The sequence below is a fragment of the Streptomyces sp. 2A115 genome (assembly GCF_052245575.1).
In the GTDB taxonomy this organism is placed as follows: Bacteria; Actinomycetota; Actinomycetes; order Streptomycetales; family Streptomycetaceae; genus Streptomyces.
Genome location: NZ_JBQQCG010000089.1, coordinates 1 through 49,459, shown reverse-complemented (window position 1 = coordinate 49,459; position 49,459 = coordinate 1). Strand labels below are relative to the sequence as shown.

General features: G+C 70.7%; 40 protein-coding genes and 1 pseudogene. 20 read left to right on the top strand and 21 right to left on the bottom strand.

Annotation, left to right across the window (positions count from 1 at the left end; translation table 11 throughout):
• Positions 1 to 162: 162 nt before the first annotated feature.
• On the bottom strand, positions 163 to 966 hold the full coding sequence (locus tag ACTWQR_RS45940; RefSeq protein ID WP_443233270.1) for a nuclease-related domain-containing protein: 804 nt from the start codon (positions 964 to 966) through the stop codon (positions 163 to 165).
• A 93-nt stretch (positions 967 to 1,059) separates the two neighbouring features.
• Here ACTWQR_RS45940 and ACTWQR_RS45935 point away from each other — a divergent pair, with 93 nt between their 5' ends.
• From ACTWQR_RS45935 to ACTWQR_RS45910, 6 genes are all read left to right on the top strand, one after another.
• Positions 1,060 to 1,566, top strand: a complete 507-nt coding sequence (locus ACTWQR_RS45935; protein WP_443233269.1) for a protein-tyrosine phosphatase family protein — start codon at positions 1,060 to 1,062, stop codon at positions 1,564 to 1,566.
• Between the two features lie 260 nt (positions 1,567 to 1,826).
• Entirely contained in the window at positions 1,827 to 2,093 is a 267-nt protein-coding gene (locus ACTWQR_RS45930) for a hypothetical protein (protein WP_443233268.1), read from the top strand.
• Complete coding sequence (locus ACTWQR_RS45925; RefSeq protein ID WP_443233267.1) at positions 2,090 to 2,497, top strand: hypothetical protein; 408 nt, start codon at positions 2,090 to 2,092, stop codon at positions 2,495 to 2,497. The genes ACTWQR_RS45930 and ACTWQR_RS45925 overlap by 4 nt, the downstream gene beginning before the upstream one ends.
• 45 nt (positions 2,498 to 2,542) lie before the next feature.
• Positions 2,543 to 2,914: an SH3 domain-containing protein gene (locus ACTWQR_RS45920; RefSeq protein WP_443233266.1), complete on the top strand. Its 372-nt coding sequence runs from the start codon at positions 2,543 to 2,545 to the stop codon at positions 2,912 to 2,914.
• 105 nt (positions 2,915 to 3,019) lie between these two features.
• Positions 3,020 to 4,423: an FtsW/RodA/SpoVE family cell cycle protein gene (locus tag ACTWQR_RS45915; protein WP_443233265.1), complete on the top strand. Its 1,404-nt coding sequence runs from the start codon at positions 3,020 to 3,022 to the stop codon at positions 4,421 to 4,423.
• Between the two features lie 26 nt (positions 4,424 to 4,449).
• Positions 4,450 to 6,000 (top strand): penicillin-binding transpeptidase domain-containing protein, encoded by a 1,551-nt coding sequence (locus ACTWQR_RS45910; protein WP_443233274.1) that lies wholly within the window; start codon positions 4,450 to 4,452, stop codon positions 5,998 to 6,000.
• Here the strand turns inward: ACTWQR_RS45910 and ACTWQR_RS45905 are convergent.
• Positions 5,980 to 6,222 (bottom strand): hypothetical protein, encoded by a 243-nt coding sequence (locus ACTWQR_RS45905; protein WP_443233264.1) that lies wholly within the window; start codon positions 6,220 to 6,222, stop codon positions 5,980 to 5,982. The genes ACTWQR_RS45910 and ACTWQR_RS45905 overlap by 21 nt on opposite strands.
• A gap of 31 nt (positions 6,223 to 6,253) precedes the next feature.
• Positions 6,254 to 6,412 (bottom strand): hypothetical protein, encoded by a 159-nt coding sequence (locus ACTWQR_RS45900; protein ID WP_443233263.1) that lies wholly within the window; start codon positions 6,410 to 6,412, stop codon positions 6,254 to 6,256.
• Between the two features lie 18 nt (positions 6,413 to 6,430).
• Here ACTWQR_RS45900 and ACTWQR_RS45895 point away from each other — a divergent pair, with 18 nt between their 5' ends.
• The gene (locus ACTWQR_RS45895; protein WP_443233262.1) at positions 6,431 to 6,940 is read left to right on the top strand and encodes a DUF3291 domain-containing protein; all 510 of its coding nucleotides are present in this window, start codon (positions 6,431 to 6,433) and stop codon (positions 6,938 to 6,940) included.
• On the opposite strand, the pseudogene ACTWQR_RS45890 reads toward ACTWQR_RS45895, so the two are convergent.
• Both ACTWQR_RS45890 and ACTWQR_RS45885 read right to left on the bottom strand, forming a co-directional pair.
• A pseudogene (locus ACTWQR_RS45890) lies at positions 6,903 to 7,522 on the bottom strand (Uma2 family endonuclease). The gene ACTWQR_RS45895 and the pseudogene ACTWQR_RS45890 sit on opposite strands and share 38 nt — an antisense overlap.
• A gap of 105 nt (positions 7,523 to 7,627) precedes the next feature.
• Positions 7,628 to 8,734 carry a ferritin-like domain-containing protein gene (locus tag ACTWQR_RS45885; protein WP_443233261.1) on the bottom strand — a complete coding sequence of 369 codons (1,107 nt, stop codon included), beginning with the start codon at positions 8,732 to 8,734 and terminating at the stop codon, positions 7,628 to 7,630.
• A 148-nt stretch (positions 8,735 to 8,882) separates the two neighbouring features.
• On the opposite strand from ACTWQR_RS45885, the gene ACTWQR_RS45880 reads away from it, so the two are divergent.
• From ACTWQR_RS45880 to ACTWQR_RS45865, 4 genes are all read left to right on the top strand, one after another.
• Positions 8,883 to 9,818, top strand: coding sequence for an AurF N-oxygenase family protein (locus ACTWQR_RS45880; protein ID WP_443233273.1), 936 nt, complete (start codon positions 8,883 to 8,885; stop codon positions 9,816 to 9,818).
• A 462-nt stretch (positions 9,819 to 10,280) separates the two neighbouring features.
• Complete coding sequence (locus tag ACTWQR_RS45875; protein ID WP_443233260.1) at positions 10,281 to 11,006, top strand: TetR/AcrR family transcriptional regulator; 726 nt, start codon at positions 10,281 to 10,283, stop codon at positions 11,004 to 11,006.
• 49 nt (positions 11,007 to 11,055) lie between these two features.
• Positions 11,056 to 11,394 carry a hypothetical protein gene (locus tag ACTWQR_RS45870; protein WP_443233259.1) on the top strand — a complete coding sequence of 113 codons (339 nt, stop codon included), beginning with the start codon at positions 11,056 to 11,058 and terminating at the stop codon, positions 11,392 to 11,394.
• A gap of 106 nt (positions 11,395 to 11,500) precedes the next feature.
• Entirely contained in the window at positions 11,501 to 12,718 is a 1,218-nt protein-coding gene (locus tag ACTWQR_RS45865) for an NlpC/P60 family protein (protein ID WP_443233258.1), read from the top strand.
• 108 nt (positions 12,719 to 12,826) lie between these two features.
• Here ACTWQR_RS45865 and ACTWQR_RS45860 read toward each other — a convergent pair whose 3' ends face one another.
• Genes ACTWQR_RS45860 through ACTWQR_RS45840 form a run of 5 tightly spaced genes read right to left on the bottom strand, consistent with a single transcriptional unit; the run spans position 12,827 to position 18,690 of the window.
• Positions 12,827 to 14,080, bottom strand: a complete 1,254-nt coding sequence (locus tag ACTWQR_RS45860; protein ID WP_443233257.1) for a styrene monooxygenase/indole monooxygenase family protein — start codon at positions 14,078 to 14,080, stop codon at positions 12,827 to 12,829.
• 24 nt (positions 14,081 to 14,104) lie between these two features.
• Positions 14,105 to 14,758: a GTP-binding protein gene (locus tag ACTWQR_RS45855; protein WP_443233256.1), complete on the bottom strand. Its 654-nt coding sequence runs from the start codon at positions 14,756 to 14,758 to the stop codon at positions 14,105 to 14,107.
• Entirely contained in the window at positions 14,739 to 15,176 is a 438-nt protein-coding gene (locus ACTWQR_RS45850) for a DUF742 domain-containing protein (RefSeq protein ID WP_443233272.1), read from the bottom strand. The genes ACTWQR_RS45855 and ACTWQR_RS45850 overlap by 20 nt, the downstream gene beginning before the upstream one ends.
• Before the next feature lie 5 nt (positions 15,177 to 15,181).
• Complete coding sequence (locus tag ACTWQR_RS45845) at positions 15,182 to 15,712, bottom strand: roadblock/LC7 domain-containing protein (RefSeq protein ID WP_443233255.1); 531 nt, start codon at positions 15,710 to 15,712, stop codon at positions 15,182 to 15,184.
• Entirely contained in the window at positions 15,709 to 18,690 is a 2,982-nt protein-coding gene (locus ACTWQR_RS45840; protein ID WP_443233254.1) for a nitrate- and nitrite sensing domain-containing protein, read from the bottom strand. The genes ACTWQR_RS45845 and ACTWQR_RS45840 overlap by 4 nt, the downstream gene beginning before the upstream one ends.
• Before the next feature lie 355 nt (positions 18,691 to 19,045).
• On the opposite strand from ACTWQR_RS45840, the gene ACTWQR_RS45835 reads away from it, so the two are divergent.
• Positions 19,046 to 19,831, top strand: coding sequence for a hypothetical protein (locus ACTWQR_RS45835; protein ID WP_443233253.1), 786 nt, complete (start codon positions 19,046 to 19,048; stop codon positions 19,829 to 19,831).
• 162 nt (positions 19,832 to 19,993) lie between these two features.
• On the opposite strand, the gene ACTWQR_RS45830 is transcribed toward ACTWQR_RS45835, so the two are convergent.
• Positions 19,994 to 20,470: a MarR family winged helix-turn-helix transcriptional regulator gene (locus tag ACTWQR_RS45830; protein ID WP_443233271.1), complete on the bottom strand. Its 477-nt coding sequence runs from the start codon at positions 20,468 to 20,470 to the stop codon at positions 19,994 to 19,996.
• A gap of 270 nt (positions 20,471 to 20,740) precedes the next feature.
• Complete coding sequence (lon, locus tag ACTWQR_RS45825) at positions 20,741 to 23,158, bottom strand: endopeptidase La (RefSeq protein WP_443233252.1); 2,418 nt, start codon at positions 23,156 to 23,158, stop codon at positions 20,741 to 20,743.
• Positions 23,159 to 23,397: 239 nt separating this feature from the next.
• On the opposite strand from lon, the gene ACTWQR_RS45820 reads away from it, so the two are divergent.
• Positions 23,398 to 24,321: a hypothetical protein gene (locus ACTWQR_RS45820; protein WP_443233251.1), complete on the top strand. Its 924-nt coding sequence runs from the start codon at positions 23,398 to 23,400 to the stop codon at positions 24,319 to 24,321.
• A 178-nt stretch (positions 24,322 to 24,499) separates the two neighbouring features.
• On the opposite strand, the gene ACTWQR_RS45815 is transcribed toward ACTWQR_RS45820, so the two are convergent.
• Together ACTWQR_RS45815 and ACTWQR_RS45810 are read right to left on the bottom strand one after the other, a co-directional pair.
• Complete coding sequence (locus ACTWQR_RS45815) at positions 24,500 to 27,490, bottom strand: SpoIIE family protein phosphatase (RefSeq protein WP_443233250.1); 2,991 nt, start codon at positions 27,488 to 27,490, stop codon at positions 24,500 to 24,502.
• A 173-nt stretch (positions 27,491 to 27,663) separates the two neighbouring features.
• A complete protein-coding gene (locus tag ACTWQR_RS45810) occupies positions 27,664 to 28,452 on the bottom strand; it encodes a rhomboid-like protein (RefSeq protein ID WP_443233249.1) in 789 nt (262 codons plus the stop codon).
• A 318-nt stretch (positions 28,453 to 28,770) separates the two neighbouring features.
• Here ACTWQR_RS45810 and ACTWQR_RS45805 point away from each other — a divergent pair, with 318 nt between their 5' ends.
• From ACTWQR_RS45805 to ACTWQR_RS45790, 4 genes are all read left to right on the top strand, one after another.
• The gene (locus ACTWQR_RS45805) at positions 28,771 to 29,460 is read left to right on the top strand and encodes a spermidine synthase (RefSeq protein ID WP_443233248.1); all 690 of its coding nucleotides are present in this window, start codon (positions 28,771 to 28,773) and stop codon (positions 29,458 to 29,460) included.
• Between the two features lie 113 nt (positions 29,461 to 29,573).
• Positions 29,574 to 30,311 (top strand): response regulator transcription factor, encoded by a 738-nt coding sequence (locus ACTWQR_RS45800; RefSeq protein ID WP_443233247.1) that lies wholly within the window; start codon positions 29,574 to 29,576, stop codon positions 30,309 to 30,311.
• 69 nt (positions 30,312 to 30,380) lie between these two features.
• Entirely contained in the window at positions 30,381 to 31,529 is a 1,149-nt protein-coding gene (locus ACTWQR_RS45795) for a HAMP domain-containing sensor histidine kinase (RefSeq protein ID WP_443233246.1), read from the top strand.
• A 343-nt stretch (positions 31,530 to 31,872) separates the two neighbouring features.
• Positions 31,873 to 35,685: a multifunctional oxoglutarate decarboxylase/oxoglutarate dehydrogenase thiamine pyrophosphate-binding subunit/dihydrolipoyllysine-residue succinyltransferase subunit gene (locus tag ACTWQR_RS45790; protein WP_443233245.1), complete on the top strand. Its 3,813-nt coding sequence runs from the start codon at positions 31,873 to 31,875 to the stop codon at positions 35,683 to 35,685.
• A gap of 61 nt (positions 35,686 to 35,746) precedes the next feature.
• Here the strand turns inward: ACTWQR_RS45790 and ACTWQR_RS45785 are convergent, their stop codons facing one another.
• From ACTWQR_RS45785 to ACTWQR_RS45770, 4 genes are read right to left on the bottom strand one after another with little or no spacing between them, the layout of a single operon-like run.
• Positions 35,747 to 40,099, bottom strand: a complete 4,353-nt coding sequence (locus ACTWQR_RS45785; RefSeq protein WP_443233244.1) for an SAV_2336 N-terminal domain-related protein — start codon at positions 40,097 to 40,099, stop codon at positions 35,747 to 35,749.
• The gene (locus ACTWQR_RS45780) at positions 40,099 to 41,130 is read right to left on the bottom strand and encodes an AAA family ATPase (RefSeq protein ID WP_443233243.1); all 1,032 of its coding nucleotides are present in this window, start codon (positions 41,128 to 41,130) and stop codon (positions 40,099 to 40,101) included. The genes ACTWQR_RS45785 and ACTWQR_RS45780 overlap by 1 nt, the downstream gene beginning before the upstream one ends.
• Before the next feature lie 29 nt (positions 41,131 to 41,159).
• Complete coding sequence (locus ACTWQR_RS45775; protein ID WP_443233242.1) at positions 41,160 to 43,103, bottom strand: VMAP-C domain-containing protein; 1,944 nt, start codon at positions 43,101 to 43,103, stop codon at positions 41,160 to 41,162.
• Positions 43,100 to 43,603 (bottom strand): CU044_2847 family protein, encoded by a 504-nt coding sequence (locus ACTWQR_RS45770; RefSeq protein WP_443233241.1) that lies wholly within the window; start codon positions 43,601 to 43,603, stop codon positions 43,100 to 43,102. The genes ACTWQR_RS45775 and ACTWQR_RS45770 overlap by 4 nt, the downstream gene beginning before the upstream one ends.
• Positions 43,604 to 43,782: 179 nt before the next feature.
• Between ACTWQR_RS45770 and ACTWQR_RS45765 the strand changes: the two genes are divergently transcribed.
• The 3 genes from ACTWQR_RS45765 (at position 43,783) to ACTWQR_RS45755 (ending at position 47,088) form a co-directional block, all read left to right on the top strand.
• Entirely contained in the window at positions 43,783 to 43,965 is a 183-nt protein-coding gene (locus tag ACTWQR_RS45765; RefSeq protein WP_443233240.1) for a DUF6104 family protein, read from the top strand.
• 1,007 nt (positions 43,966 to 44,972) lie between these two features.
• Entirely contained in the window at positions 44,973 to 46,016 is a 1,044-nt protein-coding gene (locus ACTWQR_RS45760) for a DUF4097 family beta strand repeat-containing protein (protein WP_443233239.1), read from the top strand.
• Position 46,017: 1 nt separating this feature from the next.
• The gene (locus tag ACTWQR_RS45755) at positions 46,018 to 47,088 is read left to right on the top strand and encodes a helix-turn-helix transcriptional regulator (protein ID WP_443233238.1); all 1,071 of its coding nucleotides are present in this window, start codon (positions 46,018 to 46,020) and stop codon (positions 47,086 to 47,088) included.
• Between the two features lie 181 nt (positions 47,089 to 47,269).
• Here the strand turns inward: ACTWQR_RS45755 and ACTWQR_RS45750 are convergent, their stop codons facing one another.
• From ACTWQR_RS45750 to ACTWQR_RS45740, 3 genes are all read right to left on the bottom strand, one after another.
• On the bottom strand, positions 47,270 to 47,869 hold the full coding sequence (locus tag ACTWQR_RS45750) for a Clp protease N-terminal domain-containing protein (protein ID WP_443233237.1): 600 nt from the start codon (positions 47,867 to 47,869) through the stop codon (positions 47,270 to 47,272).
• Entirely contained in the window at positions 47,869 to 48,078 is a 210-nt protein-coding gene (locus tag ACTWQR_RS45745; protein ID WP_033282107.1) for a helix-turn-helix domain-containing protein, read from the bottom strand. The genes ACTWQR_RS45750 and ACTWQR_RS45745 overlap by 1 nt, the downstream gene beginning before the upstream one ends.
• Before the next feature lie 74 nt (positions 48,079 to 48,152).
• A complete protein-coding gene (locus tag ACTWQR_RS45740) occupies positions 48,153 to 49,118 on the bottom strand; it encodes a zinc-binding dehydrogenase (protein ID WP_443233236.1) in 966 nt (321 codons plus the stop codon).
• Positions 49,119 to 49,459 lie beyond the last annotated feature (341 nt).

The following is a 49,459-nucleotide window of genomic DNA, read 5'->3' as shown; positions in this document are numbered from 1 at the left end:
GCGCTTCCCGGCCCACCCAACTACCTCAGAGCGGCGGTCGGATGCCCCGGCACGGCCCCGACCCCCCACACACCCCAGGGGCGCGGGGAACTGCGCGACCAGCCCCCACCAACCCGCAGACAAAAAACCACCCAACCGCCCAACCGCCGGAGGCAACCCCCCTCAAACCCGCAACCACGTACGCCGATCCCGGGCCATCGCATGCAGCGCCTCGACATCCTCGGGCTTGAGCACACCCCCAGACCGAGCAAGCGAGCTGACATCGGTGTCCTGAAGAAGCCGCACCTCCCGCAACGAAGCCGTCACGGCGACATCCGAGGGCCCGTACAACGCCAGCACAGGATGAACCTCAGCCGTAAGCGCATACGACGCCCGATGCGCGTCGGCCCGAACCCGCCGCACCAACGGCCGCCCCTCCCGACGCCCCACCGCGACCATGGGATCGGCCACGAAGACACGCTGCTTACGGGCGTACAGCGTATGGACGGCGAACAACCCACCCGGCCCGATCACCAGGTGGTGCACCCGGTCACCCCCGGGCAGCGGCACCGAGTGCAGCGCATGCCACCCCGCCCCCTCCAGCCGATCCAGCGCCTCCCCGACCGCCAGCTCCGCCTCGAGGGCCCGCCGCCGCGGATCGGGCCGCAGCCGCCGCGGAGCCCCGGGTTCGCGGTCGAGCGCGACCTGGAGCGCCTCCCCGGGCCGGTTCGGCGCGAGGTCGTCGTCGGGATGCAGGGACAGCCGCGCCAGCTCCGCAGGAGTAGGCACCGGCGGCGGTCCCACCGTCACCGCCCCGGTCAGAAACGGCCCGAGCACATCGAGCACGTCCTCCCGCCGCTCCTCGCTGAGCAGGTTGACCCGGCCCGTCTCCCTGTCGTACCAGGCGACGTTCCTGCCGTCCGTGAGACAGACGTACAACCGCTCCTGACCGTGCCGCCAGGTCGGTACGACGCGCAGTCGGCTCATGCACCATCACCCCACGACCATGGGAACAGGCGGGGTGCTCCAGGGGCAAGAAGCCGGTTACCTTTGGGAGCAGTTGGGGATGGGGAGGCGCCGTTGCGGGCTCGCAGGAAGCAACCCGATGTGCCGGCCCCGGACAGTCCGTGGAGTGAGATCGTGCCCGGCCTGTGGATGGGCGGACACGAGTACGCGGGCCGGTCGGGAGAACGGGAGTTCGCCGTCGTTCGTGATGAGTTCGACCTGGTCCTGACCCTGCTCCGACTACCCGGCCACGGCCCCGACGAGGGCGTGGAACACCATGTGTGGCCGATCCCGGACGGCCCGCTGGACGGTACGCAGCTGGCCGGCGTGATGCGGCTCGCGCGGGCCGCGGGCGAGGCGCGCGACGCGGGCCGCAGTGTCCTGGTCCGCTGCTACCACGGTTACAACCGCTCGGGTCTGGTCATCGCCCACGCCCTGATCAGCGCGGGCCGTACGGCCGACGAGGCGATCCGCCTGATCCGCTCCCGCCGCTCGCCCTGGGCACTGCACAACGAGCTCTTCGTGGAGTACCTGCAGACGGGCCTCGCCACGGCCCGGCTGCTGGAGGAACTGGCCGAATAGCGCGAGCCGCCCGCCGCCACCACCACGACCACCGCGACCGCGACCGCGACCGACAAGATCCAACCGACGAACAAAAAGGACTTTCGCACGAATAAGGTGTACAGGTTTGCCCAAGGCGTACGGGTCTGGTGCCCGTCACAACTGGTCACGGCACCCACACACCAGGAACGCAGTGATCCACAGCCGCCCCGCGGGCACCCGGAACCGCCCCGCGCGCCCCCACCACCTCGCGAGCGCCGCGCGCCGGGCTCGCGCTCCCCGTGGCCGTGGCAGCGGCCGCCCTGGTGCTGGCCGGCTGCGGCGACCCGGGCGACCTGCGCGGCGCGGGCCCGACGTCCACCGCCGTGGGCCCGACCCGGTCGCGGCCCGAGATCCCGCCCGCCGCCTCACCCGTCCTCGACTACGGCGAGGCGGACACGGAGACGGTCAAGGGCGTCACAGCACCCGGCGACGACATCCGCAAGGCCGACCCGGTCGGGTCATCCGCGCGGAGATCGCCGCGCATCCGGACGAGTACACCGGCGTGAAGGCGCCCTACTGGGAGACGGTCCAGCAGATCAAGGAGTGCGGCGAGAGGGGCGGAGAGAAGGACGAGCATGGCGGGAAATGCCCGGTCCGCCGGGCGTACTACCGCGACCTCACCCGAGACGGGGAGGACGACATGGTGCTCGGCATGCGGATGCCCGAGAACCAGCTGTGCGTACGCGCCCACACCTTCATCGACCACAGGCTGGTCGAGGTCATGGCGACGACCGACAGCACGCTCAGCGTCGAGATCGCGGGCCGGGACGTGATCATCCGCTCGCCGTCGAAGCCGGCGGGCCATGAGTACCGCACGGTCTGGTCCCGCACCCCTTTGGGGCGCGGCCCTGAGCGTCCGCTCGTCTCCGATGGCTCAGTGCGACGGGCGCTCCCTGAAGCACACTCCTAATGTGGCGATTAGTCAGCTCTGTTCCCGTTTCTGGAGGAGCCCGCCATGTCCCTGCGTACCGCTCTCGTCAGCCTCGGCATAGCCGCCGCCGGCGGGGCCCTCGTCGTCGGCGCCGCGAGCCCGGCCCTCGCCAACGGCGCCCACGACGACTGGGGCCACCACCACGACGGCCACCACCACGAGTTCTACCAAGGTCGCGTCAACGCGCCCGGCGGACTGAACCTCCGCGACAAGCCGACCCGCGGCAGTGCCGTCATCAGGCACGCGCACCACGGCGAGATCGTGTCCATCTTCTGCAAGACACCCGGCGAGAGCGTCAAGGGCAATCCCCTCTGGTACCTCCTCGCGGACGGCACCTGGGCCTGGGGCGCGGCCCGCTTCATCGACAACATCGGCCCGGCGCCCCGCTGGTGCTGAGACCGCCCAGCGGCCCGGCACACCTGCCGTACCCGGGCGACATCACGGATGACATGACGGGATGACATAACGGGATATCCCGCCCGCGCTTGCTACGTTCCGGACATGACCCCGCCCGGAACCACAGCGCAGGCGGACCCGCCGGCTCCCGCTGTACGCCTCCCCCGGCGCCGTGGCATCGAGTTCACCCTCATCGTCGTGGCCGTCCTGCTCTCGGTGTACGGCTACTGCGACGTCGGCCTCGCCAGGAACGGCTCCGTGCCGCCCGGCGCCGCCGGTTACGGCGCCGGGCTCGGCATCCTCGCGCTCCTCGCGCACGTCGCGGTGCGCCTGCGGGCGCCGTGCGCCGATCCGCTGCTGCTCCCGATCGCCGTGCTGCTCAACGGACTGGGCCTGGTGCTGATCTACCGGCTCGACCTGGAGACCCCGGCCGACCGGGCGGCCCCCACCCAGCTCGTCTGGTCGACGCTGGGCGTGGGCCTGTTCATCGCGGTCGTGGTGCTCCTGCGCGACCACAGACTCCTCCAGCGCTACGCGTACGTCTCCGTCGTCACCGCCCTGGTCCTCCTCGTCCTGCCGATCTTCTTCCCCTCGGTGAACGGCGCCCGGATCTGGATCCGGATCGCCGGATTCTCCATCCAGCCGGGCGAGTTCGCGAAGATCCTGCTCGCGGTCTTCTTCGCCGGTTATCTCGCGGCGAACCGCGCCGCCCTCGCGTACACGGGCCGCCGTATCTGCAAGCTCCAGCTGCCCACCGGCCGCGTACTCGGCCCGGTGGTCGCGATCTGGCTGCTGAGCGTCCTCGTCCTGGTCCTGGAGCGGGATCTCGGCACCTCGCTGCTCTTCTTCGGCCTGTTCGTGATCTTGCTGTACGTGGCCACGGGTCGCACCGGCTGGCTCGCGGTGGGCCTGCTGCTCGCGGTGTTCGGCGCCTTCGCCGTCGGCCGGCTGGAGCCGCACGTGCACAGCCGCGTCGAGGACTGGCTGCACCCCTTCGCGTCGATCGACGCGGGCCAGGGACCGAACCAACTCGCCCAGTCCCTCTTCGCGTTCGCCGCCGGCGGCCTCCTCGGCACGGGCCTCGGCCTCGGCCACTCGGCCCTCATCGGCTTCGCCGCCAAGTCGGACTTCATCCTGGCCACGGCGGGCGAGGAACTCGGCCTCGCCGGCCTGTCCGCGATCTTCCTGCTGTACGGGCTGCTGGTCGAGCGCGGCTACCGGGCGGGCCTCGCCCTGCGCGACCCCTTCGGGCGGCTGCTCGCCGTGGGACTCGCCTCGATCGTGGCGCTCCAGGTCTTCGTGATCGCGGGCGGCGTCACCGGGCTGATCCCGCTGACGGGTATGGCGATGCCGTTCCTGGCGCAGGGCGGTTCGTCGGTCGTCACGAACTGGATCATCGTGGCGCTGCTGATCCGCGTCAGCGACTCGGCACGCGGCCAGTCCGAGGTGGGCCGGTATGACGGCGGGCACTACGACGGAGGGCAGTTGGACGTGGAGGCCGTGTCATGAGCGCCCCGACCGTGGGCGGCCGCCCCATGACCCGGTACATCCGGCACGCCGCCGCCTTCTGCGCCCTCCTCCTGATCGCCCTCCTCGTGAACGCCACCCGCATCCAGATCGTCCAGGCCGGCTCGTACGACGAGAATCCGGCCAACCGCCGCCACACGATCGCCCGTTACGGCCAGCCGCGCGGGAACATCCTGGTCGGGGGCAGGGCGGTGACGGGTTCCAGGGACTCGGGCGAGCGGTTCCGCTACGAACGGACGTACAAGAACGGCCCGTTGTACGCGCCCGTCACCGGCTTCGCCTCGCAGGTGTACGGAACGGACCTCCTGGAGAACGCCGAGGACGACCTCCTCGCGGGCACCGACCCGATGCTCTCCCCGCTCCCCCTGTGGAACGACCTCACGCGTGCGCGCAACCCCGGCGGCAACGTCGTCACGACCCTCGACCCGGCCGCGCAGCAGGCGGCGTACACCGGACTCGGCGCCCGGCGGGGCGCGGTGGCCGCGATCGAACCGTCCACGGGACGGATCCTGGTACTGGTCTCCACCCCCTCCTACGACCCCGGGGAGCTCTCCGGGACGGACTCGGCAGTGGCGGACGCGTGGGCGCGGCTGCACGGCGCCGCGGACAAGCCGATGCTCAACCGGGCCGTGCGGCAGACGTATCCGCCCGGCTCGACCTTCAAGGTGATCACCGCGGCGGCGGCCCTCGACGCGGGCGTGGTGACAGACGTGGACGCGCCCACCAAGTCCCCTGACCCGTATCGGCTGCCGGGCAGCTCGGCGCGGCTGACGAACGAGGTCGAGGGGTGCGCGAACGCGTCGCTGCGCTATGCCTTCGAGTGGTCGTGCAACACGGTCTTCGCCAAGCTGGGCGTGGATGTGGGGTCGAGCCGGATGCGGGCCATGGCGGCTGAATTCGGCTTCAACGACGGGGGGTTGAGGATCCCGTTCCAGGTCTCCCCCAGCACCTTCGACACGCGGGTGGACCCGGCCCAGCTCGCGCTCTCCTCCATCGGCCAGTACAACACCCGGGCGACACCCCTGCAGATGGCGATGGTCGCCGCGGCCGTCGCCGACAACGGCTCCGTGCGTGCGCCCCACCTGGTGGAGCGCACCACCACGGACGACGGCGACACGGTGTCGGCCACCGGGCAGCGGACCCTCCGCCAGGCCATGAACCCCGCCACCGCCGTACGGTTGCGCGAGCTGATGACGGACGTCGTGGAAGAGGGCACCGGCACGAACGCCGCCGTCCCCGGCGCCACCGTCGGCGGCAAGTCCGGCACCGCCCAGCACGGCATCGACAACTCCGGTACGCCGTATGCCTGGTTCATCTCCTGGGCCCAGGCGGACGACGGCATGGCACCGGCGGTGGCCGTCGCGGTGGTCGTCGAGGACGCGGCGGCGGAGCGGGGTGACATCAGCGGGGGCGGGGACGCGGCGCCGATCGCCAGATCGGTGATGGAGGCCGTACTCGACTCTTCGTCGCTCAAGGCCTCGCCACTCAAGACCTCGCCGCTCAAGTCCTCGTCACGCGACTCCTCGTCGCTCAACTCCTCATCCGGCGGCGGCGGTTGACGGCGAGGTGGACGGCTCCGGCTGCTGGACGAGCGTGCCGGGCAGCGCGATGTAGGCCGTGACGCCCGAGTCCGGGATGGGCAGCGGTTCGACATGGGCGCCGAGCCGAGCCGCGAGCGTGCCCACCACATGGTGGCCGAGGTACCGGGTGGGCGCGGCGAGCAGCGACGAACCGCTGCCGGACAGCAGGGCGTTGGCCTGGGCGAGGCGCTCGGCGGTCATGCCGATGCCCCGGTCGACGGTTCACAGAAGCTCACGCGGCGAAGAGGGCGCCTGTGAGAGGCGCGGGGATGGTGGCGAGTGTGAGGGTTTCGGGGGCCGGCACGAGGAAGGCCTGCGCGATGCCGGTGTTGTCGGAGCCGATGGACTCGTGCCCGCTCCGTGAGACGGGGGGTGTCGCGCGCCCGGCCACCGACCTAACGTTCGGTACATGACTCAGCCCGCAGCCGCGTTCGAGCTCGCCCAGGTCAACATCGCCCGCCTCAAAGCCCCTCTGGATTCCCCGCAGTTGAAGGACTTCGTCGACGCACTCGACCCGGTGAACGCGGTCGCCGACGCCGCCGACGGTTTCGTGTGGCGCCTGCAGAGCGACTCGGGCAACGCGACGGACGTACCGGTCTTCGGCGACGACTGGCTGATCGTCAATCTGACGGTGTGGCGGGACACCAACGCCCTCACCGCGTTCATGTACCAGGGGCAGCATCGTGAGCTTCTGTCCCGGCGCCGCGAGTGGTTCGAACGGCTGGCGGAGGCGGTCACGACGCTGTGGTGGGTGCCGGCGGGGCACCGGCCGACGGTGGCCGAGGCGGAGGAGCGGTTGCTGCATCTGCGGACGCACGGGGCTACGGCTTACGCGTTCAGTCTGCGGACGTCGTTTCCGCCGCGGGACGCTCGTCCGGTGGTCAGCCCTGCGGCTCGGGGCGCGCGGGTCGACGGTTGATCGCGGTGAGGTCGATGGTGAGGGGGAACGGTTCGGTCAGCTTGAGCTGGTTGTGGTGGATTCCCATGACGACGTACGAACCCGTGGCAGGGTCGAGCTCGTAGACGTAGACCACCGGCAGGCCGTCGTTCTCCTCCACGCGCCAGAAGTGGGGATGCCCGCCTCGGCGTACTTCTTGGGCTTGACTTCGCGATCGCGCTCTTCGGAATCGTCCGAAACGACCTCGACGGCGAGGACGACGTCATCGGGATGGAGGAACGTCTGCCGGGGCCCGGTGTCCGCATCCGCACGGATCACCAGGATGTCGGGCTCCGGCCGGTTGCGCTTGTTGAGCCTGACGCTGAACTCTCGGTCGATGTCGAACTCGTCTGGTGCTTGGGCCAGCAGTGTGGTCTCCAGCAAGCGCATGGTGCGCATATGAAAGCGGGTCTGCGGACCCACGAAGACGAGGCTCCCGTCGATCAGCTCCGTGTGCGGAGGTAGATTCGGAAGCCGGTCGAGATCATCCGCCGTCCAACCGCCGACCGGCGGACGGGGCCACTCGTACTGGTCGTCCGGCCCGTACTCGCGTGCGGCGCTCATGATTGCTCCCATGCGGCGGAGTCTGCCTGGTAGGGCCAGCGTACCCAGGGGGCACGTCGACTCGCCCCTCCGCCGAGTGATGACCGGGCGTGCCGTTGACGGGTGCTAGGACTCAGCCCCCGCCTCGATCGCCTCCCCCACCTCCGCCACCCGCGCCCGCTCCTCCGCGGCGAACCGTTCCGCGTCCAGCTTCTCCGCGATCTCCTCGTCCTGGGACATCAGCTGGTCGAGGTTGGAGTTGCCCATGTCGAAGACGCCCATGTCCACGTAGGCCTGCTGGAGGCGTTTGCCCCACAGGCCGATGTCCTTCACACAGGGGACGATGCGGGAGAACAGCAACTGGCGGAACAGGGCGAGGAATTCGGACTGCTCGCTGTACTCCTCGGCCTCCGCTTTCGGGATGCCGAAGTTCTCCAGGACCTCGACGCCGCGCAGACGGTCGCGCATCAGGTAGCAGCCCTCGATGACGAACTCCTCGCGTTCGCGCAGTTCGGCGTCGGAGAGCTGCTTGTAGTAGTCGCGCAGCGCCATGCGGCCGAAGGCGACGTGGCGGGCCTCGTCCTGCATGACGTACGCGAGGATCTGTTTCGGGAGGGGCTTGTCCGTGGTGTCCCTGATCATGCCGAAGGCGGCGAGGGCCAGGCCCTCGATGAGGACCTGCATCCCCAGGTACGGCATGTCCCACCGGGAGTCGCGGAGGGTGTCGCCGAGCAGCGACTGGAGGTTGTCGTTGATCGGGTAGAGCATCCCGATCTTCTCGTGGAGGAAGCGGGCGTAGATCTCCGCGTGACGGGCCTCGTCCATCGTCTGGGTCGCCGAGTAGAGCTTCGCGTCCAGGTCGGGGACGGATTCGACGATGCGGGCCGCGCAGACCATGGCCCCCTGCTCACCGTGCAGGAACTGGCTGAACTGCCAGGAGGTGAAGTGCTTGCGCAGCTCTCCCTTGTCCCGGTCGTTCATCTTCGCCCAGTACGGGGTGCCGTAGATCGACATCGACTCGTCGGGGGTGCCGAGCGGATCGTGCGGGTCGACCTCCAAGTGCCAGTCGATCCGTTTCTGACCGTCCCACTGCTTGTCCTTGCCCTTCTGGTAGAGGGCGAGCAGGCGCTCGCGCCCTTCGTCGTACTCCCAGCTGAACCGCGCCGCACCCGTCGCGGGCACCTGCCAGAGGGGGTTTCCGGGGTCCGTGGCGTAGAGGTCGTAGGTCGCCATGTGTCGCAGGTTCACACGTAGTAGACGGCGGGTCAACAAGTCGCGCAGGAGGGATTGACGAGCTTGCTGACAAGCAGTCTCATAAGACGTGACCGCCGGTAACGCCGAACTTCCCGATGACTTCCCGTACGACGAGGTGGGCACAGCCATGACGACCGTGACGGAAGACGGACTCGACGGGCTGCGCGACGCCCTCGGTCTGCTCAAGGACCGGGAGCAGGTCGCCGAGCGGCTGCTCGACTCCTCCGCGAAGCACTCCTTCGACCCGGACAAGGAGCTGGACTGGGACGCGCCCTTCGAGGAGGGCAAGTGGTTCTGGCCGCCGGAGCTGGTGTCGCTGTACGGCACACCTCTGTGGAAGCGGATGAGTGAGGAGCAGCGGATCCGGCTGTCGCAGCACGAGGCCGCGGCGCTCGCCTCGCTCGGCATCTGGTTCGAACTCATCCTGATGCAGCTGCTGGTGCGGCACGTCTACGACAAGGCGGCGACGAGCGCGCACGTGCGGTACGCGCTGACCGAGATCGAGGACGAGTGCCGGCACTCGAAGATGTTCGCGCGGCTCATCAGCCGGGGCGGGACGCCGTACTACCCGGTGAGCCGGGCCCACCAGAACCTCGGGCGCTTCTTCAAGACCGTCTCGACTACGCCCGGCTCCTTCACGGCCACGCTGCTCGGCGAGGAGGTGCTCGACTGGATGCAGCGGCTGACGTTCCCGGACGAGCGCGTCCAGACGCTGATCCGGGGTGTCACGCGGATCCATGTGGTGGAGGAGTCGCGGCATGTCCGGTACGCGCGGGAGGAGCTGCGGCGCCAGATGGTGACCGCGCCGCGCTGGTCACAGGAGTTCACCCGGGTCAGCTCCGGTGAGTTCGCGCGGGTCTTCTCGGTCGCCTTCATCAATCCCGAGGTGTACGTGAACGTCGGGCTCGACCGGCGTGAGGCCATGGCGCAGGTGAGGGCGAGTGCGCATCGAAGGGACGTCATGCAGTCCGGCGCGAAGCGGTTGACGGACTTCCTCGATGACATCGGGGTACTGCGGGGTGCGGGGCGGCGGCTTTGGAGGTCGTCGGGCTTGCTGGCGTGACGCTCCGCTGTGGTTGGGCGGTTGGGTTGTTTGTTTGGGTGCGGGGTGGTGGGGGCTGGTCGCGCAGTTCCCCGCGCCCCTTGGGTGTGTGGGGGGTCGGGGCCGCGCCGGGGCATCCGACCGCCACTCTGAGGTAGTCGGGTTGGCCGGGAAGCGCGGCGCTCGGACGCCCCGGCACGTCCCCTCACGCCGACGGAAGACTGCAGACGAGTGGTGGGCTGGGGCCCCTTCAGGGGGCGCGGGGAACTGCGCGCTCAGCCCAAGAGGACCGGCAGTGTAAGAACCAACCCAAGCCCCCCAAGTCTTTTAGGGGCGCGAGGAACTGCGCGACAAGCCCCCACCCACCCGCACCATACGAACCGACCCGAGGAACGCTTTCCAGGGGCGCGGGGAACTGCGCACCCAGCTCAAGCCAACCCGCACCCACCCGCCCAACCAAAGCGGAGCGTTACGCTGCGGGACATGACCTCGGAGGCTCCCACACGCGCGTACCGGCGGCTCGGTGTCGAGGAGCGGCGGAGCCAGCTGCTCGAGGCGGCGCTGTCGCTGTTCGCGCACAGGGCGCCGGAGGAGGTCTCGCTGGACGACGTGGCGGAGGCGGCCGGCGTCTCGCGGCCGTTGGTGTACCGGTACTTCCCGGGCGGCAAGCAGCAGCTGTACGAGGCAGCCCTGCGGTCGGCCGCGGAGGAGCTGGAGAAGTGTTTCGCCGAACCGCCGGAGGGCCCGCTCACGCAGCGGCTCGCGAACGCCCTGGACCGTTATCTCGGGTTCGTGGATCAGCATGACGCCGGGTTCAGCGCACTGTTGCAGGGCGGGAGCGTCGTCGAGACGTCGCGGACCACGGCCATCGTGGACGGGGTGCGGCGGGCCGCCGCCGAGCACATCCTGAGTCATGTGGAGGTCGAGGAGCCGGGGCCCCGGCTGCGGATGACCGTCCGGATGTGGATCACGGCCGTCGAGGCCGCCTCGTTGATCTGGCTGGACGAGGAGAAGGAACCGCCGCTGGACGAGTTGCGGGACTGGCTCGTCGAGCAGTTCATGGCGTGTCTGGTGGCGACCGCGGGGCGGGACGCGCAGACCGCGGGAGTCGTACGGGCCGCGGTCGCGATGGAGGCCTCGGACGGGCCCCTGGGTGCCCTGGCCCGTCGGGTACTGCCCGTGGTGCGCGACGCGGCACACCTGCTGTGACCGGACGGCCTGTGCCGCCGGCCCGGTCCCCGTTTGTGACACTGACTGCGTGAAGAGCGAAGACACCCCCTTCGAGGGCGGTCCCCTGGACGGCCGCGTGCTGCCGATCCTGCTCGGTCCGACCGGACACCCGCCGAAGGTGTACCGGGTTCCGGTGCCGGACGCGGCGGGCGGTCCGCCGACAGTCCTGGTCTACCGCCGCGTCCAAGCGGCCACGAGCAAGCGGCTGGGCCTGCACCAGGGGTGGAAGTACGAGTACGACCCCGAAGGCAGGAGCGGCGGCAAGCTCAAGTGGCCGTGGTCCAAGCCTGACACCACTCCGGGCACCGCGCCGGGCATCAAGCCAGACACCACGCCGGACGGCAAGTCGGATGACGCCGACGAGTGACCTCGTTGGGCCGAACCGCCCACGGTCCGCGCGCGAAGTTCGCGCGGGCGTCTGATGCTCGCGGTGCGGACGAGCGGAAGGGCCGCCCCGCACCGGAGGTGATGACGTGTCAGGAAGGCTTCTGCGGTTGGTCTGTACGGCGGCGATCACGGCCGGCGCCGTACTCGCGCCCGTGCCGGCCGTCGCTGTCCCGGCCGCGGCCGCACCGACCGCGGCTGCGCCCGAGCCCGGCGAGAGCTCCGCATCCCAGCCCGGTGACAGCTCCGTACCCGAGCAGGCCGACAGTGCCGCACCCGAGCCCACCGAGCGGTCCGTCGCCGAGTTGCTGACGGACCTTCAGCGGCTGTACCGGGATGCCGAGAAGGCCACCGAGGCGTACAACGCGACCGCCGAGAAGCTGAAGCGGCAGCGGACCGAGGTCGCGAAGCTCAACCGGCGGCTCGCCGCGGCCCGGCTCTCGCTCCAGGACAGTCGTGGCGCCGCGGGGCTGCTCGCCCGGCAGCAGTACCAGGGCAGGAACGAGATCTCCTCGTACGTACGGCTGCTGCTCGCCCGGGATCCGCAGCACGCCCTCGACCAGGGCCAGGTGATCCGGCAGGTCGCGCTGGACCGGGCCGAGACGGTGGACCGGCTCGCGGGGCGTGAGAAGAGGACCGCCGAGCTGGCGCGTGAGGCTCGCCGGGCACTGGACGACCAGCTCAGTCTCGCCGAACGGCAGAAGAAGGACCGGGCCGCGGCGCGGAAGCGCCTCGGAGAGGTTGAAGAGCTGCTCGCCTCGCTCAGCGCCGGGCAGATCGCCCAGCTGGCCGAGTTGGAGAAGTCCGGGGTGGCCGAGGCGCAGAAGGAGTTCACGGCGTCGGGGGCGCTGAGCAGCTCGCGGCCGCCCTCCCGGCAGGGTGATGAGGCCTTGCGCCATGCCGTTGAGCAGATCGGGAAGCCGTACGAGTGGGGCGCCGAGGGGCCGGACGCGTACGACTGCTCGGGGCTCACGTCACAGGCCTGGGACCACGCGGGGCATCCAATCCCCCGGACCAGCCAGGAGCAGTGGGCCCAGCTCGACCGGATCCCACTGAGCGAACTGCGCCCCGGGGACCTGGTGGTCTACTTCCCCGAGGCCACGCATGTGGCGATCTATCTGGGTGACGGGATGGTGGTGCAGGCGCCACGACCGGGGGCGAAGGTCAAGGTCTCACCGATCGCGGCCAACCCGGTGTTGGGGGCCGTACGGCCGGACCCCGACGGGCAGCCCCTGCGGCGGTACACGCCGCCGAAGCTCCCCCGGGGTGCCACGGATGGCTCGGACGAGGGCTACAGCGCCCTGTGAGAGCGCCTGGCAGGGAGCGCCCCTTCAGGGGCGCGGGGCTGTATCGATATGCGGCTCCGCCGCGTGGGCGCGACCAGCACCCACCGACCCGCACCCGGGACAGAGCGCTCAGCCCCCCACTACCGACGCCAGATACGCCTCAGTCTTCTCCGGCTCATAGAAGAAGTTCTCGTAGTCCCCCGGATCGTCGAAGCCGTTGGCGAAACGGTCCGCCACAGGCGGGAGTTGACCGGCGGCACCGATGAGGTTGAGCACGTGCTCCGGCGGAGCACCAAGCATCGCGTTCGTCCACTTCGTCACGTACTGCGCCGTGTCCCAGTACCGCTCGAACGTGGCCCGCATCCACGCCTCGTCGAACGCCTTCTCGCCGTGCGACAGGATCGAGTCGAGATACGATGCCGCGCACTTCGACGCCGAGTTGGAGCCCTGACCGGTGATCGGGTCGTTCGCGACGACCACGTCGGCGACGCCGAGGACCAGACCACCACCCGGCAGCCGGCCGACCGGGTTGCGGACAGTGGGCGTGTAGCGACCGGCAAGCGTGCCGCCGGCGTCCGTCAGCTCGACCTTCGTGGCCCGCGCGTACTCCCACGGCGTGAACCGCTCCATGAGTTCCAGGGTCAGGGAGAGGTGCTCCGCCGGGTCCTTGACGCCCTTGAAGACGTCCAGCGGGCCGCCGGGTATGCCCTCCAGGAAGAGGATGTCCGCGCGGCCGGAGGTGGTGAGCGTCGGCATGACGAAGAGCTCGCCGACGCCGGGGACGAGGTTGCAGCGGACCGCCTCGTAGTCGGGGTGCTCCGGGCGCGGGCCCAGACCGTGGACGTACGCGACGGCGAGGGCGCGCTGCGGCTGCGTGTACGGGGAGCGGGAGGCGTCACGGCCGAACATCGAGACCAGCTCGCCCTTGCCCGCCGAGACGAGGACGAGGTCGTACGTACGGGCGAAGAAGTCGAGGTCGGAGACCGCCGCGCCGTGGATGACGAGCTGGCCGCCGCGCTGGGCGAACGTCTCCATCCAGCCGGCCATCTTCACGCGCTGGTCCACGGACTGCGCGTACCCGTCGAGCTTGCCCACCCAGTCGATCGCGCGCTGTGTGGGCCCCGGGTCGTGGGAGCCGGGCGCGGCCACCGAGACGCCGAGTCCTTCGATCTTCGGGGCCTGGGACTCCCAGAAGTTCAGCTGGAGATCGCGCTCGTGCTGCAGTGCCGTGTGGAACATGCACTGCGTGGACATGACGCGGCCGGTACGGATCTCGTCCGCCGTCCGGTTGGACATCAGGGTGACCTCGTACCCGTGCGACTGGAGTCCGAGGGCGAGCTGGAGACCGGACTGGCCGGCTCCGACGACGAGTATCTTCCGCATGCGGGTCCTAACTCTGCGTACGTCCTATTCGGGGCTCGCGTCGAGCGCGTGCCTCACCAGGTCGAGCAGGGTCTCGACCACCGAGATCCGGCGCCTGGCATCCATGATCATGACAGGTATGTGTCCGGGCACGGTCAAGGCCTCGCGCACATCCTCCGGCTCGAACTCGTCGCTGCCGTCGAAGTGGTTGACCGCGACGACGTACGGCAATCCGCAGCTCTCGAAGTAGTCGAGCGCCGGGAAACAGTCCGTCAGGCGCCGGGTGTCGGCGAGGACCACCGCGCCGATGGCGCCGCGCACCAGGTCGTCCCACATGAACCAGAAGCGCGGCTGCCCCGGCGTGCCGAACAGATACAGGACCAGGTCGTCGTCGAGCGTGATGCGCCCGTAGTCCATGGCCACGGTGGTGGTCAGCTTCTCGGGCGTTCCGCTGAGGTCGTCGGTGCCCTCGCTGGCCTGGGTCATCAGCGCCTCCGTCTGGAGAGGCGTTATCTCCGAGACGGCGCCCACCAGCGTGGTCTTGCCGACGCCGAAGCCGCCCGCCACCACGATCTTCGTGGCGATCGGGGCGCGCGTCCGGTCGGTCTGCCAGGCCTTCAACTCCTCGTCGGGTACGACGAGTTCGGAGAAACCAGAGCCATCGGAGACGCGGGAGGCGTCAGAGACGACGGAGTCCACTCAGCACCCTTTCCAGCAGAGCGCGGTCCGGCTGTCCCGGGCCGTGACCTGTTCCGTACACACGGATCTTTCCCTGGTCCGCCAGGTCGCTGATGAGCACCCGGACCACACCGAGCGGCATCCTCAGCAGGGCGGCGATCTCGGCCACCGTCCGCATCCGGCGGCAGAGTTCGACGATGGCCCGCATCTCCGGCATCACCCGGGTCGAGAGGGAACCATTCTCCAGCTCCCGCCGCTCCTCGGGGGCTTCGAGCGCCGCCACGAACGTCTCGACGAGCAGCACGTGGCCGAAGCGCGTACGGCCGCCGGTGAGCGAGTAGGGGCGTACGCGGGCGGCGATGGGGGTCCCCCCGCTCAAGCGAAGTCGCGAGTGGGGGAGGTCGCCGCCGCGGACCGGGAGCCGGGGCGCTCCGCTCATTTCGCTCACTTGGCGCCCCTCACCGACGTGGCCTCCGCCGAGGCCTCGGTCGACGTGGCCTCGATCGACTGGCGCAGCTCGCTGCGGACTTCCGGGGTCAGGACGTGGCCGGCGCGGCCCACGAAGAGCGCCATGTGGTACGCGACCACGCTCATGTCGGAGTCCGGGGCGCTGTGCACACCGAGCAGCGAGCCGTCGCTGATCGACATGATGAAGAGGCCGCCCTCCTCCATCGCGAGCATCGTCTGCTTGACCTCGCCGCCGTCCATCAGCTTGGCGGCGCCGATGGCGAGGCTGCCGATGCCTGACACGATGGTGGCCAGGTCAGCCGCGGAGCCTTTGGGGCCGGCGGGTTTCTCCCTGGTCTCCCTTGCCGCCTGAGCGTTCCTCCCGGGGTCGGAGGAGAGCAGCAACAGGCCGTCGGAGGAGACCACCGCGACCGACAGCAGCCCCGGCACCTCCTCGACGAGGTTCGTCAGCAGCCAGTGCAGATTGCGGGCTTCAGTGCTCAGTCCAAAGGTGGTGGGCGCGGTCAACTGCTTGCCTCCTCTACTGGGTCCCCCTTGGTGGTTTCTACGGCATCTGTGGTGGGCTTCTCCAGCTCCGACGTCTGTTCGGCGATCTCCGCTTCGACGTCGCGCCGGCCCTCGCTCGCGCCCCGGTGGAATCCGCCGAGCCTGCGGCGCAGTGCCTCGGCGTCGACGGATCCCGTACGCGGCCGCGTGGGCGGCGGGGGCGTGGAGATCCTGGGGGTCCGCTTGGGCAGACCCTTGTCGGTGACCCGCTGCGGCAAGGACTGCGTGGGCGGTGCCTGCGACACGGGCGGTTCTTGGGGCTCGTACGGCTCGTACGGCGCCTGTGGCGGAGTCGGCGCGCGTCGCTGGTCGGGGACACGCTCGTGGGTGTCGGGGCCGATGGCGTACGGGTCGGTGCCGGTCTGCGCGGGGAGCTGGACCGCGGGGGCGCCGACTCCGGGTTCGCGGGCTTCGGGTTCCCGGGTTTCCCATTCAGGGGCCCGGAATTCACCGGATTCGGAGGTCTCCTCTGCCGCCGGCGGCAGCGGGATGAGCTCCATCGTCGTCTCGGGGCCGGGGGTCTCGAACGGTTCGACAGTTCCGTATGTCTCGGTGGTCCCGCCACTCGGCGCGGTGTCCTCGCGTACGGGCTCCTCGGCCGCGTACCCCTGCCGGGCGCCGCTCGCGTCGCCCGCGTCCCGCAGTGCGTCCTCCGCGGCGGCGATCAGCGGGTCGCGGGACGAACGGGCGTACAGGACATTGGAGTTCACCTCCGCGTCCGCTCCCGGCAGGGACATCGGGGGCATGCCCTCGGTCGTCCGGGTGGTGGTCGCGGAGGGGACGGTGAGGGAGGGTGCGGCGGCGAGGAGGGACTTGGGAAGGACGACGACCGCCGTGATGCCGCCCTGCTTCTGCTCGCGCAACTGGACCCGCAGCCCGTGCCGTTGGGCCAGCCGGGCCACCACGTACAGACCCAGCCCGAGGCCGTCGCCGCTCTCCTGGTCGTACGTGTCCTCGGCGTCGAAGTCGGCGAGGCGGGCGTTGAGCTGGCCGAGCCGGTCGGCGGTCATGCCGATGCCCTCGTCCTGGACGGAGAGCATGACCTCGCCGCTCTCCAGGAGCCAGCCGGAGACCTCGACGGGGATGTCGGGCGGCGAGAACGACGAGGCGTTCTCGAGGAGTTCGGCGAGGAGGTGGCTGAGGTCGTCCGCCGCGAACCCGGCGAGGTGCGCGTGCGGCGGCAGCGCGGCGATCCGTACCCGCTCGTACCGCTCGATCTCGCTCACGGCGGCGCGTACGACGTCGACGAGCGGGACCGGGCCGGGATGCTGGTGGCCGTGCTCCGCGCCCGCGAGGACCAGCAGGTTCTCGCTGTGGCGGCGCATGACGGTGGCGAAGTGGTCGAGCCGGAAGAGCGTGGCGAGCCGGTCCGGGTCCTGCTCGCGCTCCTCGAGGCTCTCGATGACACCGAGCTGCCGCTCGACGAGGCCGAGGGTGCGCAGGGCCAGGTTGACGAAGGTGCCGTGGATGCTGCGCCGGACCTGCTCCAAGTGGGCGGTGGCCTCGGCGAGTTCGGTACGGAACCGATCGCGCTCGTCGGCCATCCGCTGGCGCTGGGTGATGAGGTGCTTGCGGTCGCCCTCCAGGCTCGTCATCCGCTCGTGCAGCGCGAGGGCGTGCGCGTGCAGCGCGTTGACGGAGCGTACGACCTGGGCGAACTCGTCGTTGCGGCCGGTGAACCTGACCGGTTCGTCCCTGGCCGGTTCGGCGGCGAGACGGGCCGAGCCGAGTCGGAGGACGGCCAGCGGGCGGGTCAGCGTACGGGCCATGGCCGTGGAGATGCCGACGGCGAGCAGCATCAGGGCGCCGAGGAGCGCGACCTGGATCTCCAGGTCGGTGACGTCGTCGTCGCGCAGCTGGGCCAGTTCCTTGGCCCGTTGGGTGTTGAGGGAGGCCTCGACGCCGCGCATCAGCTCGACGCGGGCGGAGAGCGCCGCGTCCAGTTTCTTGGTGCTGGTGCCGAGTTCGGAGGCGGAGAGGGTGGGCTGGTCGGCGAGGTTCGTGAGGTACTTCTCTGCGGTGGTGACGTCGGGGCCGGTCACCGTGGAGTCGTACGAGTCGTCGTCGGCCTTCGGCGCGGTGTTCTGGAAGTCGGCGAGGGCCGCCTGCTCGCGGACGTTGGCCTGCTGCGCGGCGGCGGTGAGCGCGTTGCGCTGCCTGGTCTCGGCCCCGGACGACGGAGTGGTCGTCGTCAGTCCGGTGATCGGGTCCGTGGTCGTCCGGCTCGTGCGGGGCACGTTCAGGGCCGCGAGGAGCAGGCCGCGGGCGGCGGCCGCCTGCTGGACGGCGGTGTCGAGGTCGGCGAGGGCGTGCGCGCCGGAGCCCGCGCGGGGCGGGATCCGCTCGGCCAGCTCCTCGGCGAGATCGTGGAGTTCGGTGAGGACGGCGGAGTACGCCTGATGCGCTTCGAGAGCGGTGCTCTTCCCGGTGAGCGCCGCTCTGCGCACGGTGGCGATGCTGTCGAGGGACTTGCGGAACGCCGCGGGAGCCTCTGCCTCGACGGCTTCCGCGCGGAGCTCCTCGACCTGCCGGTCGACGCGGGCGCTGCGCCGCTCCGAGGGGCCCTCGCCGTCGGGTCGGCCGGCCGCGAGGTAGGAGGTGACCTCGTCGCGTTCGTCGGCCAGTGAGTGGGCGAGGGCCAACGCGTCCTGGGTGCGCTCGGCGAGCGTCACCAGGTTCTGGGAGTCGTTCAGGTCACCGGAGGCGGCGATCACGGACGGTGCGCCGGCTCCGGCGATCGCGGCGGCCACGACGGCGACGGCGACGATCAAACGGCTGCGTACGTGAGCGGGGCGGCCGCGGCCCGCGGGGTCCGGGGTGTCCTGTGCGGAGGGAGTGTCCTGTGCGGCCGGTGAGTTCGGTGTGCGCCCGGAGGCCCCACCCGAGGCCGACTGCCTGCCCTTGCGCCGAGGCCGCATCATCTGCACCGATGCTCGCATTCTTGACTCGTTCCCCATAGGCCCGGGTGACGATCCGTCAACTCACGTGTCGTCCCGGTACGGCTCCCGACCCTCCCAGCGCCGGTGGGTAGTGGTCGTGCATCGCCTGACCCGCCACACGAAGGAGTGAACATCGGTTGGGAGTGGCCCGGCAAGTTCCTGTGGCGCGTGCGACACCCTTGCGCGGCGGGCCGGTTGGACGTCCACCGCGACCGGTGGCAAGATGCGCCGCCACGCTTCCCCGGAGTCGGTGATTCCACCCCAAAACAGGCGCCTGACCTGCTGGTCCCGCTCAATTGGGCGGCCATTGCCAGCCTCTGACTCGGCTTGTGAAGGGCTCGTGCAGACTGGCCGGATGCGCACGGAACTGATCTCGGTACCCGGGGACCCTGCCCGCCCGGACGAGGACTACGCATCGGTCGGACTTCCGGCCTCCGGACAGGGCGGTTCACTCGTCGTCCTGGACGGTGTGACGCCCCCGGCGACCGATGCCGGCTGTCTGCATTCCGTCCCCTGGTTCACGGCCCGACTGGGCGGTGCACTGGGTGAACTGTCCGTTTCACGAAGAGATTTGACACTCACCGAGGTACTGAGGCACGCCATCGCGCGTACGGCTCACGCACATCAGGCCACCTGTGACCTTTCTCACCCACGCACCCCACAGGCAACTGTTGTCACGGCCCGCTGGTCGCCGGAGTCCGTCGAGTACCTGGTCCTGTCGGACTCGGCCCTCCTCGTGGAATCTCCCGCCGGAGTGGTCACCCCCCTCCTCGACGACCGCCTCACCCGTGTCCCCCGCGCCTCCCTGGCCACGCATGCCCTCACCGACGCGACCCTCCGCAACAAGGAGGGCGGTTTCTTCACGGCGGCGGCGGATCCCTCGGTGGCGGAGCGGGCGGTGACGGGGGTGCTGCCGCGCACCGACGTCCGGGCCCTGGCCGCGCTGACGGACGGGGCGACCCGCTGGGTGGAGAAGTTCCGGGAGGGCGACTGGACGGACTGCTTCACGCTCGTCCGCAAGGAGGGCGGCCAGGCGCTGATCGACCGCGTACGGGCGCTGGAAGTCGCGGACACGGAGCGGGTGTTCCTGGGCCGGAGCAAGCGGCACGACGACGCGACGGTGGTGTACGTGGAGCTGTGAGCGGATGAGGGCTCCCCCTCAGGGCGCGGGAATCTGCAGCCCCGTAAGGGACGCTGGGAACTGTAGCCCCGTAAGGGGCGCGGGGAACTGCGCGACCAGCCCCCACAACCCGCAGACAACGAACCGCCCTCCAAGCGGGAGAGCCGTCGCGGAACGACCCGCTCAGCCCTCGACACCCCGGTTCAGCCGATGCAGCAGTCGTGCCAGCTCGGCGACCTCCTTACGGTCCCAGTTGGCGAGCTCCCGTACGTACCGCGCCCGCCGCGCCCCCCGCACCCTCCGGAACCGCACCCGCCCCTCCTCCGTGAGGTGGACGAGCCAGGCGCGGCCATCCGCCGGGTCGGGCTCGCGGGCGACGAGGCCGAGCTCTTCCAGGGCCCGGAGCTGGCGGGACATCGTGGCCTTGCCGACGCCGATGTAGGCGGCGAGTTCCGTGGCGCGCTGGCGCCCGCACTCCTCCAGGCGTACGAGGAGGCCGTACGCGGAGGACTCCAGGTCGGGGTGGACTTCGCGGACCATCTCGCCGGAGGAGGCACGGGCGCGCCGCAGGAGGACCGTCAACTCACGTTCCAGGGCCAGGAATTCCTGGTCCACACCGCCCTGGTCCACACCGCCCTGAACCATATCGTCGTGGTCCATACCACTCTCGGGCGTGCCGGATTTCGTCCCGTGTTCCTCGCCGTTTCCGCCCTCGTGCACGTCAGCACCCATGATCCGGTTTCTCGATCCTGAAAGTTTCCGCCAAAACCACCGTCGCCGCAGTGGGCCCAGTATTTCGCAGGAATAGACCAGCGGCAGACTCTGGGCTCGGCATCGGGGCCGGGGCCGTGCCGCCCGGAGCATGCGCGCGGCCCGGATCTCCGGTGATCACCGGAGATCCGGGCCGTTTTCAGCAACCGGTGGCACCCGTCACGCCGCCACCGGAACCTCCGGGCTCGCGCCGTTCGTCGCCGGGGACAGCGCCAGCTCCAGCACCTGCCGGACGTCCGTGACCGCGTGGACGTCGAGCTTCTCGAGGACCTCGGCCGGGACGTCGTCCAGGTCGGGCTCGTTGCGCTTCGGGATGATGACCGTGGTGACTCCGGCCCGGTGCGCGGCCAACAGCTTCTGCTTGACGCCACCGATCGGCAACACCCGTCCGGTGAGGGAGACTTCACCGGTCATCGCCACGTCCGTACGGACCAGGCGGCCGCTCAGCAGCGACGCCAGTGCCGTCGTCATCGTGACGCCCGCGCTCGGGCCGTCCTTCGGGACCGCGCCCGCCGGGAAGTGGATGTGCACACCCCGGTCCTTCAGGTCGCCCACCGGCAGCTCCAGTTCGGCGCCGCGGCTGCGCAGGAAGGAGAGCGCGATCTGTGCCGACTCCTTCATGACGTCGCCGAGCTGGCCCGTGAGGGTCAGACCCGCCGCGCCCGTCTCCGGATCGGCCAGCGACGCCTCGACGAAGAGCACGTCGCCGCCCGCACCGGTCACCGCGAGCCCGGTCGCGACACCCGGGACGGCCGTGCGGCGCTCGGCCGGGTCCTGGGCCGACTCGGGCACGTGGTGCGGCCGCCCGATGAGCCCGCGCAGATCCTCGTCCGTGACGGTGAACGGCAGTTCCCGCTCGCCGAGTTCGTGCTGGGCCGCGACCTTGCGGAGCAGTCGGGCGATACCCCGCTCCAGGTTTCGTACGCCCGCCTCCCGCGTGTACTCACCGGCGAGCTTGCGCAACGCGCTCTCGGCCAGGGTGACTTCGGCCTTTTCGAGACCCGCCCGCTCCAGCTGTCGCGGCAGCAGGTGGTCCCGCGCGATGACGACCTTCTCGTCCTCGGTGTAGCCGTCGAGCCGCACCAGCTCCATGCGGTCGAGCAGCGCCTCGGGGATGGCTTCGAGCACGTTCGCCGTCGCGAGGAAGACGACGTCGCTCAGGTCGAGTTCGACCTCCAGGTAGTGGTCCCGGAAGGTGTGGTTCTGGGCCGGGTCGAGGACTTCGAGGAGGGCCGCCGCGGGGTCGCCGCGGAAGTCGGAGCCCACCTTGTCGATCTCGTCGAGCAGCACGACCGGGTTCATGGACCCGGCCTCCTTGATGGCGCGGACGATACGGCCGGGCAGCGCGCCGACGTACGTACGCCGGTGGCCGCGGATCTCCGCCTCGTCCCGTACGCCGCCGAGGGCGACCCGGACGAACTTCCGTCCCATGGCGTGCGCGACCGACTCACCGAGACTCGTCTTGCCGACGCCGGGAGGGCCGACGAGCGCCAGCACGGCACCGCCGCGCCGCCCGCCCACGACACCCAGGCCCCGGTCGGAACGCCGCTTGCGCACCGCCAGGTACTCGGTGATCCGCTCCTTCACGTCCTCGAGACCGGCGTGCTCGGCGTCGAGGACGGTCTTCGCGCCCTGGATGTCGTACTCGTCCTCGGTGCGTTCGTTCCACGGCAGTTCGAGCACGGTGTCGAGCCAGGTCCGGATCCAGGAGCCCTCGGGCGACTGGTCGCTCGACCGCTCCAGCTTCTCGACCTCCTTGAGCGCGGCCTCGCGCACCTTCTCGGGGAGATCAGCGGCTTCCACCCGGGTCCGGTAGTCGTCGGACTCCTCACCCTCGGCCTCGCCGTTCAGCTCGCGCAGCTCCTTGCGCACGGCCTCCAGCTGCCGCCGCAGCAGGAACTCACGCTGCTGCTTGTCCACGCCTTCCTGTACGTCCTTGGCGATGGACTCGGCGACGTCCTGCTCGGCGAGGTGCTCACGCAGTTGCTCGGTGGCGAGCTTCAGCCGGGCGACCGGGTCGGCGGTCTCCAGCAGCTCGATCTTGTGGGCGGTCGTCAGGAACGGCGAGTACCCGGAGTTGTCGGCGAGCGCGGAGACGTCGTCGATCTGCTGGACGCGGTCCACGACCTGCCAGGCGCCGCGCTTCTTCAGCCAGTTGGTGGCCAGCGCCTTGTACTCCTTGACCAGCTCGGTCACGGAGCCGGGCACCGGGTCCGGCAGGGTCTCCTCGACCGCGAGGCCCTCCACCCAAAGAGCGGCCCCGGGGCCGGTCGTGCCGGCGCCGATACGCACCCGGCTGCGACCGCGGATCAGGGCACCGGGGTCGCCGTCGGCGAGGCGTCCCACCTGCTCGACCGTGCCGAGCACCCCCGTGTTCGCGTACGTCCCGTCGATCCGTGGAACAAGCAGGACCTTCGGCTTGCTACCCCCACTGGAACGGGCGGCTGCCTGTGCGGCCTCCACCGCCGCTCGTACGTCGGCGTCGTTCAGGTCCAGAGGCACCACCATTCCGGGCAGCACGACTTCGTCGTCGAGCGGCAGCACGGGCAGGGTGAGCGGTGCGGACGTCAAAGCCATGATCTTCCTCTCGACAAACAACTTGAGCTATGCCGACTCAATGCATGTGAGCCTCTGATTGTTCCCCAAGCTGCGTTCGCTGTCAGCGATCAGCTTCCGCGAGAGGCTCGGACGGCGCTCGGGCGGCGCTCCGGCGGCATCAGCAGGCGTGCGGCGGAGACGAATGAACGCATCGCCCGGCCGGGGCGTCACAGGTGCAGCGTCGGATACGGGTTCCGCCGTCTGCCTCGGAGGGCGTCATGCGAACTGTCCACCCGGTCGAAGCGGCCAAGCAGGTCGTCATACTCGGTCTGTTCGCCGCCGGAGCCTTCGGAGCCGCCGGATGCGGCAACGAAAGCGTGTCCAGCGGCGGCGGCGACCACTACACGGGACGTGCCGAGGACCGCGTTCGCCAGGTCGCCGATGCCTGGGAGGGCTCGGAGGCCGCCCGGTTGTGGCGCGAGGGCTACTTCCCGATGGGCGACTCGGTTCAGTTGCCCGACGGGGCCTTTCGCAACGAAGCCGACAAGCGCGCGTACGCGACCCAGAACTTCGAGCTGCGCGGCTCGCTTCCCGCCGAGCCGCAGCCGAAGGGGCAGGTCCGCTGGCGGAGCGGTGACTCGCTCGCCGTCCCGGTCACCTCGGCGCGGGCGGCGTACGAGAAGCTCGCGCGGGGCGGGAACGACGGTCCTCGTCTCACCGTGACCGGTGCCCGGCTCGGCGACATGACCCTGTTGACCAACCGGGGTACGGCGACGGTCCCCGCCTGGCACTTCACCGTCAAGGAGTACGACACTCCGCTCAAGCGTGTCGCGGTCACCCCCTCGAAACTCCCCCGGCCCCCGGTCAAGCCCCTGTCGCGGGCCGAGTCCGGGGACGCGCTGTCGTCGCTCGCCGGGCTGGTCACGATAGCGAAGGACGGCCGGAGCCTCACTGTGCTCGCCGAGCACGGATCCTGCGACGACGGCCCCGCCGTCGACGTGCTGGAGGGCGGGGACAACGTGGTGTTCGCCGCCTCGATCCGCGGCGGCTCCGGCGGTGTCTGCACGTCGGAGCTGCGCCTCGAGAAGGTGACGGTGAAGCTGGCCCGCCCGGTCGGCGACCGCATGCTCCTCGACGCGTTCACGGGTCGGCCCGTGCCCTACGAGGGTCCTGCGGGTTCCTTGTCGCCGACCTGGAGTTGACGACGTGGAGTTGCGACGCGGGTTTGACGACGTGGAGCACTCCGGCGTCGTGCGCCCCTCGGGGGCCGTCGGCGGGAAAGCAGCGCTCCCGGCTCACGCTCGCCGCGACCCTGGCCCCCGAACTACTTGTTGCGACGTGGGGTTGACCTCGTCCGGCCGACCGGCACGTCACGTCACGTCACGTCGGCAGGGTCTGCTCGGTCCAGATGATCTTCCCGGCGCTGGTGTAGCGGGTTCCCCAGCGCTCCGTCAGCTGCGCGACGAGGAAGAGGCCGCGACCGCCCTCGTCCTCGGTCCTGGCCCGCCGCAGCCGCGGTGAGGTGCTGCTGCCGTCGGAGACCTCGCAGATCAGTGCCCGGTCGCGGAGCAGCCTGAGTTCGACGGGTCCTGTCGCGTGCCGGATGGCGTTGGTGACCAGTTCGCTGGCGACCAGTTCGGTGGTGAAGGACAGCTCGTCCAGGTCCCACTCGGCCAGTTGCCGGGTGACCGAGGAACGGGCGCGCGTGACGACCGCCGGGTCGCTGGGCAGCTCCCACTCCGCGACCTGTTCGGGGCCCAGGGCGCGGGTGCGGGCGACGAGCAGGGCGATGTCGTCCCTCGGGCGGGCCGAGCGGGCCGGGAGCAGCGCGTCGAGCACCGCTTCGCAGGTCTCCTCCGGCGGGCGGCCGACCGAGGCGAGGACGTCGCGGAGCCTTTCGAGCCCGTCGTCGATGTCGTGGAGCCGGTCCTCGATCAGACCGTCGGTGTAGAGCACCAGTTGGCTGCCCTCCGGGATCTCCATCTCGACGGTTTCGAAGGGCATGCCGCCGACGCCGAGGGGTGGTCCCGAGGGCACGTCGACGAACTCCACGGTGCCGTCGGGGCGGACGACCGCGGGCTGCGGGTGGCCGGCGCGGGTGAAGCTGCAGCGCCTGGACGCCGGGTCGTAGACCACGTACAGGCAGGTGGCGCCGACGACCCCGGCGTCGAGGTCGGTGTCGTCGTCCCCCGCCCAGCCCTCGCCCCGGTCGAGACGCCCGACCAGGTCGTCGAGGTGGGTGAGGAGGTCGTCGGGGGGCAGGTCGAGGGAGCAGAAGTTGTGGACGGCGGTACGCAGTCGGCCCATCGTGGCCGCGGCGTGCAGTCCGTGGCCGACCACGTCGCCGACCACCAGCGCCACCCGGGCGCCAGACAGCGGGACGACGTCGAACCAGTCGCCGCCCACACCCGCGTGCGCGGGCAGATAGCGGTACGCGACGTCGACGGCGTTCTGCTCGGGCCGGCCGCGGGGCAGCAGGCTGCGCTGCAGGGCCAGGGCGGTGTTGTGCTCGCGGGTGAACAGGCGGGCGTTGTCGATGCAGATCGCCGCGCGGCCGGCCAGTTCCTGGGCCAGGGACAGGTCGTCGTCCTCGAAGGGGACGGGTTTCCCTGAGCGGTAGAAGCTCACCACGCCGAGGGTCACGCCGCGGGCCCGCAGCGGCACCGCGATCAGCGAGTGGATGCCTGCCGCGAGGGCCCTCTCGGCGCCCGCCGGATCCTGGGCGATCCAGCCGCCCGCGTCGGCGAGGACCGGTTCGAGTACGGGCCGCCGGCTCTCCAGGCAGCGGGCCTGCGGTGTGGACGGGATGTACTGGACGGGGTCCCCGACTCCGTCCAGGGGCGGCCCCTCCCGAACGGTGCCCAGCGCGATCCGGCGCAGGGCGGTGTCGGCGCCGACCGACCGCGGCTCGTCGCCGCGCAGAACGGAGTCCGGCACGTCCACGACGGCGAAGTCCGCGAACCGGGGTACCGACACCTCGGTCAGTTCCTCGGCGGTGCGGGTCACGTCCAGGGCGGTGCCGATACGGAGGCCGGCATCGTGCAGCAGTTCCAGTCGTCGGCGGGCCAGCACCGCGAGTTCCCCGACACCGCGCTCGCCGACGAGCAGCCAGCCGTCGGCGCCGCCGCGCTCGGCCTCGCCGTCGGCCCCGTCCGCCCACGGTTCCGCGGCGGGGACGGCCTCGGCCGGGGACACGGGCAGGAGGACGGTGGCGCTCAGCTCGGCGGCGACACCCACCGCGGCCGCGTCACCGTTGACGGCCGCGGCGGGCGCGCCGGCTCGGGACACCGCACGCTCCGTGGAGGCACTCCCCGTCGGGAGCGCGGGCTGTGCCGGCAACATGGCCTGCGTGGCCGCCGCCATTACCTGCGCGGCCGCCATCGCCTGAGTGACAGTCTCGGCCTGCGCGGCCACCACGGTCTGCGCGGCCGACACGGTCTGCGCGAGGTGGTGCAACCGCGGACCGCCGAGGATGCGGGCCTCGACGACCACGCCCGCCTCCCCCGCGGCGCTCGTGACCGAACGGCGCAGCAGCGTGGCCACGCGGCCACCGGACAGCGTCACTTCGTCGAGCGTCCGGTGCGAGGAGGCGATGAGTTCCTCTGCCTTGTCCCGCAGGAGGGCCCGGTCGATACGGTCGATGCCCTGGCCGGTGCCTCCGTTGCCGGGCCCGGCATGCGGCTGCCGTCCCGTGGCCAGACTCGTGCTGTGGGCCCGCCGGTAGGCGGCGAGCAGCGCCCGCTCCCGTTTCGTGGCCTGCTCCAGCAGCCGCTTCTCGATGTCGGCGACGGCCTCGCGGACCAGGTTCAGCATGGCGGGGTCGGCGTCGCGGCGCAGGCAGGTGAGGTCGAGGATGCCCTCGATGCGCCCGCTGAAGGGATCCCGTACGGGTGCGCCGGCGCAGGCGAACGGCTGCATGCAGTCGGCGAAGTGCTCGCGGCCGAGGACGAGACAGGGGCGTCGCTCGGCCAGCGCGGTGCCGATGCCGTTGGTGCCGGCGATCTGCTCGGCGAAGCCGAATCCGGGGGCGAACTGCACCGAGTCGAGACGCGCGTTCAGCGCCGGGTCCGTGCCGCCCCGCTGGATCACTCGCGCTTTCGCGTCGGCGAGCACTACGGTCACGTTCGCATCGGAGAGCGCCGAGGTCAGGCGGTCGAACACCGGGCCGGCCGCGGTGAGGAACCGGTCTTCCAGGCCCAGGTCCTCCACGTACGGGATCAGGAGCCGGTTCGGCTCGAGTCCCACCGACCGGCATCGCTTCCACGAGTCGAGGATCGAGTCCCTGACGTCCGCCTCGACCCGGGCCCCGGAAAGAAAACGCTCGTGGGCACCGACGAGTCCGCCGATGTCGTCCCATGATGCGACGGGCATGCGAACCACTTCCTACCCCTGAAGTCGATCCCCGTCGCGCGCCGACCTCCGGCTCGTCGGGTGGGAGCTTCTTCAAGTGATTTCACGCTAACACTCCGGCGCACATCATGACGAAAGTCATAAGAATTGCCGCCCCGTCCGGTATCCTTCGCGCCTCCGGGCCGCCGCCAGTGCTACGGGGCCGTGGTGCCCTGAGCTGTCTCCCGCGCCTGTCGCCACCGGCGCACCAGCGGCCACGTCGCCACCCCGATCGCCAGGGCCAGCAGGTGGCCCCAGTTCGTCATCGGATCCGTGAAGGCGATCAGGCCGTCCACGAGCATCCAGGCGAAGGCGCTGAGCAGGGTCCGGCGCAGCCACGGGGTGAGGAGACCGGCGAGCGCGCCGACGCAGGCGGCCACGCCGAAGCTGATGCCGTAGTCGTAGCGGTGGAGGGAGCTTTCGGGGAGGTGGCCGACGAGGACCGAGAGGCCGACGGGGATCTCGGTGGCCAGCGTCGCGAGGACGTGACCCAACAGGAAGACAGCGGCCGTGTGCCGGCCTCCGATGCGCCGTTCCAGCGCCGTGAGGATGAGCAGGAAGGCGATCATGTACGCCGACGTGATCCCGCCCGCGATCCACAGCGCGCCGGCGACCAGCACATGGACCGGCGACTGCGCGAGGTGCGCGACATCCGTACTGGACCCCTGAAGCACCCGGTCCACCAGATCCGGGTCGGCGTACTCGGTGAAGAGGGAGGTCACGGTCAGGACGACGGCGTACCCGAGTGTGAAGGGGGTTCCGGTGGGAGTGGGGAGGAGCCGCCAGGGTCCGGCGCGGCGCCGGACGGCGTCAGGGCCGAGCGGGGCAGGTGGGCCGGGCTGGCCGGGCTGGCCGGGCGCGGAGCTCTCGGCGGTGACGTGCGGGTCCTCGACCGCGCCGCTGCCCGGGAATGCCGTCGAGCCCGCGAGCGACGCCGGGCTCACGTTCGACGCAGCCCGCGGGTACGGCGTCGGCCTCGGGTACAGCGCCGGCCTCGGGTACGGCGTCGGCCTCGCCGACGGCTGTCGCTCCGGAGGCGCCGGACTCGCACCCGGCGGTCGCTCCGGAGGCGGCGCCCGTCGGATCGGCCGCGTGTGCCGCTCGCCTCACGCAGGGCTTCACCGTGCGGGGCTCCTTCCGTCCACCCCACCCCCACTCGCCACGACCGGCCTGTCTGTGACCGGCACCACGCCGGAGCCGGTCACAGCGACCTCCGCGCAAATTCGGCTGCCCCTCCTGGGGGAACTTGCCAGGATGGGCCAATGACCACCTCATACGACACTTCTTACGGCGCCCCAGTAGTCATCCACCGCCGCGAGGGACCGTACGGCGAGGTCGTGCTGCGTCGCCACGGCGAGTTACTGCAGATCATCGCCAACGGCTGTTTCCTGATGGACACTTCCGACGGCCGCTCGGAGCGGCTGCTGGTCGACGCCGCGCTCGGCGCGCTGGACGAGCGCTCCGGGCCGGACGTCCTGATCGGCGGCCTCGGCGTCGGATTCTCGCTCGCACACGCGGCCGCGGATCCCCGGTGGGGCCGTATCGCGGTGGTCGAGCGGGAACGGGCCATCATCGACTGGCACTTGGCCGGGCCGCTCGCCGAGTTCTCGTCGGAGGCACTCGCGGACGCGCGGACGGAGATCCTGGAAGCCGACCTGGTGGCGTACGTCAATGAGACATCCGACACGTACGACGCACTGTGCCTGGACATCGACAACGGGCCCGAATGGACCGTGACGGAAGGCAACGGCGGCCTGTACTCGCGGGCCGGACTCGCCGCGTGCGCAAGGGTGTTGAGGCCTGGCGGGGTACTGGCGGTGTGGTCGGCGCAACCATCGCCTGATTTCGCGAAAACCTTGCGGAATGCCGGGTTCCAACGGGTGCGTACCGAAGAGATCCGGGTTGCCCGGGGCGTTCCGGACGTCGTGCATCTCGGGGTCAGGCCTGGATAGCCGAGCGGCGGTCACTGCCCGTACCCTGCTGACCTGACGCGGATCATTCAAGCGTCAAGCGCAGTCATGGAATCACCCCACTGGTTCCGGAAAGCACACTTCAGGGGCGGGCGATGGAGCAGACACACACCTCCCACAACGGCGCGGCGGCCACGCCGGGCGCACAGCGCCGAGTGCTGGTGGTAGAGGACGATCCGACGATCGTGGACGCCATCGCCGCCCGGTTGCGCGCCGAGGGTTTCCTCGTGCAGACGGCCGGAGACGGTCCCGCCGCCGTCGACACGGCCGAGGCCTGGCAGCCCGATCTGCTGATCCTCGACATCATGCTGCCGGGCTTCGACGGCCTGGAGGTCTGCCGCCGGGTGCAGGCGGCGCGTCCGGTGCCGGTGATGATGCTCACCGCGCGCGACGACGAGACGGACATGCTGGTCGGGCTCGGCGTCGGCGCCGACGACTACATGACGAAGCCGTTCTCGATGCGCGAGCTGGCCGCCCGGGTGCACGTGCTGCTGCGCCGGGTGGAGCGGGCCGCGCTGGCCGCGTCCACCCCCCGCTCCGGCATCCTGCGCCTGGGCGAACTGGAGATCGACCACGCGCAGCGCCGCGTACGGGTGCGCAGCGAGGACGTCCATCTGACGCCCACCGAGTTCGACCTGCTGGTCTGCCTGGCGAACACGCCGCGCGCGGTGCTCTCGCGCGAGCAGCTGCTCGCCGAGGTGTGGGACTGGGCCGACGCGTCCGGCACCCGGACCGTGGACAGCCACATCAAGGCACTGCGCCGCAAGATCGGCGCCGAGCGCATCCGTACGGTGCACGGCGTCGGCTATGCGCTGGAGACCCCGACTCCGTAGGGCTGTTGAGCTCCCGGGAGTCCTGAGGGCCGTTTAGAGTCGGACACCCTGGCTGAGGGGGTACATGCGATGAGCGGTCTGGACGCGCCGCGCAAGGGCGCGAGTTCGGGCCCGGGCCCGGGTGCCGGCCCGGGTGCGGGCTCCTGGGGAGACGTGCGCCCCTTCTCGATCAAGACGAAGCTCGGCACGCTGGTCGTCGTCTCGGTCTTCATCACCACCGGTCTGATGATGATGGCCGTGCGCACCGAGACCGAGCTGCGCTTCATCACGGTCTTCTCGATGATCGCGACGCTGCTGATCACACAGTTCGTGGCGCACTCGCTGACCGCCCCGCTGGACGAGATGAACACCGTGGCCCGGTCCATCTCGCACGGCGACTACACGCGCCGGGTCAGGGGCGCCGACCGCCGCGACGAGCTGGGCGACCTCGCCCAGACCATCAACCGCATGGCCGACGACCTGGAGGCCGAGGACCGCCAGCGCAAGGAGCTGGTGGCGAACGTCTCGCACGAGCTGCGCACCCCCATCGCGGGCCTGCGCGCGGTCCTGGAGAACGTCGTGGACGGAGTCTCCGCCGCCGACCCCGAGACCATGCGTACGGCCCTGAAGCAGACGGAGCGCCTCGGCCGCCTCGTGGAGACACTGCTCGACCTGTCGCGCCTGGACAACGGCGTCGTACCGCTGCGCAAGCGCCGCTTCGAGGTGTGGCCGTACCTGTCCGGCGTACTGAAGGAGGCCAACATGCTGTCCTCCGCGCGCGCGGGCATGGCCTCGGGCTCCGGCAGCCACACACGTACGGACGTCCATCTGCACCTCGACGTGTCGCCGCCCGAGCTGACCGCGCACGCGGACCCGGAGCGGATCCACCAGGTCGTCGCCAACCTCATCGACAACGCGGTCAAGCACAGCCCGCCGCACGGCCGCGTCACGGTGAAGGCCAGGCGCGGCGACTTCCCCGAGTCCCTGGACCTGGAGGTCCTGGACGAGGGACCGGGCATTCCGCCGTCGGAGTGGCACCGGGTCTTCGAGCGGTTCAACCGCGGCGGGGTCGTCGCGCCGCACGGCCCGGGCAGCGACGGCGGTACGGGACTGGGGCTCGCGATCGCCCGCTGGGCGGTCGACCTGCACGGCGGCCGGATCGGTGTGGCCGAATCCAAGAAGGGCTGCCGGATCCAGGTCACTCTTCCGGGAGCGCCCTCGCTTGACAGGTTGACGTAGGGTTCAAAAACAGAGCCCAAGATCCATGAACCGAGAGCCCAAGATCCACGTGTGATCGGGCAGCAGGACACGTGTCATCGTACGGAGGTCCGGCCTTCCGGGTCGCTTTCCGGGACCGTAACCCTGGGTGCGCCTTGGCTCAGTGCTGGGCGAGTCCTGGGTCCGCGTAACCTTTCCGCATCGGAACCTCGCTTGTTTCCCGCCATTTCCAGCACCGAAACACGCTTTTCGATGTGACTTACGCGACGATGGCCATGCCCGGCCTGACCTTCGCGGTCCGGGGGGCGTAGCCTTTATTCCCGCTGTCCATCACCTTGTGAAGCGGAAGAGGGCGGTTGCCGCCGTGTCGCCACAGTCCCCCAGTAACTCGAGCATCTCGACCGAGGACCAAGCCGGGAAGAACCCCGCGGCTGCGTTCGGTCCGAACGAGTGGCTCGTCGATGAGATCTATCAGCAGTACCTCCAGGATCCGAACTCGGTAGACCGAGCCTGGTGGGACTTCTTCGCCGACTACAAGCCGGGTGGCGTCGCCGCCGCGGCTCCGGCCGTTCCCGCGGCCGCGGGAACCGCCGCCCCGTCAACGGTGCAGCCTCCGGCCGCGCCTGCCGCACCCGCGGCTCCGGCTCAGGCCGCTCCGGCCCCGGCAGCCCCGGCCCAGGCGGCTCCGGCCGCCCCCGCGGCGCCGAAGCCCGCCGCTGCCGCTCCGGCGCCTGCCGCCGCTCCGGCGAAGCCCGCCGCGGCCAAGCCGGCCGCCGCACCGAAGGCCGCTCCGGCGGCCGGGGCCCCGGCCGGTCCGGAGTACGTGACGCTGCGCGGCCCCGCCGCCGCGGTCGCGAAGAACATGAACGCCTCCGTCGAGGTCCCCACGGCCACGTCCGTGCGCGCGGTCCCGGTGAAGCTGCTCTTCGACAACCGCATCGTCATCAACAACCACCTGAAGCGTGCCCGGGGCGGGAAGATCTCCTTCACCCACCTCATCGGCTACGCGATGGTGCAGGCCATCAAGGCCATGCCGTCGATGAACTACTCCTTCACGGAGAAGGACGGCAAGCCGACCCTGGTCAAGCCGGAGCACATCAACTTCGGTCTCGCCATCGACCTCGTGAAGCCCAACGGTGACCGCCAGCTGGTCGTCGCGGGCATCAAGAGGGCCGAGACGCTGAACTTCTTCGAGTTCTGGCAGGCATACGAGGACATCGTCCGCCGCGCCCGTGACGGCAAGCTGACGATGGACGACTTCTCCGGTGTGACGGTCTCCCTGACCAACCCCGGTGGCCTCGGTACGGTCCACTCGGTGCCGCGTCTGATGCCCGGCCAGTCGGTCATCATGGGCGTCGGCTCGATGGACTACCCGGCGGAGTTCCAGGGCACGTCCCAGGACACCCTGAACAAGCTCGGCATCGCGAAGGTCATGACGCTCACGTCGACCTACGACCACCGGGTCATCCAGGGCGCCGCCTCGGGCGAGTTCCTGCGGGTCGTCGCGAACTACCTCCTCGGTGAGAACGGCTTCTACGACGAGATCTTCGAGGCGCTGCGCATCCCCTACGAGCCGGTCCGCTGGCTCAAGGACATCGACGCCTCGCACGACGACGACGTCACCAAGGCCGCGCGCGTCTTCGAGCTGATCCACTCCTACCGGGTCCGCGGCCACGTCATGGCCGACACCGACCCGCTGGAGTACCGCCAGCGCAAGCACCCCGACCTGGACATCACCGAGCACGGCCTCACGCTCTGGGACCTGGAGCGCGAGTTCGCGGTCGGCGGCTTCGCCGGCAAGTCGATGATGAAGCTGCGCGACATCCTCGGCGTGCTGCGCGACTCGTACTGCCGCACCACAGGCATCGAGTTCATGCACATCCAGGACCCGAAGCAGCGCCAGTGGATCCAGGACCGCATCGAGCGCCCGCACAGCAAGCCGGAGCGCGAGGAGCAGCTGCGCATCCTGCGCCGCCTCAACGCTGCGGAGGCCTTCGAGACCTTCCTGCAGACGAAGTACGTCGGCCAGAAGCGGTTCTCCCTGGAGGGCGGCGAGTCCGTCATCCCGCTGCTCGACGCGGTCATCGACTCGGCGGCGGAATCCCGTCTCGACGAGGTCGTCATCGGCATGGCCCACCGCGGCCGGCTGAACGTCCTCGCCAACATCGTCGGCAAGTCGTACGCGCAGATCTTCCGCGAGTTCGAGGGCAACCTCGACCCGAAGTCGATGCACGGCTCCGGCGACGTCAAGTACCACCTGGGCGCCGAGGGCACCTTCACGGGTCTCGACGGCGAGCAGATCAAGGTCTCGCTGGCCGCCAACCCCTCCCACCTGGAGGCGGTCGACCCGGTCCTGGAGGGTGTCGCCCGCGCCAAGCAGGACATCATCGGCAAGGGCGGTACGGACTTCACGGTCCTGCCGCTGGCGCTGCACGGTGACGCGGCCTTCGCGGGCCAGGGCGTGGTCGCGGAGACCCTGAACATGTCGCAGCTGCGCGGCTACCGCACCGGCGGCACGGTCCACATCGTCATCAACAACCAGGTCGGCTTCACCGCCGCCCCGGAGTCGGCCCGCTCCTCCATGTACGCCACGGACGTGGCCCGCATGATCGAGGCGCCGATCTTCCACGTGAACGGCGACGACCCCGAGGCCGTCGTCCGCGTCGCGCGCCTGGCCTTCGAGTTCCGCCAGGCGTTCAACAAGGACGTCGTCATCGACCTGATCTGCTACCGCCGCCGCGGTCACAACGAGTCGGACAACCCGGCGTTCACGCAGCCGCTGATGTACGACCTGATCGACAAGAAGCGCTCGGTGCGCAAGCTCTACACCGAGTCGCTGATCGGCCGGGGCGACATCACCCTGGAAGAGGCCGAGCAGGCGCTGCAGGACTACCAGGGCCAGCTGGAGAAGGTCTTCACGGAGGTCCGCGAGGCGACGTCCGCGCCGGCCGAGGCTCATGTCCCGGACACGAAGCCCGAGTTCCCGGTGGCGGTCACCACGGCGGTCTCCCAGGAGGTCGTCAAGCGGATCGCCGAGTCCCAGGTCAACATCCCCGAGCGCGTCACCGTCCACCCGCGTCTGCTGCCCCAGCTGCAGCGCCGCGCGTCGATGGTCGAGGACGGCACGATCGACTGGGGCATGGGCGAGACCATCGCCATCGGCTCCCTGCTCCTGGAGGGCACCCCGGTGCGCCTCTCGGGCCAGGACTCCCGCCGAGGCACGTTCGGCCAGCGCCACGCGGTGCTGATCGACCGGGAGACGGGCGCGGACTACACCCCGCTCCAGTACCTCTCGGACGAGCAGGCGCGCTACAACGTCTACGACTCGCTCCTCTCCGAGTACGCGGCGATGGGCTTCGAGTACGGCTACTCGCTGGCCCGTCCCGAGTCCCTCGTGCTGTGGGAGGCGCAGTTCGGCGACTTCGTCAACGGCGCCCAGACGGTGGTGGACGAGTTCATCTCGTCGGCGGAGCAGAAGTGGGGCCAGACGTCCGGCGTCACCCTCCTCCTGCCGCACGGCTACGAGGGCCAGGGCCCGGACCACTCGTCCGCCCGCCCGGAGCGCTTCCTCCAGATGTGCGCGCAGAACAACATGACGGTCGCGATGCCGACGCTCCCGTCGAACTACTTCCACCTCCTGCGGTGGCAGGTGCACAACCCGCACCACAAGCCGCTGGTGGTCTTCACCCCGAAGTCGATGCTCCGCCTCAAGGCGGCCGCGTCGAAGGCGGAGGAGTTCACCACGGGCGGCTTCCGCCCGGTCATCGGCGACGCCTCCGTCGACCCGGCGGCCGTCCGCAAGGTCGTCTTCACGGCCGGCAAGGTCTACTACGATCTCGACGCGGAGCGCCAGAAGCGCGGCGCGACGGACACGGCGATCATCCGCCTCGAGCGGCTGTACCCGATCCCGGGTGCCGAGGTCCAGGCGGAGATCGCCAAGTACCCGAACGCCGAGAAGTACCTCTGGGCCCAGGAAGAGCCGGCGAACCAGGGCGCCTGGCCGTTCATCGCGCTCAACCTGATCGACCACCTCGACCTCGCGGTCGGAGCGGACGTTCCGCACGGCGAGCGCCTGCGCCGGATCTCGCGTCCGCACGGGTCGTCTCCGGCGGTGGGGTCGGCCAAGCGGCATCAGGCTGAGCAGGAGCAGTTGGTTCGGGAGGTGTTCGAGGCGTAGGCCTCGGCGTACGACGCCCGCGGGGCCCGGCACCGAGTCTTTCTCGGGGCCGGGCCCCTCGTCATGGGGTGCCCGGCGGGTCGTAGTAGACGGCCAGATGCTGGGACCATGCGGCGTCAGGATCACCGGCGGCGCTCCTGACCCGCAAGTTCCTTATGCGGGCAAGGAGTTCACGGGCGGTGCCCGACTGCCGGAGCAGCTCTTCCGTCCACTCGTAGACGTTGCCGCAAACGGCATGCAGCGGCGCACGGCTCCACAGGATGAGGGGGAAGCCTAGGGCCCGAGCCGAGTCGAGCCCCGTGTCCACAGAACCTCTGCCGTGCAGACACCCCACCGGCACGGCCGTCAGGGGTGCCGTGCTCAGACGTCTGTACAGGTCGCGCGTCGCGGCCGGCGACGTCATCGTGTCCAGCGACGTCATCCGCACGTCTTGCAGAGGTCCCCGAGCCACCCCTTCCCACCGCGCTTTCCGTTCCCGTGAGCGGCTCTGGCTGACGCGGTCGTGACTGCGTACGAAGACGTGGCACTCATCCCCGAGGGCCGGAGACGTCTCCGACAGCCGCCAGCTCTCGACACGGAGGTTCCACAACAGCCCGGGCGGCAGGGAGAACTGGACCGACGGAGTGGCTCCTTCGAAGTCGGAGTGCAGCAACGCGGCCGCCAGATGTGGCCGGAGCTGAACCTCCACCTCGCTCAGAGGCACAGGCGCACCGCCCGCCATGTCGGCCGATTCGCCATCCCTGACCAGAAGGACCCGCCAGGCCAAGGCCCCGGTGTCGGTGCGCTCGATCTCGACGAGGACAGAGGCTCGGGCAGATACCGAAGCGGTCTCCGCCCTTGCCAGGACGGCCGCGACGGCCCGCCGTCGAGCCTCGTCCTTGTGCTGGGCGTTGTCCGTGACCCAGGCACGCAGGCGGGCGAGTGCCGGGGACCAGTCAGCGTCGGGGTGGTCCGCCAACCGGACCCAGAGGCGCGCCGCGTACATCAGCGCGAGGTCCGCCCAGTCACCCCGTGGCAGATGTCCCACGCCGTCCCGCCAGCTGTAGGGCCGGTAACGGTCCACCCCGCGCTCCCCGAGCAGGTCACTGACCATGTCGGGGCTGCCGGGCGGCGGCAGTCCGGCAAGGATTTCGTACAGTTCGGTGCGCTGGACCGACGACAGCTTGCCGACCGCGGACCAGCGTGCGGCCAGCCATGTCTGAAGGCCCGTCCACGTCATGTTCGACCCGCGCGTACGGAACCGTTCCGCGTGGTGCCGGTCATGGGCGCGCACGATTGAGTGCCACAGTCCGGCCCCCTCGTCGCCAGAGGCGCACAGGGCGCGCAGGGCCGCGATGCGCACCACCCTGACACGCGCCTCGCCGTCGACCGATGCCCCGTCCAGGACCACGCCGATGAGCTCGCCGTCCCGCTGGTCGATGACAGGGCTGCCCGAAGCCGCGGGAGGGGGAACCCGTTCGGCGCTGACCCTCAACACGTCTCTGCCCAGTTCCCCCGCCATCGCCACGCTCACCGTGGTCATACGTGGCGCGTCCGTCGGCCCGGTCGTGCCGTACAGGGTCGCCTCGCCTATGGGCACATGCGGCTTGTCGGTGAGCCACAGACAGTCGGGATCTACCGCTCCCGGCACCCGAAGCAGCGCCAAGTCGCCCACCTCTCGGACCTGTTCGACCCGGTAGCGCTGCCCGTCCATCGTGGTGACGCCGACGGCGGAGTGTCCGTCCGGGCCGCGGGCCTCCTGTCGCTGCCCGACCACGCTCGCGCAGGTGACCACCCAGCCGGGTGCCAGGAAGAATCCGCTGCCTGTCCTCGCACCACTCGGAGTTCCCGGGGCGTCGACCCGGACGACGGCGCGGCGGACGAGTTCCTCACGGTCGGCGTCATGAACGAACGGCTCGTGCGTGGCGGTTGAGCCCATCCGCAGGGTGTCGACCTTCTGCGCCCACCTCGTGTCGCGGGAGGTGATCAGGACGTGGCCGCCGCTGAGGAGAAGGTCCGACGCGTCCTCCGGGTCGTCCCAGCCGTCCAGGACGACCAGCCAGGAAAGACCGGCCGCTCCCAGGTCGCGGAGGAGCTCCCCGACCCGTTCACGGGACTCCGGGGCAGGCACGAGTTCGGACGCGAACTCCGCCAGGGTCTCGACACGTGCTGAGCGGTCGTCGGCGCGGACCCACCACACGATGTCGTACTCGTCTCCGTGACGGTGCACGTACTCGGCGGCGAGCTGTGACTTGCCGGACGCGGACGAGCCGACCAAAGCGCAGGCGGCCGAGCGGTGATGGCGGCTCGTCAACTTCTCCCGGAGTTGTCCGAGCAGCTCCTGCCGGTAGACATATCCAGGCGTACGCGCGGGCACCTCGCCCCGGACGATCCGCGCGGGATCCGGGAAGGGCGGGCTCTGCCGCGTCCCGGGCGCGTACGCACTCTGCGGGATGCCGAGTCGCTTGAGCAGCCGCCACCTGGCCAGGGCTTCGCCCGCGTGCGAGAGGGTCAATCGTGGCAGGGAGAACCGGAACGGCAGGGCACTCTGCACGTCGACGGTGATGAACTGCCGGTTGCGCTCGAAGCGGTCGAGGAAATCCAGCCATGCGTCGCCACTCCCCTCGTAGCAGTCACCCACCAGGAGCAGCACGGGCCGTTCCGGATGCCGGTCACGCAACCGCCCCAGGACCGCGTCGAGCCGCACCGCGTCCCCCCACTTCCGCCAGTTCACCTCGTGCCCGCACGAGGCCAGCACGTAGGTCAGCCAGGTCACCCACGGCGTCTCCGCGGCGGTGTAGACGATTTCGACGGTCTCCCGCTGAACGGGCTGCTCCGGCGGCGGAGCGACTCCGTACCGCCCCACCACCAGCGCCGAAACCTCGGCGAACGCCTCGGGCACCGCCTCCACACCCTCGAGTGGCGGCTCGACCCCACTCAGGCGGGCCAGGGCGAGAGCCGGGAAGTTCCGGGCCCGCCTGCCGAAGTACCGTTCCACATACTCCCCGCAGTGCTTGAGGACCAGCAGCGCGTCCCCCTTGGCCAGCAGCTGAAGGAGCAGCTCCCGTACGCCGGGCCGGAATTCGTACCAGCCCTCTTCGGGGCCCCGTTCCAACAGCCCGCTCAGCAGCACTTCGGCCAGTACCGTCGGCCCGCTCCGCGGCTGCATCGCCCGCTGGACGAGCTGCATCACGGGCAGAGTGAGCGGGACGGCCGAGAAGGCGACGGCGAGGGACGTGGCCTGGCGGGAAGCGGTGCGGCGGAAGGCGGCGACGAGGGTTTCGGCATCGGCGGCAGGGTGGGCGGGACGCGGCGGTGAGGCGGGGTGGGCGGCGTGCACCCAGGCCGCCGCGCCCGGCAGCGAGAGACCCGTACTGCCGGAGAGCAGCCGCGCCCAGACACCGAGGGCGGTACGCGTGGGGGACAGCACGGGCACGGGCAGTGCGCCGGGCGGGGAAGAGCCGTCCGCCGGCGTGAACTCAAGGCGTGCGCCGAGCCCTTCACGCCGCCGTAGCCTTCCGGGCAGTGCCGGCAGGTGCGTACGGCGCCACATGCGCTGCGGCAGGGGCTGGAGGAGCGCGACGGGCGCCACCTGACCCCAGTGGTGCAGTAGCCGCTGCATCTGTCCGGAACGCCACAGCGGTCCGGCGCAGTCGCTGAGTACCAGCGTCAGCTGTCGCCCGGTGGGATCACGCAACTGTTCCGCGGCACGGAGCTGAGCGTCCGGATTCCGCGAAGTACCCACGCCCAGCCGCCCGTCGGCGCCCTCGTGGACGTAGTGCACCGGAACCTCACGGAAGGCTCCGAGCCCCGCACAGATCTGCGCCAGTTCCTCGAGTGTGCTGTCCCATACGGCGGTTGACGTCGAGGCGTCCATGAGGAGCCGCAGCCGGGCCTCGCGACGGGCGTCGGCGCGCAGCACGGGAAGCAGCAGCCGCGTCTCGGCCGCCCGTTCCGCGGTGGCCTGCTCGTCGATTCGGTGGGCGGGGGTGCGAACGGGCGGGTGGTAGCGCTGGAGGGGGCGCAGCGCCCGTTGGAGACCGAGGGAGTGCGGAAGCGCGGTGGCCATGGGGACGTGTACGCGTACGAGGCTGTCGTCGTCCGGCGCGTCGACGGGAGTCCGCCGGGCGGGGCCCGGCTGGTCCGCGTACAGACGAGTGCGGTCGGGAAGTTCGAGGGTGGTGGCGCCGGGAGCTGTGGCCGGAGCGTCCGGCGGCGACCAGGTGAGCGGGGTGTGCCCGGCGTCGGAGAGCTGTGGCTCCACCGGCTCCTGCGGCTCGTCCTGGCGTACGTCAGCGTCTGCCACGTGCCGGGCCAGCCACAACGCCTCCGCCAGCTCGCGCGCCGACGGCTCGGCGCCGAGCGAGACGCGCAGCCGCTCGGCCAGGTCGTTCAGCAGGTCGTCGGACACCCGGGGCGCAGGTGTGGCGGGCATCAGCGCGCCCCGTGCTCACCGTGGTCGAGCGGCCGCATCAACAGCTTCGCGAGCCGCCGCCGATCCGGCTCGCTGTCGCGTACCGCCTCCTGGGTGAGGTAGATGGCGTTGAGGAGCTGGTCGGCGGCGCGCAGTGAGCCGGGGCTGGACTGGAGGAACGACGAGATCAGCTCATCGTTGGCGGCCATGTCGCCGTCGCCGAAGTGGGCACGGACCATGGCGCCCAGGCGCGCGGCGCCCCACTCGTCGTTCCGTGGCGAGGGCAGGTCGAGGTGGAGGCAGCGGCGGAGCAGAGGAGCGGGGAAGTCGCGCTCGCCGTTGCTGGTCATGACGACGATGGGGAAGGCACGGCAGCGTACGCGCCCGTCCTTGACCGGTGCCCGCTCGTCGTCGTCCGTGAGGACGGGGACCTTGGACTGGCGGCGGGCGATGCGCTGCAGCTCGGCGATTCGGAACTCGCCCTCTTCCAGAGCGTTCAGGAGGTCGTTCGGCAGGTCGATGTCGCTTTTGTCGAGCTCGTCGACGAGGAGCACGCGCGGGCGCTCGTAAGGCAGCAGGGCGGTGCCGAGCGGGCCGAGCCGCAGGTACTCCCCGATGTCCTCGGTGTACGGCTCCCCCCGCTCCTTGGCCATCTGCATGTCCTGGAGCCGGGCGATCGCGTCGTACGTGTAGAGGCCGTCTCGCAGGGTCGTGCGGCTCACGATGGGCCAGTGCAGCACTCGGCCGAGACCCAGTTCGTGGGCGATGGCATGGGCGAGGGTGGACTTGCCGGAGCCGGGGTCTCCGGTCACCAGGAGCGGGCGGCGCAGATAGAGCGCCGCGTTGATCAGCTCCAGCTCCTCCGGGCGCCAGGCGAGCGAACGCAGGCCATGGGTGCCCAGACGCCGGGTGGACTCGGTGCCCAGCCGGGGAGCCCCGTTGATGACGGGGCCGCCGTCGAAGTCCCGCCACGGCGGCGGGTCCGGCAGTCCCGCGACGCCGTCGTGCTGTTCGCCGTCGCCCCGGAAGATGAACCAGTCAGGGGTCGTCACGAGGGTTCTCCTTGGGGTGGTCCGGTCCGTCACGAGGGGGAGTCCAACAGGTCGTCGTAGTGGGGGATGGGGCGGCGCGGATCGTCGTAGAGAAGCGCGAGGTGTTCCGCCCACTCCGCTCCCTGGTCCGCCAGACTGACGCGCTCACGCAGCACCCTCAGCGCTTCCGGCAGGGCGGTCGCCCCCTCCGCCCCGCTCAGCAACTCCGCGGCTCTGGTGTGCAGTTCGTCGCAGGGCTCGCCACAGCCGTACGCGTGCTCAGCGGTGAGACTCCACAGGGCGACGCCGTATCCGGCACCGATCGCCTCGGCCAGCGAGTCGACGCTCTCGGCCGGGGTGCGGCACATCACGGGCACCGTGCCGGGCGGCGCCGTGTCGAGTGCTTCCTTGGCGTAGACGGGCGAGTGCACGGGCAGCGCCTTGAGACTGCCGTCCAGGACACCGCTCCAGCGCTCCCGCCACACGTCGGCCGGTTCACCGCGCCGTTTCGAACTGCGCAGGACGACCTGCCGGTGCACTCCGAAGGGCCGGTCGGCGGCGTGCGGTCTGATCCTGCGGACGACCGGGCCCCACGCGTGCGCGTCCATGTCGAAGTGCTCGACGGGCAGCGCGAGTTCGAGCCGCGCCCGGCGCTCCCCCGCGTCGAGCAGCCCGAAGGCCCGGCTCAGCGGCGCGTTCAGCACGTACGGCAGCTCCGTGCGCGAGACGCCCTCTCCGTCCGTGTCCTGGTCCAGAACCTGCGCTGTGTCAGCGCCGCCGTACCAGGACCAGACCCGCCAGTGGAAACGGTCCCGCGGCCGGAAGACGTCCGGTTCCAGCTCAACGGCCACGACGGGGTGTTCACCGTTGTCACTCGCGAGCGGGCGCGGGGTACTCACCGGCGGGCGGTGACAGTGGGGCGCGTACTCGGACATGTCCTTCTCGATCAGCAACGCCCGCAGGTGATCGGGCAGTCGACCGGCTCGCCGCTCCACCCAGCGCTCCAACTCGCCGGCGGCGGCGCACGCGTTCGCCCGCGCCACCGCCCGCAGGTAGTGCAGCGAGCGGATGTCGACGTCATCCGGCGTGTCGTACAGCCAGCCCTGACCGTCGCGCCAGTCGACGGGAGCCGTCTCGTCCTCCCACAGCGGCTCGTAGCCGAGCACCCGGGCGATCAGCCGCCGCAGGCCGGCCGACGACTCGGGCCGCGGCAGGGCGGCCAGCAGCGCGGACGCCTCGGCGCTGTCCCGAGGCACCCAGTTCCGCAGACCACCGTCGCGCGTCTCGTCCTGCGCCCGCACCCACGACTGACTGCCCGCGACGCGCTGGTGCCAGCGATCGTGCTCGCGGATCAGTGCCGCGTACGGGTCACTGCCCAGGCCGTTCTCGCCGCCCACCGGCCGCGCCTCGCGGAAGCCGCGCAGCGCTGTCGCCGAAACGGCCAGACCGCCGTCCTTCTGAGCACGACGCGCCTTGACGACGCCCGCGACCACGCCGTGCTCCCGGTCCAGCAACGGTCCGCCGGACGCGCCATGCGGGATCTCCATCTGGGGCGCGAGGGTAAGGCCGTACGAGCCGTCGCGGCCGTTGCACTCGCTGTGTCCGCTCCAGCGCTGAGGCTCCCCGTTCGGCGGGATGCGCCAGCCGAACGCGGTGATTCGGTGCGGCGGGTCGTACCGGTCGGTCAGCCGTACGCAGGCGTGGGGTGCATCGGGCGGATCCTCGAGCAGCCGTACGAGCGCCAGGTCCTGCTCGGGATCGGCGCCGCCGCCGAGCCAGTAGCCGAGCCGGGCCCGGGCCGTCAGCTGGTGCCCGTGCACGCGCAGCGTGCCGACGTTCTCCGGCCCCTTGTCGAGGGGCAGGATGTGCGCGCAGGTCAGCACCCAGCCGGGCGCGACGAAGAAGCCGCTGCCCCATAAGGTGCCGGGCGCGGTGTCCGGACCGATCCGCACGGTGGCGCGGACGGCCAGTGCGTCGAGGCGGCCCGCGGTCATGCGGGAGCGGGATCCTGGCCGCCGAGGATGACGGCGGGCACGCTCGCGATGCCGGCCTCCGTCACGGCGCTGCTCGCGCTTGTGGCGCTGTCCGCGCGCACGGTGCCATCGGCGTTCTCGGTACCACTCGTGCCGCCTGTGCCGTCCGCGCTCGCGCCACTGTCCCCACGCCAGGTGAGGGTGACGGAGAGGGACGCCTTGGCCTCTCCGTCAGCGAGGAGCGCGACTGCCTTGCCCGGCTTCAGCACCAGTTCGACGCCAAACGTCGCGCTGACCTCATCGGGCCGAACCGCGCGCGCCGCGCCGAGTACGGCGCCGCCGACGCCCCGGACCAGTTCGTTGAGCTGGTCGACACGGGCTGCCATGTGCTCGGTGGCGCCGACGTCCTCGTAGGCGAAGTCGCCCTCGCTCCCGGGCATCTCCTCGGGTGCGATCACACTGACCCGGGCGAGCACCTTCTCCCCTCCAGGCAGCTCGATCTCCTGGATCTTCCTCTCCATGGCTCCCCTCGTGCCGCCCACCAACTCCCGGAAAACCGGCTTCTGTTGGCGTTCGTGGATCTCGGTACGCCCATTGTGCCCGTCCACGCGCGCGTCGGAGCCGGTTCGGCCAGGTGCGGTCGGGGATTCGATTCCGCATAACCTGGAGAGGTCAGAACCACGCCCCCAGGAGAGCACCCGTGTACTTCACCGACCGTGGCATCGAGGAACTGGAGAAGCGGCGCGGCGAGGAGGAGGTCACCTTCGAGTGGCTCGCCGAGCAGCTGCGTACGTTCGTCGATCTCAATCCGGACTTCGAGGTACCGGTGGAGCGGCTGGCCACGTGGCTGGCGCGTCTGGACGACGAGGAGGACGAAGGGTAGGGGCTTCGCCGGACGGGGGTCGCGCTGGGAGGACTTGCGGCGGGTGCGGCTCCGCAGGCCGGACTCGCTCGGAGGGTGCGCGAGCCACGCCTGCGTCGGGCGGGGCGTAGGTATGACGGGAGCGGCGAGTTTTTCGGCGCGGGCTCTCCACGGGACAGATTGTTCCGGCATGCGGCTTGTTCCGGCATGCGGCTTGTTCCGGCCTGCGGCTTCGCCTCCTGCAGATGCTCCCCGGGCCGGGCCTTCCCGGCCGGGTCCAGGTGCGGGTCCGGGCCTCACTTCCGGGCACGGGTCCGGGCACGGGTCCGCGCACGTCCCGAATGCGCCTTCCTCTCCGCTCGCGGGCTCCTTTGCCACCTGGCAGGGAGCCAGTGCCACCCGCCAAGGAACCAGTCGCACGGGCGCATGAAGTCGTACGCCAATACGAGCGCCCGTGCGCCGGCAGCAGCGCCCCGCCGTGATCCAGCCGCCGCTGCGCAGCCGTGCTCTCCCCAGGCGGTGAGCGACTAGTCAGCCGCCAACTGGGCGAGGGCGAGGGTGAGCGCGCTGGCCGGGGGCTGCCCGGCCAGGGGAGCCAGGGGCCGCCGGCCGGCCCTTTCGACAGGGCGGGCGTCGGGCTGAACGTGGGCCACCTCGCCGAGGTGGTCGGCGGGTTCGCCGGGGGTGATGCCCAGGCGGGCTGCGAGGGTGCAGCCGCTGTGAGTCGGCGTCCCACCAGAGAGCGAGTACGGACCAGGGAGCGCCGACGGCGAGGGCGGTGACCCCAGCCGGTGAGGACGCTGTCGACCGGTTCGTCGCCGTGCGGCCAGGGCTTGCCCTCGGGGCCGGCACGCTCCACTCCCGGCTGACCGAGTGGGCATTGATCGTGATTTTTCAATTTTGTTCCGATTGATCCCTCCTGGATCACCGGAACGAGTGCCTTGACTTCCCGGATCCGCGATATATCGTGTCTATTGGAAGACGCGATATGGCGTGTCGTGTCCCACCCCGTCGAGGAGGTCAGCACCATGTCCGAGTGGTCCGTCGCAGAGCCCAGGAAGCTCACGTTCGACGAACCGGTGACGGCTCTCCATGTGCGCATCGCCAATGGAACGGTGAACGTCGTGGGTGTCGACGAGGGTTCCCCTCGACTGGAGGTGTCCTCGATAGAGGGACCACCCTTGATGGTGACCCAGAAGGACGGCACTCTCACGGTCGCGTACGAGGACCTGCCGTGGAAGGGCTTCCTCAAGTGGCTCGACCGCAAGGGCTGGCGCCGCAGCGCGGTGGTCTCCGTGGCGGTTCCGGCGCGTACCCACGTGGAGGTGGGCGTGGTCAGCGCAACCGCCGTGATCTCCGGGATCGACGGGCGCGCGGTCGTGAAGGGCGTCTCCGGCGACACGACACTCGTCGGACTCTCGGGCCCGGTCCGCGCGGACACGGTGTCCGGGAACGTGGAGGCACAGGCCCTCGCCGGCGACCTCCGCCTCAACTCCGTCTCCGGCGACCTGACCGTCATCGAGGGCTCGAGCCCGTCCGTGCGGGCCGAGTCGGTCAGCGGCTCCCTGATCGTCGACCTCGACTCGGCCGGCCGCCCCAGCGACATCAGCCTGACCAGCATCTCGGGCGAGATCGCCATCCGCCTGCCGCATCCGGCGGACGCGGAGGTCGAGGTGGACACGGCCAGCGGTACCGTCTCCAGCGCCTTCGAGGATCTCCGGGTCGGTGGCATGTGGGGCGCCAAGAAGATCACGGGCAGGCTGGGCGCGGGGAACGGACGGTTGAAGGCGACGACCGTCTCCGGCTCGATTGCGCTGCTACGGAGGCCTCCGGCGGAGGACGAGCCGTGGGACGAGGAGGCGGACTGGCAGGCCGGGGCAGCAAACACCACCCCGCCCACCGAAACGACCAACGGTTCTGCCCACAGCCCGACCAACGGTCCTGCCCATACCCCCACCAACGAGCCTGCTCACACCCCCATAGGCGGGCCTGCGCAGAGTCCCAGCGGCGGATCCACCCCCAGCCCGAGCGGCGAATCGCCCGAAGGCCCGACCCAAGCGAAGGGGCTCTGACATGGCACCCGTCTTTGCCCACGGCCGCCTGCGGCTCTACCTGCTGAAGCTGCTGGACGAGGCGCCGCGCCACGGGTACGAGGTGATCCGACTCCTGGAGGAGCGCTTCCAGGGGCTGTACGCGCCGTCGGCCGGCACCGTGTACCCCCGGCTGGCCAAACTGGAGGCCGAGGGCCTGGTCACGCACACCACCGAGGGCGGCCGCAAGGTGTACTCGATCACCGACGCGGGCCGGGCCGAACTGGCCGACCGCAGCGGTGAACTGGCCGACCTGGAGCTGGAGATCCGCGAGTCGGTCGCGGAGCTCGCCGCGGAGATCCGTGCCGATGTCCGGGGCGCGGCGGGCGACCTGCGCCGCGAAATGCGGGCGGCGGCGACCGAGGCGCGGCGGGGTTCAACGGGGGCCGGCGCCAAGGGCCCTCGGAGTGAACACGAGAGTCCCATCGGGGACTTCACGGAGTTCGGGGACAAGGAGGCGTGGCGTGCCGCGAAGGAGGAGATGCGCCGCGTCAAGCAGGAGTGGAAGGAGCAGGCCCGGCGCGCCAAGGACGAGAGCCGACGGGCCCGCGAGGAGGCCCAGCGGGCACGCCACCAGGCCAAGGAGGCGCAGGAGCGGGCCCGGGCCCAGGCTCAGGAGGAGTTCCAGCGCGTCGCAAAGCACGTACAGGAGCAGGTGCAGGACCACTTCGCACGGGGTGACTGGCCGACGGGCGTCCGTGAGGGTCTCACCGAACTGGCCAAGGAATTCGGGGAGTTCGGAAAGGGCTTCGGCAAGGACTTCGGCAAGGACTTCGGGAAGGACTTCGGCTTCGGCCGGCCGGAGACGAAGAAGCCCGACTACACGGTCACCCCTGAGGACTTCCCCGCCGACTACGAACCCGCCTGGGCCCACGAGGACTCCACGGGCGACCCCGCCCGCGATCTCGACCGCCTCCTGGACCGCTTCCGCGACGACATCCGCGACACGGCCCGCGACCACGGGGTGACGGAGGAGCAGCTACGCGACGCCCGCCGCCACTTGTCGACGGCGGCGGCGCACATAGCGGCGATGCTGCGCACACCCAAAGCCTGAGCGGAGGCCCGCCACGGGGGCGGGAACCGGAGCGCGGGCAGGGGAGGCGGGGACGTGGGGCAGAGGGCGCGGGGCAGAGGGCGCGGGGCAGAGGGCGCGGGGCGGGTTCGAGGCGGACCAAGCCCGAACCGCCTCGGCCCTCTCCCCCCTCCCCCACCTGGCCCTCCCCCTCCCCCTCCCCTCAGCCCGCCTTAGCCTCTCCCCCGCCATACAGCACCCGCCGCAGCGACGCGTACGTCACCCCATGGTCGGCCAGCACCTCCGCGGGAACGCCAGGGCGGGCGGTGAGAGCGAGGAGGAGGTGCTCGTCGCCGATGCACCGGTCCCGCTGGGCGAGAGCCATACGCAGAGATTCCGTGAGGAGATCCTTGGCACCCCGAGTGAACGGACGATGCCCGCCGACAAACCCGGACCACCACCCCTTCCCTCGTCCGCCCTCTCCCCCGCCGCGCTTCCCCTCAGCCGCCAACGCACCCTCACCATGCGCCTCTTCGACCCGGGAGACGATTTCCGTGAGATCGATACCGAGGCCGGACAGCGCGTCCGCGTCGGCACGGGACAGCCCGCCCCGGCGCCGCGCCTCGGCCAGGGCCCGCTCGACGGACTCCCTGCGACCCGCGAGCCCCAGCGACGCCAGGGCGAACGAGCCGCGAGTGGCCTCACGGTCGAGCAGGGCCAGCAGCATGTGCTGTTCCTCGACCGCCTCCGCGCCCAGCCGCTCGGCGTGGCCGACCGCGCCGAGTACCGCCGCGCGGGCGTCCTTGGTGAACCGTTCGAACATCACTGCCTCCCGTACTTCTTGTGCACGGCCTGCCTGCTGACACCCAACTCCGCGGCGATCTCCTGCCACGACCAACCCTGATTGCGCGCACTGCGCACCTGCACCGCTTCGAGCTGCTCCACCAGTCGCCGCAACGCGGAGACGGCCCGCAGCCCGATCCGCGGATCGCGGTCGCCCGCGCGCTCGGCGAGATCCGTTGCTTCGGTCATGGTGTCAACGTAGGTTGACACACCCCTCGGTGTCAACCGGAGTTGACGCCCAGGGGTGTGCGGGAGGCGTCGGATCAGGGGGCCGTCAGCACGACCTTGCCGAAGAGTTCGCCGGACTCCATCCGTTCGAAGCCCTCGCGGGCCCGGTCCAGCGGAAGGACCTCGTCGATGACAGGACGGACGCCGGTGGCGGCACAGAAAGCCAGTAGGTCCTCGAGTTCGTCCTTCGTGCCCATCGTGGAGCCGACGATCTTGAGTTCGAGGAAGAAGACGCGGGTCAGTTCGGCATGCGAGGGGCGGTCGCCGCTCGTGGCACCCGAGATGACCACGGTGCCGCCGGGCTTGAGGGACTTGACCGAGTGGGACCATGTGGCGGCGCCGACGGTCTCGATGACGGCGTCCACGCGCTGCGGCAGCCGGGCCCCGGACTCGAAGGCCTCCACCGCGCCCAGTTCGACGGCCCGCTTGCGCTTCGCCTCGTCACGGCTGGTGGCGAAGACGCGCAGCCCCGCCGCCTTGCCCAGCACGATCGCGGCGGTGGCGACACCGCCTCCGGCGCCCTGGACGAGAACCGAGTCTCCGGGACGTACGCCCGCGTTGGTGAAGAGCATGCGGTACGCCGTCAGCCAGGCCGTGGGGAGACAGGCGGCCTCTTCGAAGGAGAGCTCCTTGGGCTTCGGCAGGACGTTCCAGACGGGCACGGACACCTGCTCGGCGAACGTCCCCTGATACCTCTCCGTGAGGATGGAGCGCGGCTCCTTCGGCCCCACGCCGTGCCCCGTCTGCCCGATGACGGAGTGCAGCACGACCTCGTTGCCGTCCTCGTCGACGCCTGCCGCGTCGCACCCGAGGATCATCGGCAGCTTGTCCTCCGCGAGCCCCACACCACGCAGCGACCAGAGGTCGTGGTGGTTCAGGGAGGCGGCCTTTACGTTCACGGTCGTCCAGCCGGGACGGGCCTCGGGGGTGGGCCGTTCCCCCAACTCGAGGCCGTTCAAGGGCTGGTCACGGTCAATGCGGGCAGCGTAGGCAGCGAACATGCTTCGACCCTAGGCTCCGCCCCGCCCCAACGGAACCACAGCTCTCCGTGACACATGTCCCGCGCCGGAACCGCCCACCGTGCCGGCGGGGACGGTTGAAGGGGGCGGGTGCGTGGGGGTGCATGTGGCCGGCTCCGTTTCCCCCAACCCCACCCCTTCCCGAAACTGGAGGCTCCGCCCCCAGACCCCGGCCGGGGAGGGGTGGCTGGGGGCAGTGTGTTCGCTGCGGGTGGGTGGGGGCTTGTCGCGCAGTTCCCCGCGCCCCTTACGGGGCGCACCTGACTGGGCCGCAAGCCGTCAGGGCCCCCAGGGCCCCAGCCCTCAGGGCCTCCGCCCCCACC

What these genes read in the sequence shown, in the direction of transcription:
- ACTWQR_RS45940 (WP_443233270.1), bottom strand. Translation starts at nt 966, where the DNA reads ATGAGCCGACTGCGCGTCGTACCGACCTGGCGGCACGGTCAGGAGCGG.
- ACTWQR_RS45920 (WP_443233266.1), top strand. Translation starts at nt 2,543, where the DNA reads ATGTCCCTGCGTACCGCTCTCGTCAGCCTCGGCATAGCCGCCGCCGGC.
- ACTWQR_RS45915 (WP_443233265.1), top strand. Translation starts at nt 3,020, where the DNA reads ATGACCCCGCCCGGAACCACAGCGCAGGCGGACCCGCCGGCTCCCGCT.
- ACTWQR_RS45910 (WP_443233274.1), top strand. Translation starts at nt 4,450, where the DNA reads ATGACCCGGTACATCCGGCACGCCGCCGCCTTCTGCGCCCTCCTCCTG.
- ACTWQR_RS45905 (WP_443233264.1), bottom strand. Translation starts at nt 6,222, where the DNA reads ATGACCGCCGAGCGCCTCGCCCAGGCCAACGCCCTGCTGTCCGGCAGC.
- ACTWQR_RS45895 (WP_443233262.1), top strand. Translation starts at nt 6,431, where the DNA reads ATGACTCAGCCCGCAGCCGCGTTCGAGCTCGCCCAGGTCAACATCGCC.
- ACTWQR_RS45885 (WP_443233261.1), bottom strand. Translation starts at nt 8,734, where the DNA reads ATGGCGACCTACGACCTCTACGCCACGGACCCCGGAAACCCCCTCTGG.
- ACTWQR_RS45880 (WP_443233273.1), top strand. Translation starts at nt 8,883, where the DNA reads ATGACGACCGTGACGGAAGACGGACTCGACGGGCTGCGCGACGCCCTC.
- ACTWQR_RS45875 (WP_443233260.1), top strand. Translation starts at nt 10,281, where the DNA reads ATGACCTCGGAGGCTCCCACACGCGCGTACCGGCGGCTCGGTGTCGAG.
- ACTWQR_RS45860 (WP_443233257.1), bottom strand. Translation starts at nt 14,080, where the DNA reads ATGCGGAAGATACTCGTCGTCGGAGCCGGCCAGTCCGGTCTCCAGCTC.
- ACTWQR_RS45850 (WP_443233272.1), bottom strand. Translation starts at nt 15,176, where the DNA reads ATGAGCGGAGCGCCCCGGCTCCCGGTCCGCGGCGGCGACCTCCCCCAC.
- ACTWQR_RS45840 (WP_443233254.1), bottom strand. Translation starts at nt 18,690, where the DNA reads ATGCGAGCATCGGTGCAGATGATGCGGCCTCGGCGCAAGGGCAGGCAG.
- ACTWQR_RS45835 (WP_443233253.1), top strand. Translation starts at nt 19,046, where the DNA reads ATGCGCACGGAACTGATCTCGGTACCCGGGGACCCTGCCCGCCCGGAC.
- ACTWQR_RS45830 (WP_443233271.1), bottom strand. Translation starts at nt 20,470, where the DNA reads ATGGACCACGACGATATGGTTCAGGGCGGTGTGGACCAGGGCGGTGTG.
- lon (WP_443233252.1), bottom strand. Translation starts at nt 23,158, where the DNA reads ATGGCTTTGACGTCCGCACCGCTCACCCTGCCCGTGCTGCCGCTCGAC.
- ACTWQR_RS45820 (WP_443233251.1), top strand. Translation starts at nt 23,398, where the DNA reads ATGCGAACTGTCCACCCGGTCGAAGCGGCCAAGCAGGTCGTCATACTC.
- ACTWQR_RS45815 (WP_443233250.1), bottom strand. Translation starts at nt 27,490, where the DNA reads ATGCCCGTCGCATCATGGGACGACATCGGCGGACTCGTCGGTGCCCAC.
- ACTWQR_RS45805 (WP_443233248.1), top strand. Translation starts at nt 28,771, where the DNA reads ATGACCACCTCATACGACACTTCTTACGGCGCCCCAGTAGTCATCCAC.
- ACTWQR_RS45800 (WP_443233247.1), top strand. Translation starts at nt 29,574, where the DNA reads ATGGAGCAGACACACACCTCCCACAACGGCGCGGCGGCCACGCCGGGC.
- ACTWQR_RS45795 (WP_443233246.1), top strand. Translation starts at nt 30,381, where the DNA reads ATGAGCGGTCTGGACGCGCCGCGCAAGGGCGCGAGTTCGGGCCCGGGC.
- ACTWQR_RS45785 (WP_443233244.1), bottom strand. Translation starts at nt 40,099, where the DNA reads ATGCCCGCCACACCTGCGCCCCGGGTGTCCGACGACCTGCTGAACGAC.
- ACTWQR_RS45775 (WP_443233242.1), bottom strand. Translation starts at nt 43,103, where the DNA reads ATGACCGCGGGCCGCCTCGACGCACTGGCCGTCCGCGCCACCGTGCGG.
- ACTWQR_RS45770 (WP_443233241.1), bottom strand. Translation starts at nt 43,603, where the DNA reads ATGGAGAGGAAGATCCAGGAGATCGAGCTGCCTGGAGGGGAGAAGGTG.
- ACTWQR_RS45760 (WP_443233239.1), top strand. Translation starts at nt 44,973, where the DNA reads ATGTCCGAGTGGTCCGTCGCAGAGCCCAGGAAGCTCACGTTCGACGAA.
- ACTWQR_RS45755 (WP_443233238.1), top strand. Translation starts at nt 46,018, where the DNA reads ATGGCACCCGTCTTTGCCCACGGCCGCCTGCGGCTCTACCTGCTGAAG.
- ACTWQR_RS45750 (WP_443233237.1), bottom strand. Translation starts at nt 47,869, where the DNA reads ATGTTCGAACGGTTCACCAAGGACGCCCGCGCGGCGGTACTCGGCGCG.
- ACTWQR_RS45745 (WP_033282107.1), bottom strand. Translation starts at nt 48,078, where the DNA reads ATGACCGAAGCAACGGATCTCGCCGAGCGCGCGGGCGACCGCGATCCG.
- ACTWQR_RS45740 (WP_443233236.1), bottom strand. Translation starts at nt 49,118, where the DNA reads ATGTTCGCTGCCTACGCTGCCCGCATTGACCGTGACCAGCCCTTGAAC.